At 48.3% G+C, this 54,993-nt stretch carries 64 protein-coding genes (1 of these 64 running past the window's edge); 42 read left to right on the top strand and 22 right to left on the bottom strand.

Annotation, left to right across the window (positions count from 1 at the left end; translation table 11 throughout):
- The 5 genes from BGO59_RS08145 to BGO59_RS08125 form a co-directional block, all read left to right on the top strand.
- Positions 1 to 83, top strand: partial view of a DUF4199 domain-containing protein gene (locus BGO59_RS08145; protein ID WP_293683029.1) — the 3' portion only. It extends 436 nt beyond the left edge of the window; the window shows 83 of its 519 coding nt (coding positions 437-519); the start codon falls outside the window, past its left edge; its stop codon occupies positions 81 to 83.
- Positions 84 to 172: 89 nt separating this feature from the next.
- A complete protein-coding gene (gldF, locus tag BGO59_RS08140) occupies positions 173 to 898 on the top strand; it encodes a gliding motility-associated ABC transporter permease subunit GldF (RefSeq protein WP_293683027.1) in 726 nt (241 codons plus the stop codon).
- Complete coding sequence (locus BGO59_RS08135; protein ID WP_293683025.1) at positions 895 to 1,248, top strand: VanZ family protein; 354 nt, start codon at positions 895 to 897, stop codon at positions 1,246 to 1,248. Before gldF ends, BGO59_RS08135 begins: the two co-directional genes overlap by 4 nt.
- Positions 1,249 to 1,799: 551 nt before the next feature.
- The gene (gene gnd, locus BGO59_RS08130; RefSeq protein WP_293683023.1) at positions 1,800 to 2,696 is read left to right on the top strand and encodes a phosphogluconate dehydrogenase (NAD(+)-dependent, decarboxylating); all 897 of its coding nucleotides are present in this window, start codon (positions 1,800 to 1,802) and stop codon (positions 2,694 to 2,696) included.
- A gap of 148 nt (positions 2,697 to 2,844) precedes the next feature.
- Positions 2,845 to 3,924: a fatty acid desaturase gene (locus tag BGO59_RS08125; RefSeq protein WP_293683021.1), complete on the top strand. Its 1,080-nt coding sequence runs from the start codon at positions 2,845 to 2,847 to the stop codon at positions 3,922 to 3,924.
- Between the two features lie 83 nt (positions 3,925 to 4,007).
- Here the strand turns inward: BGO59_RS08125 and BGO59_RS08120 are convergent, their stop codons facing one another.
- On the bottom strand, positions 4,008 to 4,892 hold the full coding sequence (locus BGO59_RS08120) for a DNA/RNA non-specific endonuclease (RefSeq protein ID WP_293683019.1): 885 nt from the start codon (positions 4,890 to 4,892) through the stop codon (positions 4,008 to 4,010).
- A gap of 109 nt (positions 4,893 to 5,001) precedes the next feature.
- Between BGO59_RS08120 and BGO59_RS08115 the strand changes: the two genes are divergently transcribed.
- Positions 5,002 to 7,176, top strand: a complete 2,175-nt coding sequence (locus BGO59_RS08115) for a tetratricopeptide repeat protein (RefSeq protein WP_293683017.1) — start codon at positions 5,002 to 5,004, stop codon at positions 7,174 to 7,176.
- 117 nt (positions 7,177 to 7,293) lie between these two features.
- Here the strand turns inward: BGO59_RS08115 and BGO59_RS08110 are convergent, their stop codons facing one another.
- The 3 genes from BGO59_RS08110 to hemC all read right to left on the bottom strand — a co-directional run bounded on the left by BGO59_RS08110 (position 7,294) and on the right by hemC (position 9,973).
- Positions 7,294 to 8,520 (bottom strand): FtsX-like permease family protein, encoded by a 1,227-nt coding sequence (locus tag BGO59_RS08110; RefSeq protein WP_293683015.1) that lies wholly within the window; start codon positions 8,518 to 8,520, stop codon positions 7,294 to 7,296.
- Positions 8,521 to 8,612: 92 nt separating this feature from the next.
- Entirely contained in the window at positions 8,613 to 9,050 is a 438-nt protein-coding gene (locus tag BGO59_RS08105; RefSeq protein WP_293683013.1) for a GNAT family N-acetyltransferase, read from the bottom strand.
- A complete protein-coding gene (gene hemC, locus BGO59_RS08100; RefSeq protein WP_293683011.1) occupies positions 9,047 to 9,973 on the bottom strand; it encodes a hydroxymethylbilane synthase in 927 nt (308 codons plus the stop codon). The genes BGO59_RS08105 and hemC overlap by 4 nt, the downstream gene beginning before the upstream one ends.
- A 280-nt stretch (positions 9,974 to 10,253) precedes the next feature.
- Here hemC and BGO59_RS08095 point away from each other — a divergent pair, with 280 nt between their 5' ends.
- Positions 10,254 to 10,658: an Hsp20/alpha crystallin family protein gene (locus tag BGO59_RS08095; RefSeq protein ID WP_293683009.1), complete on the top strand. Its 405-nt coding sequence runs from the start codon at positions 10,254 to 10,256 to the stop codon at positions 10,656 to 10,658.
- Between the two features lie 156 nt (positions 10,659 to 10,814).
- On the opposite strand, the gene BGO59_RS08090 is transcribed toward BGO59_RS08095, so the two are convergent.
- Positions 10,815 to 11,060, bottom strand: a complete 246-nt coding sequence (locus BGO59_RS08090) for a FixH family protein (protein WP_293683007.1) — start codon at positions 11,058 to 11,060, stop codon at positions 10,815 to 10,817.
- Between the two features lie 179 nt (positions 11,061 to 11,239).
- Between BGO59_RS08090 and BGO59_RS08085 the strand changes: the two genes are divergently transcribed.
- Both BGO59_RS08085 and BGO59_RS08080 read left to right on the top strand, forming a co-directional pair.
- The gene (locus BGO59_RS08085; protein ID WP_293683005.1) at positions 11,240 to 12,361 is read left to right on the top strand and encodes a L,D-transpeptidase family protein; all 1,122 of its coding nucleotides are present in this window, start codon (positions 11,240 to 11,242) and stop codon (positions 12,359 to 12,361) included.
- 63 nt (positions 12,362 to 12,424) lie between these two features.
- Entirely contained in the window at positions 12,425 to 12,679 is a 255-nt protein-coding gene (locus BGO59_RS08080) for a hypothetical protein (RefSeq protein WP_293683003.1), read from the top strand.
- 46 nt (positions 12,680 to 12,725) lie between these two features.
- Here the strand turns inward: BGO59_RS08080 and BGO59_RS08075 are convergent, their stop codons facing one another.
- Positions 12,726 to 14,150: a vanadium-dependent haloperoxidase gene (locus tag BGO59_RS08075; protein WP_293683001.1), complete on the bottom strand. Its 1,425-nt coding sequence runs from the start codon at positions 14,148 to 14,150 to the stop codon at positions 12,726 to 12,728.
- Between the two features lie 268 nt (positions 14,151 to 14,418).
- Here BGO59_RS08075 and BGO59_RS08070 point away from each other — a divergent pair, with 268 nt between their 5' ends.
- The 7 genes from BGO59_RS08070 to BGO59_RS08040 all read left to right on the top strand — a co-directional run bounded on the left by BGO59_RS08070 (position 14,419) and on the right by BGO59_RS08040 (position 21,484).
- Positions 14,419 to 14,967: a hypothetical protein gene (locus BGO59_RS08070; protein WP_293682999.1), complete on the top strand. Its 549-nt coding sequence runs from the start codon at positions 14,419 to 14,421 to the stop codon at positions 14,965 to 14,967.
- Between the two features lie 569 nt (positions 14,968 to 15,536).
- Positions 15,537 to 15,806, top strand: coding sequence for a hypothetical protein (locus BGO59_RS08065; RefSeq protein WP_293682997.1), 270 nt, complete (start codon positions 15,537 to 15,539; stop codon positions 15,804 to 15,806).
- A gap of 114 nt (positions 15,807 to 15,920) precedes the next feature.
- Entirely contained in the window at positions 15,921 to 16,172 is a 252-nt protein-coding gene (locus tag BGO59_RS08060) for a hypothetical protein (RefSeq protein WP_293682995.1), read from the top strand.
- A gap of 103 nt (positions 16,173 to 16,275) precedes the next feature.
- Entirely contained in the window at positions 16,276 to 17,262 is a 987-nt protein-coding gene (locus BGO59_RS08055; protein WP_293682993.1) for a sulfite exporter TauE/SafE family protein, read from the top strand.
- A gap of 12 nt (positions 17,263 to 17,274) precedes the next feature.
- Entirely contained in the window at positions 17,275 to 18,339 is a 1,065-nt protein-coding gene (locus BGO59_RS08050) for a cobalamin-independent methionine synthase II family protein (RefSeq protein WP_293682991.1), read from the top strand.
- A gap of 145 nt (positions 18,340 to 18,484) precedes the next feature.
- A complete protein-coding gene (locus BGO59_RS08045) occupies positions 18,485 to 19,027 on the top strand; it encodes a hypothetical protein (protein ID WP_293682989.1) in 543 nt (180 codons plus the stop codon).
- A gap of 207 nt (positions 19,028 to 19,234) precedes the next feature.
- Positions 19,235 to 21,484, top strand: a complete 2,250-nt coding sequence (locus BGO59_RS08040; protein WP_293682987.1) for a CRTAC1 family protein — start codon at positions 19,235 to 19,237, stop codon at positions 21,482 to 21,484.
- Between the two features lie 108 nt (positions 21,485 to 21,592).
- On the opposite strand, the gene BGO59_RS08035 is transcribed toward BGO59_RS08040, so the two are convergent.
- Positions 21,593 to 22,990, bottom strand: a complete 1,398-nt coding sequence (locus BGO59_RS08035; RefSeq protein ID WP_293682985.1) for a vanadium-dependent haloperoxidase — start codon at positions 22,988 to 22,990, stop codon at positions 21,593 to 21,595.
- A gap of 419 nt (positions 22,991 to 23,409) precedes the next feature.
- On the bottom strand, positions 23,410 to 23,949 hold the full coding sequence (locus BGO59_RS08030; protein ID WP_293682983.1) for a hypothetical protein: 540 nt from the start codon (positions 23,947 to 23,949) through the stop codon (positions 23,410 to 23,412).
- A gap of 351 nt (positions 23,950 to 24,300) precedes the next feature.
- Here BGO59_RS08030 and BGO59_RS08025 point away from each other — a divergent pair, with 351 nt between their 5' ends.
- The 4 genes from BGO59_RS08025 (at position 24,301) to BGO59_RS08010 (ending at position 27,939) form a co-directional block, all read left to right on the top strand.
- On the top strand, positions 24,301 to 24,942 hold the full coding sequence (locus tag BGO59_RS08025) for a Crp/Fnr family transcriptional regulator (RefSeq protein WP_293682981.1): 642 nt from the start codon (positions 24,301 to 24,303) through the stop codon (positions 24,940 to 24,942).
- 93 nt (positions 24,943 to 25,035) lie between these two features.
- Positions 25,036 to 25,839, top strand: coding sequence for a sulfite exporter TauE/SafE family protein (locus BGO59_RS08020; protein WP_293682979.1), 804 nt, complete (start codon positions 25,036 to 25,038; stop codon positions 25,837 to 25,839).
- Positions 25,840 to 25,879: 40 nt separating this feature from the next.
- Positions 25,880 to 27,298 carry an MBL fold metallo-hydrolase gene (locus BGO59_RS08015; RefSeq protein WP_293682977.1) on the top strand — a complete coding sequence of 473 codons (1,419 nt, stop codon included), beginning with the start codon at positions 25,880 to 25,882 and terminating at the stop codon, positions 27,296 to 27,298.
- Positions 27,299 to 27,513: 215 nt separating this feature from the next.
- The gene (locus tag BGO59_RS08010; protein WP_293682975.1) at positions 27,514 to 27,939 is read left to right on the top strand and encodes a DUF983 domain-containing protein; all 426 of its coding nucleotides are present in this window, start codon (positions 27,514 to 27,516) and stop codon (positions 27,937 to 27,939) included.
- Between the two features lie 55 nt (positions 27,940 to 27,994).
- On the opposite strand, the gene BGO59_RS08005 is transcribed toward BGO59_RS08010, so the two are convergent.
- Positions 27,995 to 28,438 (bottom strand): DsrE family protein, encoded by a 444-nt coding sequence (locus BGO59_RS08005; protein ID WP_293682973.1) that lies wholly within the window; start codon positions 28,436 to 28,438, stop codon positions 27,995 to 27,997.
- Between the two features lie 141 nt (positions 28,439 to 28,579).
- Here BGO59_RS08005 and BGO59_RS08000 point away from each other — a divergent pair, with 141 nt between their 5' ends.
- From BGO59_RS08000 to BGO59_RS07970, 7 genes are all read left to right on the top strand, one after another.
- The gene (locus BGO59_RS08000) at positions 28,580 to 28,795 is read left to right on the top strand and encodes a DUF2892 domain-containing protein (protein WP_293682971.1); all 216 of its coding nucleotides are present in this window, start codon (positions 28,580 to 28,582) and stop codon (positions 28,793 to 28,795) included.
- A gap of 9 nt (positions 28,796 to 28,804) precedes the next feature.
- Positions 28,805 to 29,053 carry a hypothetical protein gene (locus tag BGO59_RS07995; protein WP_293682969.1) on the top strand — a complete coding sequence of 83 codons (249 nt, stop codon included), beginning with the start codon at positions 28,805 to 28,807 and terminating at the stop codon, positions 29,051 to 29,053.
- Positions 29,037 to 29,270: a hypothetical protein gene (locus BGO59_RS07990; RefSeq protein ID WP_020597654.1), complete on the top strand. Its 234-nt coding sequence runs from the start codon at positions 29,037 to 29,039 to the stop codon at positions 29,268 to 29,270. The genes BGO59_RS07995 and BGO59_RS07990 overlap by 17 nt, the downstream gene beginning before the upstream one ends.
- Positions 29,242 to 29,565 (top strand): thioredoxin, encoded by a 324-nt coding sequence (gene trxA, locus BGO59_RS07985; protein ID WP_293682964.1) that lies wholly within the window; start codon positions 29,242 to 29,244, stop codon positions 29,563 to 29,565. Before BGO59_RS07990 ends, trxA begins: the two co-directional genes overlap by 29 nt.
- Positions 29,558 to 30,160: a bifunctional 2-polyprenyl-6-hydroxyphenol methylase/3-demethylubiquinol 3-O-methyltransferase UbiG gene (locus BGO59_RS07980; protein WP_293682962.1), complete on the top strand. Its 603-nt coding sequence runs from the start codon at positions 29,558 to 29,560 to the stop codon at positions 30,158 to 30,160. Before trxA ends, BGO59_RS07980 begins: the two co-directional genes overlap by 8 nt.
- Before the next feature lie 235 nt (positions 30,161 to 30,395).
- Complete coding sequence (locus BGO59_RS07975) at positions 30,396 to 31,466, top strand: c-type cytochrome (RefSeq protein ID WP_293682960.1); 1,071 nt, start codon at positions 30,396 to 30,398, stop codon at positions 31,464 to 31,466.
- 35 nt (positions 31,467 to 31,501) lie between these two features.
- Positions 31,502 to 31,879, top strand: coding sequence for a DsrE family protein (locus tag BGO59_RS07970; RefSeq protein ID WP_293682958.1), 378 nt, complete (start codon positions 31,502 to 31,504; stop codon positions 31,877 to 31,879).
- Between the two features lie 21 nt (positions 31,880 to 31,900).
- On the opposite strand, the gene BGO59_RS07965 is transcribed toward BGO59_RS07970, so the two are convergent.
- Positions 31,901 to 32,992: a chloride channel protein gene (locus BGO59_RS07965; RefSeq protein WP_293683143.1), complete on the bottom strand. Its 1,092-nt coding sequence runs from the start codon at positions 32,990 to 32,992 to the stop codon at positions 31,901 to 31,903.
- Positions 32,993 to 33,010: 18 nt separating this feature from the next.
- Positions 33,011 to 33,226: a hypothetical protein gene (locus BGO59_RS07960; RefSeq protein WP_293682956.1), complete on the bottom strand. Its 216-nt coding sequence runs from the start codon at positions 33,224 to 33,226 to the stop codon at positions 33,011 to 33,013.
- A gap of 246 nt (positions 33,227 to 33,472) precedes the next feature.
- Here BGO59_RS07960 and BGO59_RS07955 point away from each other — a divergent pair, with 246 nt between their 5' ends.
- The 6 genes from BGO59_RS07955 (at position 33,473) to BGO59_RS07930 (ending at position 39,334) form a co-directional block, all read left to right on the top strand.
- Complete coding sequence (locus BGO59_RS07955) at positions 33,473 to 34,861, top strand: OprD family outer membrane porin (RefSeq protein WP_293682954.1); 1,389 nt, start codon at positions 33,473 to 33,475, stop codon at positions 34,859 to 34,861.
- Between the two features lie 8 nt (positions 34,862 to 34,869).
- The gene (locus BGO59_RS07950; protein WP_293682952.1) at positions 34,870 to 35,442 is read left to right on the top strand and encodes a YeeE/YedE thiosulfate transporter family protein; all 573 of its coding nucleotides are present in this window, start codon (positions 34,870 to 34,872) and stop codon (positions 35,440 to 35,442) included.
- 32 nt (positions 35,443 to 35,474) lie between these two features.
- A complete protein-coding gene (locus tag BGO59_RS07945; RefSeq protein ID WP_293682950.1) occupies positions 35,475 to 35,957 on the top strand; it encodes a DUF6691 family protein in 483 nt (160 codons plus the stop codon).
- 126 nt (positions 35,958 to 36,083) lie between these two features.
- Positions 36,084 to 37,289 carry an FAD/NAD(P)-binding oxidoreductase gene (locus BGO59_RS07940; RefSeq protein WP_293682948.1) on the top strand — a complete coding sequence of 402 codons (1,206 nt, stop codon included), beginning with the start codon at positions 36,084 to 36,086 and terminating at the stop codon, positions 37,287 to 37,289.
- A gap of 98 nt (positions 37,290 to 37,387) precedes the next feature.
- On the top strand, positions 37,388 to 38,800 hold the full coding sequence (locus BGO59_RS07935) for an MBL fold metallo-hydrolase (protein WP_293682946.1): 1,413 nt from the start codon (positions 37,388 to 37,390) through the stop codon (positions 38,798 to 38,800).
- Between the two features lie 84 nt (positions 38,801 to 38,884).
- Positions 38,885 to 39,334 carry an OsmC family protein gene (locus BGO59_RS07930; RefSeq protein ID WP_293682944.1) on the top strand — a complete coding sequence of 150 codons (450 nt, stop codon included), beginning with the start codon at positions 38,885 to 38,887 and terminating at the stop codon, positions 39,332 to 39,334.
- Between the two features lie 107 nt (positions 39,335 to 39,441).
- Here BGO59_RS07930 and BGO59_RS07925 read toward each other — a convergent pair whose 3' ends face one another.
- A complete protein-coding gene (locus BGO59_RS07925) occupies positions 39,442 to 39,747 on the bottom strand; it encodes a rhodanese-like domain-containing protein (RefSeq protein WP_293682942.1) in 306 nt (101 codons plus the stop codon).
- 108 nt (positions 39,748 to 39,855) lie between these two features.
- The gene (locus BGO59_RS07920) at positions 39,856 to 40,683 is read right to left on the bottom strand and encodes a universal stress protein (RefSeq protein ID WP_293682940.1); all 828 of its coding nucleotides are present in this window, start codon (positions 40,681 to 40,683) and stop codon (positions 39,856 to 39,858) included.
- Positions 40,684 to 40,880: 197 nt separating this feature from the next.
- Between BGO59_RS07920 and BGO59_RS07915 the strand changes: the two genes are divergently transcribed.
- From BGO59_RS07915 to BGO59_RS07895, 5 genes are all read left to right on the top strand, one after another.
- Positions 40,881 to 41,309: a pyridoxamine 5'-phosphate oxidase family protein gene (locus BGO59_RS07915; RefSeq protein WP_293682938.1), complete on the top strand. Its 429-nt coding sequence runs from the start codon at positions 40,881 to 40,883 to the stop codon at positions 41,307 to 41,309.
- Between the two features lie 30 nt (positions 41,310 to 41,339).
- The gene (locus BGO59_RS07910) at positions 41,340 to 41,840 is read left to right on the top strand and encodes a hypothetical protein (protein WP_293682936.1); all 501 of its coding nucleotides are present in this window, start codon (positions 41,340 to 41,342) and stop codon (positions 41,838 to 41,840) included.
- A 90-nt stretch (positions 41,841 to 41,930) separates the two neighbouring features.
- Complete coding sequence (locus BGO59_RS07905; RefSeq protein ID WP_293682934.1) at positions 41,931 to 42,704, top strand: TIGR00730 family Rossman fold protein; 774 nt, start codon at positions 41,931 to 41,933, stop codon at positions 42,702 to 42,704.
- A gap of 51 nt (positions 42,705 to 42,755) precedes the next feature.
- A complete protein-coding gene (locus BGO59_RS07900) occupies positions 42,756 to 43,631 on the top strand; it encodes a universal stress protein (RefSeq protein ID WP_293682932.1) in 876 nt (291 codons plus the stop codon).
- A gap of 7 nt (positions 43,632 to 43,638) precedes the next feature.
- The gene (locus tag BGO59_RS07895) at positions 43,639 to 44,034 is read left to right on the top strand and encodes a hypothetical protein (RefSeq protein ID WP_293682930.1); all 396 of its coding nucleotides are present in this window, start codon (positions 43,639 to 43,641) and stop codon (positions 44,032 to 44,034) included.
- Positions 44,035 to 44,159: 125 nt separating this feature from the next.
- Here the strand turns inward: BGO59_RS07895 and BGO59_RS07890 are convergent, their stop codons facing one another.
- Both BGO59_RS07890 and BGO59_RS07885 read right to left on the bottom strand, forming a co-directional pair.
- Positions 44,160 to 45,155: a 2-hydroxyacid dehydrogenase gene (locus BGO59_RS07890; RefSeq protein WP_293682928.1), complete on the bottom strand. Its 996-nt coding sequence runs from the start codon at positions 45,153 to 45,155 to the stop codon at positions 44,160 to 44,162.
- Positions 45,156 to 45,178: 23 nt separating this feature from the next.
- Positions 45,179 to 45,997, bottom strand: coding sequence for a universal stress protein (locus BGO59_RS07885; RefSeq protein WP_293682926.1), 819 nt, complete (start codon positions 45,995 to 45,997; stop codon positions 45,179 to 45,181).
- A 437-nt stretch (positions 45,998 to 46,434) separates the two neighbouring features.
- Between BGO59_RS07885 and BGO59_RS07880 the strand changes: the two genes are divergently transcribed.
- Positions 46,435 to 46,797, top strand: coding sequence for a hypothetical protein (locus BGO59_RS07880; RefSeq protein ID WP_293682924.1), 363 nt, complete (start codon positions 46,435 to 46,437; stop codon positions 46,795 to 46,797).
- Between the two features lie 68 nt (positions 46,798 to 46,865).
- Here BGO59_RS07880 and BGO59_RS07875 read toward each other — a convergent pair whose 3' ends face one another.
- Positions 46,866 to 47,420, bottom strand: a complete 555-nt coding sequence (locus tag BGO59_RS07875) for a sigma-70 family RNA polymerase sigma factor (protein WP_293682922.1) — start codon at positions 47,418 to 47,420, stop codon at positions 46,866 to 46,868.
- Positions 47,421 to 47,754: 334 nt separating this feature from the next.
- Here BGO59_RS07875 and BGO59_RS07870 point away from each other — a divergent pair, with 334 nt between their 5' ends.
- Positions 47,755 to 48,150: a hypothetical protein gene (locus tag BGO59_RS07870; protein ID WP_293682920.1), complete on the top strand. Its 396-nt coding sequence runs from the start codon at positions 47,755 to 47,757 to the stop codon at positions 48,148 to 48,150.
- A gap of 1 nt (position 48,151) precedes the next feature.
- Here BGO59_RS07870 and BGO59_RS07865 read toward each other — a convergent pair whose 3' ends face one another.
- The 6 genes from BGO59_RS07865 to BGO59_RS07840 form a co-directional block, all read right to left on the bottom strand.
- Entirely contained in the window at positions 48,152 to 49,822 is a 1,671-nt protein-coding gene (locus BGO59_RS07865; RefSeq protein ID WP_293682918.1) for an ATP-binding protein, read from the bottom strand.
- Positions 49,806 to 50,840: an ATP-binding SpoIIE family protein phosphatase gene (locus BGO59_RS07860; RefSeq protein WP_293682916.1), complete on the bottom strand. Its 1,035-nt coding sequence runs from the start codon at positions 50,838 to 50,840 to the stop codon at positions 49,806 to 49,808. Before BGO59_RS07860 ends, BGO59_RS07865 begins: the two co-directional genes overlap by 17 nt.
- Positions 50,833 to 51,246, bottom strand: coding sequence for an anti-sigma regulatory factor (locus BGO59_RS07855; protein ID WP_293682914.1), 414 nt, complete (start codon positions 51,244 to 51,246; stop codon positions 50,833 to 50,835). Before BGO59_RS07855 ends, BGO59_RS07860 begins: the two co-directional genes overlap by 8 nt.
- The gene (locus BGO59_RS07850) at positions 51,227 to 51,625 is read right to left on the bottom strand and encodes an STAS domain-containing protein (RefSeq protein WP_293682912.1); all 399 of its coding nucleotides are present in this window, start codon (positions 51,623 to 51,625) and stop codon (positions 51,227 to 51,229) included. The genes BGO59_RS07855 and BGO59_RS07850 overlap by 20 nt, the downstream gene beginning before the upstream one ends.
- A 5-nt stretch (positions 51,626 to 51,630) precedes the next feature.
- Complete coding sequence (locus BGO59_RS07845; RefSeq protein WP_293682910.1) at positions 51,631 to 52,497, bottom strand: STAS domain-containing protein; 867 nt, start codon at positions 52,495 to 52,497, stop codon at positions 51,631 to 51,633.
- Positions 52,498 to 52,782: 285 nt separating this feature from the next.
- Positions 52,783 to 53,157, bottom strand: coding sequence for an SMR family transporter (locus BGO59_RS07840; protein WP_293682908.1), 375 nt, complete (start codon positions 53,155 to 53,157; stop codon positions 52,783 to 52,785).
- A 407-nt stretch (positions 53,158 to 53,564) separates the two neighbouring features.
- Here BGO59_RS07840 and BGO59_RS07835 point away from each other — a divergent pair, with 407 nt between their 5' ends.
- Both BGO59_RS07835 and BGO59_RS07830 read left to right on the top strand, forming a co-directional pair.
- The gene (locus tag BGO59_RS07835; protein WP_293682906.1) at positions 53,565 to 54,434 is read left to right on the top strand and encodes a hypothetical protein; all 870 of its coding nucleotides are present in this window, start codon (positions 53,565 to 53,567) and stop codon (positions 54,432 to 54,434) included.
- 48 nt (positions 54,435 to 54,482) lie between these two features.
- The coding region (locus tag BGO59_RS07830; RefSeq protein ID WP_293682904.1) for a carboxypeptidase-like regulatory domain-containing protein at positions 54,483 to 54,993 on the top strand (511 nt) is incomplete at its 3' end.

The raw sequence follows: 54,993 nt of genomic DNA, 5'->3' as shown, positions 1-54,993 counted from the left end.
TTGGGTCAATCTTCTTAGGGCTGATTTTTTCACTGATTATTGCCGCATTTATACGTCGAAACAAAAACAATCCGTTTGAATAAGGGATTTGACGGAATGGTTACTTCACTGCGTGACGCCCAACTGATCCCGTTAGCCATTCAACGACTTCACTGTTCAATTAGAATCAAACGTGCTGGCCATTTTTCGTAAAGAAATCAGTCAATTTTTTTCGTCGCCCATTGCGTATATCATCATGGGCGTCTTTCTGACAGCAATGGGGTTACTCCTGTGGGTGTTTCCAGATACAAGTCTGCTGGAAAGTGGGTATGCCGACATGGGTACGTTTTTCAATCTGACTCCCTATCTTCTGCTGTTTCTGGTACCGGCGATTACGATGCGCTCCATTGCCGATGAAGTGCGGCTTGGTGCATTAGAATGGCTGTTGACCAAGCCCGTTAGCCGATGGGGAATCATAGGGGGGAAATTTCTGGCAAGCTGGCTATTGGTTGTTATTGTTCTGTTGCCAACGCTCATATACTACATTAGCCTTTATAAACTTGGCTCACCTGTAGGCAATATCGATTCGGCCGGGGTTTTTGGCTCGTATACCGGGTTGGTTTTATTGGCTGGAGTATTTGTGGCTATCGGCTTATGGGCCTCGTCATTCAACGATAATCAGGTGGTAGCCTTTGTTCTGGGGGTATTCGTAAGTTTTCTGCTGTATGTTGGGTTAAGTGCGCTGGCGAATCTATCGGTATTAGGCAGTATATCGTATTACTTATCCTTATTGGCATTGGACGAGCAGTATCGATCGCTTGGGCGTGGTGTAATTGATAGTCGGAATGTCATTTATCTGATCAGCGTGATCCTGCTTTTTCTTCTCTTGACAACCAACCGATTGAAATCAACTTTATGAAAATTTCGCCAATACTAGCTCGGTGGCTGGCTATCATCTGGACAATCATTATGCTGATTGGCTGCCTTACTCCTCATGATGACTTACCAGAAGAGTTACTATCCTGGAGTGATAAACTATTACATGTACTTATTTTTGCGCCGTTCACGCTGTTGTGGGCATTGGCTGGCTTTCCAATGGGTCGGGTACTTATTGCCGGCATACTTTTTGGCGCCCTGATCGAAGTCCTTCAATATATTTTGCCTATAAACCGAAGTGGTGATTTAATTGATCTGCTGGCCGATAGCCTGGGGGCTGTTGTAGGAATTGGTATAGCATGGTTAATTCCGCAGAAGTACAGATTTGTTTAAAACGATTATAGGCTCACCAGCACGACTAACATCGATACAGGAATTGACCTCTTCTCCTAAGCCGTAATGATTATGTAAGTAATGAGCCTCTGCATGACGAAGTATTAATTTGATGATGCTATTGTCGTTGATCATTGAGCTTCATTGGTAGCCTGGTGAAAACCGGGCAAAACGACAATAGACTTCGCTATTGGCCGAATTAAATTCCACATCACTGAATCCAGTGAGGCCAGTTTCCTGTCGCTAGCTGCCTATTTCAATATACCCGTACCCAAAAAGCGCCCCCTCTTTTTCGGGGTGTTTTTGTTTTATGGCGATTGATGTAAACTATACAAGAATAGTATCCTTTTTATAGGGTTATACGAGTGGGCGTGATTGAAAAGACTATAAAATGAGCTGTTAGGTTTTGTGAGTGACTGCTTGGGGTAGTGGTAACATAACAATGCATCAGCAATGTGGGTTTTAGAAGGATAGTTAATGGAATTCTAATGACGCATTCGGCCATAAGTAGTTGGGAAATTACCAACTTGGTCATCTAATCTTACATAGCTATGCATATTGGATTTATTGGTTTAGGCAAGATGGGCTATAACCTCGTCAGTAACTTGGTACGGCATGGGCATACCGTGGTGGGCTACGATATAAACGAGGCACTGGTTGAGGCCGTTAAGAAAGAGGGTGCTCAGGGGGCCAGTTCCCTACAGGATATGTATAACTCGCTACCTGAGAAACGAGTCCTCTGGCTGATGATTCCGGCCGGGGCTTTAATCGATAAGGTGATCGAGCAACTGTTACAGGTTATGAATCCGGGAGATGTGGTGATTGATGGCGGGAACTCCCATTATAAAGATTCAATTCGTCGGCACGAATATCTGAAACAGAAAGGAATCGGTTTTCTGGACTGTGGTACTAGTGGCGGTATGAGCGGAGCGCTGAATGGTGCCTGTACCATGGTCGGTGGCGATCCCGATGTCATCGAGCCTTTGCATACGGTTTTTAAAGATATTTCGGTTGAGGATGGGTACCTCTATACCGGCCCGGCGGGTAGTGGTCATTTTACGAAGATGGTTCACAACGGTATCGAGTATGGCATGATGCAGTCGATAGCAGAGGGGTTTGAAGTGCTATCGAAAAGCCCGTTCCCAATGGACTATCAGGCAGTTGCCAAAATGTGGAATCATGGCTCGGTTATTCGAAGTTGGCTGATGGAACTGACAGAAGATGCGTTTAAGAACGATCCTAACCTCGATTCGATAAAAGGAAAGATGTTTTCGTCGGGTGAGGGAAAATGGACACTCGAAACAGCCCTCGATCTTGAGGTACCAACACCTGTTATTGCGCTGTCGTTATTGATGCGTTATCGGTCATTGCAGGAGGATACATTTACTGGAAAAGTAGTGGCTGCTTTACGGAATGAGTTTGGTGGACACGCTGTTGAGAAAAAATAAAATTCGCACAAACAAAAAAATAGTTCAATTTCGTTCGCTTTTTTTCGTTAGTATTACACGAAGGTTCGGGCAGTTTCAATTGTCGTCCATAACGATATCGAACTGTTTCGAACCTTTTTGTTTACTCTTAACCACCGTAAAAGCTAATATGAAGCTTCTAGGCGCAATTAAAGACCCCACGTTTACAGGAAAGAATTACAATCGGTTTGATCGGTTTTTTCTTCAGTTTATTAAAGATGAACGCGATTTGCCCTTTATTTATCTTACCCTTCGCATCACATTTGTCCTGATTCCGCTAAGCGTGTTGCTATTTATGCCGTTTGTAACAGGTTGGGTTTGGTGGACGATAGCGGCTGCACATTTTTATGTAAGTAACTTTGTGTTTAAAGGCCCCTTTGGGCTTATGCTTCACTGCACCAGCCACCGCCAGTTCTTCAAATCGGAATATGGCTGGATGAATAATTACCTGCCGTGGATTGTTGCTCCTTTCTTCGGGCATACGCCTGAAACCTATTATAGTCACCACATAGGCATGCACCATCCCGAAAATAATCTGGAGGATGATGACAGTAGCACCATGACATTCCAGCGGGATAGTTTCCGCAGTTTTCTGGCCTATTTCGGGCGGTTTTTTGTGATTGGTGTGCGGAATTTGCTGGCTTATCTTCATCGGAAAAACCGCTCGAAACTAGCTACTCGTGCGCTTACCGGCGAGATTGTCTTTGCGGTCATTGCGTGTGTTTTACTCTATGTGAACTGGGCCGCTACGGTACTGGTCTTTTTATTTCCGCTGCTGGTATATCGCTTAATTGCCATGATGGGCAACTGGACACAGCATGCCTTTGTTGATGGCGACGAGCCAGGTAATGCCTACAAGAATAGTATTACCTGTATCAATGTGAAATACAATAAAAAATGCTGGAACGATGGCTATCATATCAGCCATCATGTTCGGCCTGCCTTGCACTGGACTGAGCATCCTACGTTTTTCCAGAAAACAATTGATAAATATGCCCATAATCAGGCCATTGTTTTTGATGGGCTTGATTTCCTCCAGATTTTTTTCCTGCTGATGCGCGGTCGGTATGATGTGTTGGTGAAAAATATGGTAAACATAAACGGGGCCTTCGCCAGCGACGAGGAAGCCATTGCCTTGTTACGTCGGCGTACGCGACGAATCATGGCTAATGATACCGTATTGGATGTACCCCAAGTGGCTGTTGCCTAGCTACATTTTGGTATAAAGCAGAAAGCTACAGAGAAGTATCAAAACCGATTCTCTGTAGCTTTCTGCTTTTTGTATTAGCAACGTTAGTTAGTGCCTCCGTCGATTCGGGCTTCAATAACCTGTTGAATATCAGTAGGTATGTTTGACAGGAAATCGTACCCCGTCAATGCTTCGAGTTTGTCGACAGTCGTGATATAGGCACGCCAGGGTTTATCAGCGGCTGATTGCTCATTAGGTATATTAACGGCAATGATGCGTGTGTTTTCAGTGAGCTGAAACGTGTTCTCAGCGCCATTCGGAACAACAATCAGGATTTTCCAGAGTGTGGCTGGGACAGTTAATTTGCCGTTGGCTATAGATGTGGCAAAACCGTTTTGGCCTGTACCACCTGTGCCGCTTACACCCGCAATAATGTAGACGTCGTTGCCGTTGCTCATCAGTTGACGCTCATACTCTTCTAAATTTTTCCAGACCTCGCGGTTGTGTCGTGGGGCTTGTGGCACGATGTTGGTTAGGAGAAATGTAGCGGCATTATCCTCGGGGGTTGCATCGCGATCGTCCGATGGGCAAAGGTGCCCCCGATCGAAACCGGTGTTGGTATAGTCGGACGGACGGGCAGCATACCAACCTGTTGGCAGTGTGGGGTCTGGCCGAAAATCGTTGGTACGTTTGCTATCTCCTTTTGAGGTAGAAGTCAATCGCCAACTGACCCAATTGGCAATTCCACGGCTACGATTGTAGGATAGCGTATACTGTGTCTTTGTCATCAGGTAATTGTCAGGGCTGTTGCCTGATGCGTTGCTTGGATTACCCAGGGCCAGGTTGTCGGCCCGATTTAGCGTAATCGTTGTGCTGGTGCTGGGCAAGGTTGGCCGAACACTAACACAGCTACTGATGAGCAGACTTGCCCCAATGGCGAACGCAAATGTTTTTAATTGATACTGTATCTGAATTGATTTTGCTAACATTCTTACGGAACTTTACAATCAATCCATAAATGTAGTGATTCTCTACGTAGTCAATGTCTGATTTTCAGAAGAGAATTAATACGTCCTCAATAGATGAGTAACTGCTATCATGGCTAAAAAGAAGCAACCTACTGCCTACGAGAATCCACGTTCGGCATCACCCAAACCTGCTCAAACCACCGCAACCAATTCTACCCGGCCAAGCTCAACCCGTGTCAACGAGACAGTCCAGCGTCCGGTAACGCGCCCAGCCACCACTAAAGTGGCTACAGCACCAGACCCATCGGATTTACCTATCGAAAAACGTCCGGTTGTCTGGTGGCCGGTAGCGGCTTTGGCCCTGTTAGGCTTCGTTTTATACGTTAACACCTTTGGCCACCAGTACGCGCTCGACGATATAGCTGCCGTTGGTCAGAATTTATTCGTTAAAAAAGGCCTGGCCGGTATACCCGATCTGCTTCGTACCGAATTCTGGCATTTCAGCAACATCTCCCTGGGATATTATCGTCCATTGTCGCTGATTACGTTTGCGATGGAGCAGGAGTATTTCAAAGATAATCCGAACATCAGCCACATGATCAATGCTGGCTTGTACGCCCTGACTGGGCTGTCTATTGGCGCCTTGCTTCAGAAATGGCTACCGGGTCAACCAATTACCGCTTTTTTGATTGGACTGGTCTTTATTGCGCATCCGATCCATACTGAGATTGTAGCGAATATTAAAGGACGTGATGAAATCCTGAGTTTCCTGTTTATCTCGCTGATGTTGCTGTCGTACTGGAAGCATCTGGAATCGGCTACGTCGTTCTGGTACAAAGGGCCGGTTGGCGACTGGCTCTTTGGTGGGTTATTTGGCCTGTTCGCCATTGTCGGTGGCTGGGTAATTGGCAGTAGTCTGACAGGGAGTACGTTTGGGGGCATCGTCGGGGTGCTGATTATGGGCTCATTGTCGGCAAGTTGGGTAGGGCTGGCGTGTGTATCGCTGTATTTTGCATTCCTATCCAAAGAGTCGTCAATTGTGAGTCTGGCGCTGATTCCGGCTATGCAGTACTGGTTTGCTCGTCGGAATGTCTGGCAGTCGCTCATCAGTTTATGGCCATTTCTGGTTGTTGCTGCTTTATTTTTCTTCCAGAAACAAAAGATGATTGGTACCCTTAGCGGAACCCCTCCGGTCGACTGGGCCAACTATCCATATAAGATTTTGCAGACCGAGAAATCGACAACCTTCAAATTCCTGATGTACTATATCCGGTTGTTGATCTTGCCACATCCGCTTGTCTACGACTATTCGTACAATGTGATTCCATCGGGGAGCAAAGGTGATTTGCTGACCTGGGCTGGCTTCCTGTCGCTGATTGCCTTAGCCTGGTTAGGCTGGAAAGGGTTTATGAAGCGTACGCTATGGGGCTTTGGCATTTTCTGGTTCTTCGTTACTATGGCTCCTGGTCTGGGTTTTATCTGGATGCGGGGTGGTATCTTCGCTGAACGTTTCGCATATGCAGCCGTGATGGGCTTTGCGTTCATTCTGATCTGGGCCTTACAAAAACTCCTTGTTCGGGGAGATGCCAAGGCATCGGATGAGCCTGCTGCCAAACCGGCATTGGTTCGTTATGCCCCGTTGCTGGGATTGATGGCTGTTGTTGCTGGGCTCTATTCGTTTAAAACCGTTGAACGTAACCGCGATTGGGAGAATAATTTCATCCTGTTCAATTCGGCGCTGCCTTATGCACCCAATAGCTGCCAGGTACAACGACACGTGGCGAATGAGTGGATTGAGAAAGGGTTGAAAGATCGTGCCAAAGCGGATTCAATTGCGAATGCAACCAATGCAATCAAGCCTAAACCAACACCTGAACAGATCAAGAAAGCGCAGACGTTGATCGACACCAATATCGCCCACGCGAATGTACATGGCCGTTGGGCACTTGACCATTTGCAGGAGTCGACCCGTATCTATCCGAACTTTGGGGAAGCCTATTTCTCGATGGCGTATGTTTTCCAGAAAATTACGCCCAACGTCGATTCGGCCAAGTATTATTACAAGCAAACTATTCGGGCGGCCAACGCATATGCACCCGCTTATAATAACCTGGGGGTAATTTATCAGGGCGAAGCTCAGGCGCAAAATAATCGGCAAAAACTAGAGCTGGCGTCGTACTATTACAATCGCTCGATGGTTGTAAACCCGGCTTATGTGGATGGGCAGAACAACCGCGCTAACTTACTGAAAGCGTATGGTATTGATGTGAAAGTGCTGCCAGATTCGATTATTAATAAGTACTAGTGGATTCTAAATCAGGAGAAAACTCGCGTGAGCTGGCTCCAGATTGTGGTTTTTAGCGTCACATAATTGAAATGCATCATTCGGGGGTTGACGATATCGTCAACCCCCGAATTGCTTTTATTCTTCCGCCAGCGTACGGGAGATGTTCATCCGGTAAACGCCCAGAGCAGGCAAGGCAGCGGCCAAAATGCCAATGAGTAGAGCAATGCCCAGAAGTGCCCACTCTTCGGGCAGAATGCCAAAAGCCGCCAGATTATAGTGATACTCATCCGAAACGGTTCCCGAGAATAACCACAGCCCAACACGGCTAAGTAACAGCCCCAGCACAAAACCGATCAGCGCCAGTACAATACCTTCCAGCAAGAGCATGCCAAACAACTGAGCGCGTGTGGCACCCATCGATAGCATGAGCGCCATTTCGTAGCGCCGTTCTTTCAATGAGTTATAGAGCGATACAAATACGCTAATACCCGAAATCAGCATAATCACAATAGCCAGTCCGCGCAGGGTTTCGACACCTATGCCCAGCAGTGAAAAAAGTCGATTGATTTCAATGTTCGGTAAGGCTGCCTGAAGTTTGGAGTTGCTATTGATGCCCCGAGCCAGCATCATTCCCATGGGATTCCGGAACTTGATGAGCATGCTGGTGATTTCGCGGGGCTCCTCCTCGTGTTCCTCGTGCTCTTCACCAGCCTCATGCGCTCCCCCTTCGTCGTGATGCTCGTCATGATGGGCGTGAATGGCCCATACACTCGATACAGGGGTCAGGATGAGTTGGTCGGTAACTGTGTTGGTTGGTGTGAGGATACCGACAACCTTGTATTTGGAGTCGCCGTGCTCTTCGCCGTCTTTATCCAGTCCATGCGAACTGGCAAAGGTATCCCCGATTTTTAAGCCCGTCACATCAGCTACGCGAGGACCAATGACTACTTCCAGATCATTCTGAAATAATTTCCCCTGACCCACCGTGGCACCAAAATGATCGAGGTATTTTTTGTTGGTACCTATGATCCGAAATGAGCGGTAGTTATCGCCCATAGCCAGTGGAATGGCCGTTTTGATCATCGGATTACGGGAAAGCCGCTCTGCCTCATCGAGGGGGATATTACCAACGGGCGAGTCGATCTGATAAATACTGGATAGAATCAATTGTAAGGGGCTGCCTTTCGCACCCAGCACCATGTCGATGCCCCGAATATTTTTCCGAAACTGATCATCCAGCTGTTTGTTGAGTAGCAACAAAAGCGAGATAATCGTAATACCAAATGTCATCAACAGGCCGCTTAGAAAGCTGCTTAAAGGCTTGTCTCGCAGATTACTCCAACTAATTCGGAAAAGATTCATGGCGAAAGTTATTGGATAATGAACAATGGATAATGTAAAATGAAAAACTGCCAGGCTACTTATGTATTATTCATTCTACATTATTCATTCACCTAAAGGTCCAGTTTGAAATGATGGCTGACTATGTTGAACCGTTTGTTCAGGTAGAGCCGATGGGCATCGTACCGAGCCGGATTCTGTCCTGAATCGAGCGAAACGCATTGACAACCCGCTTGCCGGGCCTGATCGATAATGAAATCAACGAGGGCACTGGCGTATCCTTTTCCACGCGCTTCGGGCAGAGTCGACAGGTCGTCGATGTAGAGCGTTTTGCCGCTGTACAGGAAATTCAGGTAGCGATAGCCCGTGACGGCCGGGATGGGCTCATCAGGATTGCCGGTATCGATATAGGCAAGAACAAATCCATCCGTTTGCTGTTGGGAACGAATCCGGTCGAATGCCTCGGCTGGAGTCAGGTGCGAACGCAGAGCCAGCATGGCAGGAATACACCGTTCAATTTCGGCGTCGGTAGTGGCAATCTTAATCGTCATAGTTGTTGGCGGATTTGCTGTAAAATCACATCGCCCCCTCGCTCCAGAATGGCTTCGGCCAACGAATGGCCAATTGCCGACGCTTCGGCTGGAGAGCCTGTAAAAGTTTCGCGGAGTAACTGGCTCCCGTCCAGGCTGACGAGTCCGCCTGTAAGGGTGATGGTTTGGTCGGATGTCCAGTGCGCCAGCGCAAAGGAGGGAATACTACAGCCCCCTTCCAGCCGGGCCAGAAAAGCGCGTTCGGCGCGTAGGCAGGCTGCTGTCGGTGCATGATTGATACGCTGCGTAATGGCTTCACTCACCAATGGGTCTAGTGCTGTAGCAGCTTCGATCGCAATGGTTCCCTGGCCTACGGCGGGTACAAACTCAGATAGGGGCAACTGTTCGGCAATCAGGTCGTCGTATCCCATCCGATGTACACCCGCATAGGCTAGCAGCAGGGCATCGCATTGGCCTTCGTCGAGCTTACGGATACGCGTTTGCAGATTTCCACGCATCTCAACCGTAGTCAGATGGGGGCAATAGTGTTTAAGCATGGCCACCCGGCGCGTGGATGAGGTTCCGATACGGAAGGGCTGTCCGCTGCTTAACGACAGCGATTTGTTCCGACTGACAAGTACATCACTGGCCTGTTCGCGTTCGGTAAAAGCAATAATGGCCAGATCGGCAGGTAAACTAGAGGGTAAATCTTTGGCACTATGAACCGCAATATCGATGCTGCCATCACGAAGCTGGTCTTCCAGCTCCTGTGTAAAAACGCCTTTACTGCCAATTTTGGCGAGCGATCGGTCGAGCACCAGATCTCCTTTCGTTTCAATCAATACCAGTTCGGAGGATAAGCCTCCCTGTTGAAGCAGCGTTTGAATATGCTCGGCCTGCCAAAGGGCCAGGCGACTACTTCGGGTTCCTATTCGAATATGCATGATTCACAAAGATACAGCACGAACTATAGCTTTCCGTATATCAACAAATGGATATTGTGGTGTGGCCGACTTTCCACAGAAAGCCCAGAAATCGCAACAGTCTAGAAAAGCGTAAGTAACGATAAAGAATTGGCATAAAGCCACTTGAACGTGTCAAAAAGGCATTTTTTAGGCAAATTTTCAATGATTTCACCTGTCATACTGGCCGAAAAAGTCGGAATAAACCTTTAGGCACGGGGTTTGTCTATAAGATAGTAATTGAACAGTAAACAACACCACTATGAAAGCGATAGAAAACGTGTTTCAGGGAACAGGCGGGCAGATCGACTTGCTGAATACCCTTTATGGTGGATCTAGTCAGACCACTATGAACGTAGAGCGGGAAGATGAACGCCTGGTTATTACCTTGTCAGCTCCTGGTGTAAAGGCCAACTCGTTTAATGTGCTGGTTGAGGGCAGTAAACTCGTTCTCTATACCTTACTAGTTGGCACAAGTGAGCACCAGGAAGAGGGTATCAGCCAGCGACTGGCCGTACCGATGTTCCTTCGGGTTCTGGACATCCCATCCTTTGTTGATGCTGACCAAATAGAAGCTATTCACGAACAGGGTCGGGTAATGGTTATGCTGCCTTTCAAAGACGAAGAGCAGATGCACCGTCGGATCGATATAAAAAACTTGTTTTAAGCAAACTACTCAGAATCTCTTCCGGAACCCAGATATGGTTCTGTTGCCTATAGATGAGTTCGGCCGCTTCTACGGAAGCGGCTTTTTGCGTTTAGGGCCTTCCGATTGACTTATTGCGTAGATTCCTGTAGTACGCACCCCTGGCTGGCCTGTTGATTAGACAATACTGATTTCCTGTTCGTCGTGGTACTGCCTCCGTCCGTCCGACCATTCGAGGTATACTCGCCAAAGACCCTTCGCCAGTTTATCCGTCGGTACCACGTATCTGGACTTACTGGTTGGCTGAACAGGTATGTGTATGTCTTCCTCAATACCATTCCGCTTGCTGAACGTCAGGTTACACCGAAGGAACGACATGGGCAAAACAAAAGCCAGAATTTGAGAAGCAGGTTCGAATGTCATGGTTCACAAAGAGTAGGTGTCGAAAACGTATTCTGAGTCAAAAATACCCCTTTTTATCGGCACCTTCTATGATATACGTCAAGAAAACGATTGACTAGTTTCAAAACAGGGGCTGATATTCATCAGGATCAAGACAACAAAATACGTGCAGTTTTGGGTCGTCATTACAACCACTTAGTATGCTGAACCGACTGATAATCATACTGCTCTGCTTGCCTCTCTCCGCTTTTGCCCAACAGCCCGCCGACTGGGCCAGGTTACGACAATATGTTGGTGAAATTGGTGTAGAAGAGCCATGTGATACGCCCACTGCTACCTGTTTGCGATCCTGTTTTATGCAGATCGTGTATGGGAAGCCTCATGCACGGCTGGGTTATCAGGGGTTAAAAGAGCGAGTGGATACCGCTCGTATTAATCAACTCACAGATTTGTTCCTGACAGGCGCTGACTGGTGCCCACTACTGGATTCGATGGAGTCGCATGACCCTGCTTATCGACAACTTAAGGCTTATTGTATACGTTGCCTGGTCGACGATTATATGGCCGATTCTCTGACGATTGAGCAGGTCAAAACCACACTGAATTTCTACCGATGGCTTAATCGGTTTCCGGCTGATAAACGCGTGATTGTCAATATCCCGTCGGCTACGTTACGCGTGCTTGATCAGGATGGGACTATACAGCTAAGTAGTCGGGTAATTGTCGGAAAACCAGGCACGCCTACCCCTTTGTTCAATGCGCAAATTACAGGGCTGGTTACCTATCCTTACTGGAATGTGCCACATTCAATAGCGATAAACGAATTACTGCCAAAAATCTGGAAAAATCCGGCAGCGACACTAGCTGCCATGAATCTACAAATCATCGACGGAACAGGAGCAATTGTTTCGCCGGAGTCGGTAAACTGGTCGGCCTATACGGTCAAAACATTTCCGCATCGGCTTCGGCAATCGACTGGCTGCGACAATGCGCTTGGCATTCTGAAATTCAATGTAAACGACCCGTACGACATTTACCTGCACGATACCAATCAACGTACCCTGTTTACTCATGACAAGCGGACGTTGAGCCACGGCTGCATCCGGGTCGAAAAACCTGTTGAACTGGCTAATCTGGTGCTGGGCAAACCCCATTTTGCTCGTTCATTCCTGACGACCTGTCAGAAGCAGACGCAGCCTAAAACCGTCACTATCCCAAAACCGATTCCAGTGATTGTAACCTACAATCTGCTCGACGTTGACGATCAGGGTGCCATTGTGGTGTACAAAGACGTGTACGGCTGGTGGAAACTGGATTCATAGGTCCTGACCCTAACCCACGTGCTATTCTGTCAATAAACTATTTTTACTTAAATCATGAATGCTATGAAGCGGATTACGAAAGGTGTTATTCCCCTTGCATTGGGTGGGTTTCTTATCGCCTGTGCAGCTACCAAAGAGCCTAATGAAACGGTTGAGAAAGCATTTGTCAAAAAATTTGGTCAGGTAGACTCTGTCAAATGGACGCGTAATGCCGATTATTCCTACGCCCATTTTGTGTTTGATGGCAAGCCGGTAGTCGCTGTGTTTGGTAACGACGGTCAGTATATCGAAACGGATCGGGCTAAACCAACCCCTTAGGTGCTGCAAAGACCCGATGCGATGTAAATGAGCTACAGGTTTATTGTCAATGCCAGCGAAGTGCGTTAATGTTCTGTCCAATCTTTTTCCCTTCCGAGAGGCCAACTTCATTATCATGACGGGTATGAATCCCGCCCATCAGCCGGGAGTTAGCACATTCCAGAGCTGCCTCCCAGAAGGAGCGGTAGTGGCGAACTTCATAAGGGAGCGTATGTGTGGTCAGGCTGGGATAATAGTAAGGTTGCTGAGCCGAGGCCGACTTAACCAGAATCATTTCCTCTGAATAGTAGGTGTAGGGTGCCCGGTTCGTATGGGTATTATCGGTGAAGGAAAATGCATCGCCGTAAAGTTCCGTCAAAACGGTGGCTGTAGCGGCTGACTGAACTGCGTGGCCCGAATAGAAAGAAGGAAAGGGCGGTTCCAGAAAGAAGGGTAACCAGGGTTTCTTGTTTTTGTCTGGCGAAATAGTGGTGTGTATGAACGAAGAGGGGCGTTCTACCATATACGTGAATTTGGTTTTCCAACAGCAGATAAAGGCATCGGCCACGGCCATGCCTACCCGTGCATAGGTCTCGCAGGCTTTCACTAAATCGACATTACTATTTCGAATCGCAATGGTTGCCAGATTGTACGAATGGCCGGGAGGGGAGCAAGTCTCTGTAGGGTCGTCGCCCCACCACATCACAATGGCCTGATCGGTTGGACTGAGCGACTTTTTACGATCAAATACTTCTTTATACTGCTGGTAGTATTGGCTGCTGGTATCTGTTGAATAGACAAGGGGCTTGGGTAACGGTAATCGGCTGTTTCGGGGAGCGAACGTGCGATTCTGACCCCAGGTAGGATGCATAGGGATTTTCGTGTTCGATTGGCCAACCAGAGGGGGCACCCACACGCCCGTACCAGCAGGACGAACGTAGTCGGCAGGGAAATTACGTAGGTAGCCCTCGTGTCCGCCGTCGCTGATTGACCACTGGTAAATTTTTTTAGCTATAGCTTTGCCGAATTGTTCAGATCGATCAACAATGGACGGGTCCAACTGGGCGGCATACGTTTGGTGAATAGCCATCTCCAGCGAATCGATAGGCCCCGTTTTTTCGGTGTAAGCGTAAAGTGCCTTTAGCAAGTAGGCCTGACCTGCGTTGAGGGCAAGTTCCCAATAGTACGTTTGCCCCGAAACAGGCTTGGGCAAAGAGAGCGTGTCTGACAATAGCCGAATAACGGATTTATGCCGTTTGGAAGAATAAACAACGGTTTCGTACATGCAAAGCCCTAAATAACCGATAGCCCTGGAACCGTAAGTCGGCGTATTTTTCGGCGCTTTGGTCATAATACGTACCGTCATGTCGGCCCAGGTAGTAGCCAGTTGCTGGCTAGTTAGCACGGCTTGAGTAGGCTGTGCTTTTAGTGTATAAACAAGGCTAAGGAGTAAACAGAATTGGCCAATACTCCTCTTGATTAAGTTATTCATTATCTTTTTATTAACCCAAGAGCTGGAAGGCAAAAAGTTTGCCAACTGCAGTTGTCTTTGTTTGAAGAAATGGCAATACAAATGATTATGTTGTATTTCATGGCGGTTATACCAGAATACCCTAGTTAAAGTATATTGCTTAGTCTTAATCTGATCCGCTAATTATTAACCCAATCAATAAATCGATTCAAAAAAATCAAGATTTAATCCTATCGTTGTATTGATTATTTCAGAAGCGTATTACTTTTGTATAGATACCAGTACAACCATGCTTCAAAAACAGGTTTCGATAGGCTTATTTGCCCTTCTGCTGTGCCACACTCTGGCTAGTGCCATTGTGGGTATGGTTAGTTGGTGGCGAGCCGAAAACGACCTGTCAGAGCGATTGCTTGTGTATCGGTCAGTCGATAGCATCGTTGAGTTTCAGGTACCCCTCAATGATCAAGCTGATGGTAAGACAATTGCGCGTACTACAGAGGATGGGTTCAGTTATCGGGGCCGCTATTACACGGTCGTTAGCCTGGAACTGACGGGAGATACATTGCACATTGCTGGGCTGGAATCCCGTAGTCATTCGGTTTGGCAGGATGATCTGCTCTCGTTTCTCAACGACCATTTGGCTACCTCTTCAGATACCAATCAGAAAGCGGGTCAATTGCTGAAGTTTCTGCTCAAAGAGTATTCACCCGGTTCGCCGGTTGTTCTTCATTTTCATCCTTCAACCTGGCAGCAGTCTGTCCGGGTTCCCGAAAAGCCGGTCGCTTTTGCCACCCGCTCTTCGTCGATTCATTCTCCTCCGCCCGAGTGGGCTATCTAATGGTTTGTACGCCTGCATTCGGCATACTCGCATAGCTTTTAAGCTTTGCTTACTGGTCGTTTCGTAATTGTACAATACCCCCTCTTTCTACTTACGTCCCAACGGCATTTAACCGATGGACCCGAATAGGCTTTTTGTACTAGCAAAAGTCTCCGTTCGCCATTTGGTTTGCCAGAAAACGAGTTTGGCTCGGGGTCAAGGCATATCGATTTCGTCGGTAAGTGCTGAATGGTTGTAGGCAATACAAGCGTTCCCCCAGGTAACCGCCTGACGGACCTTTTTATTCGGCTGACATCAAATCCGTTGCGAGAATGGTTCTGTCCGGTATCCCTACGACAGCGAAGGATCTGGGTAACCAAGGAAACTATATCCCATAAAACATAAAAACCGGACCACTACCCTGTAGTAGTCCGGCTCAACAGTATTAAATGATAGGTTGGTAGTCTATGCTCCTCACCAGTTTTGCTGGTGAGGACATCATGCTCGACAAACTTAATCGTCTTACTGACAAATACCTATAATTCTTGTGAAGAAGCATTGGTTTATAGCATTTTTAATCTGTCGATCTCATGAAATTCAATAAGTGGAAAATGGCGTTACTAGTATGGTCGGCAATGTTTCCATACAGCACAGTCGTAAGCTATGGTCTGGCCCAGTTACCGTTTACGGCCCACTGGCCTGTGTTTGTCCGAACGTTTTGTCTGACCTGTCTGCTGGTGCCTTATATGGTTTGTCTGGCGCTACCTTTTCTGACTCAGCGTTTTCAAAAATGGCTACAACAAACGACTCATTCCCGGCAAACCTTACCCGGTCCGCTTGAGCAACCCTTGCCCGGTTAACCTACGCTGATCAAGTGTAGAGCAGTAGTCTAAATGTCCTAAAAATCTCAGTAGAGCCTATTTAGCTAATATCAGTTCCACCAATTAATTCCTTTATCTAAATCAAATCAAACTATGGAGGCATCCAACGACCAAGTGCTGAAAAACCAGGAATCGATCCTGGCTAATCAGGAATCAATTTTAAAAAATCAGGAGTCGATCCTATCCAACCAGGCTAGTCTGGAATCGATTCTGAGCAATCAGCAAACGATTATTGCCAACCAGGAAAGTATTTTAGGAAACCAACAGTCGATTCTGAAAAATCAGGAACTGCTGGAAACGATTGTGGCTAATCAGGAAACAATCCTGAGTCGGTTAAATAAGTAGCCTGTTCTTAACTGGCCATAGCGACGAAACGTCTTAACCGGCTGTCGCTATGGTTGGGCTCTGCTATCCTGTACAATTCACCTGATTCTCATCTATTATAGTGATGGCCGATCGTCCTGCACGTCGTATTCCTGTTCTGTACTTTGCTTTTATGCTCAGCGTACTCATTAGCTGGGGTTGGTACATGAGTACACAGAGTGATGTGAGTTTTCTGGCGCGTCGGTGGGCAGCTGCGTTGACCATGGTATTTGGCTCATTTATTGCCGGGTCGAGCCCTGAAGGTAGCGCAGCTATTTCGTACCCCGTGTTTACGTTACTGCTGAAGATTCCGCCACCCGTAGCCCGTAACTTCTCTTTTGCGATTCAAAGCATTGGGATGACTTCGGCCTCTCTGCTCATTCTGGGGCTGCGCGTTCGGGTAGACTGGAACTACATCCGATTCGTAACCATCGGGGGAATCGTGGGCCTGATTTTTGGCACGTATTATGTCGTTCCGCTGATTTCGCCGGTTGCGGCCAAACTGTTTTTCGTATCTCTCTGGCTTAGTTTTGGCATCACACTCTGGCGGGAGAATCGTAATCCATCCCGTATCGTTTTCGACGCTATTCCTGACTTTCAGGCAGCCGATCAGGTTCGACTAATCGCGTTTGGCCTGGTGGGCGGGGTTATTTCATCGATTTTTGGGACAGGGATCAACATCTTTACGTTTTGTCTGGTCACGATTTATTACCGGCTGAACGAAAAAGTAGCGACGCCTTCCTCTGTACTGATCATGACTATCGAGACGTTGCTGGGCTTTTTTCTACACGCAGGCATTCTCCACGACTTTAGCCGGGAATCATTTGAATTGTGGTTGACCTGCATTCCGGTAGTGGTATTTTTTGCGCCCCTGGGAGCCTTTGTGATTACTCGTCTGGCCCGACCCATTATTGCCCGGTTGCTGTACATAATCTTGTTTGTTCAATTTATTGGCGCACTAATTGTAATTCGACCTTCGGCACCTCAGTGGGGCTTGTGTTTACTTACTCTGGCGGCCGGTTTAGGCTTGTTTGCCTATATCGCCCGCTTACAACGCCATTCTGTTACCTAATTTTTTACGATTATGACTGTTTTACCTACCGAACCCGTTGGCAGCGTACCCCGCCCGGCCTACTTGCAGGAAGCGATGACCGCTTTTGCCAATGCGCAGATTTCTCAGCAGGAACTGGATCGTCTAACCAATCAGGCGCTTCAGGAAACCATTGCTGCTCTCGAACAAACAGGGTCGCCGGTTATTACCGATGGCGAGCAGGCTAAACCCAGTTTTGCCACCTATCCAATTACGGGCCTGGAGGGGTTGCAGCCAAACGGCGTTGTTATTCCCTTTGCCGATGGCCATACCCGTCAGTTGCCGGTTATTTCGAAAGGTCCATTCCACTATACAACAACGGCTGATACCTATTTGAAACGGGCCAAAACGTTTACGAATCGGCCCATTAAGCAAGCCGTCATTGCCGTTTCAGCACTCAGTTTGCTTTATCCACAGGATGGAATCGACGGCTATAGTCAGGAATCCTTTTTAGCCGATCTGGTCAACGAAGCCGAAAAAGAAATCCGAAACTGTTTGGATGCCGGAGCCTATAACGTTCAGATTGACTTTACAGAAGGAAGGCTGGCGCTTAAATTAGACCCCAGCAAACAGTTATTGCAGGCTTTTATCGACCTGAACAATCAGGTTTTGGCCCGTTTTAGCCCGGAAGAGCAGGCTCGAATCGGTGTTCACTCCTGCCCCGGAGGTGACCATGATTCAACGCACAGTGCTGATATTAGTTATGATGACCTGCTGCCTGCTTTGTTTGATCTGAAAGCGGGTAATTTTTACCTGGAATATGCGGCTGAAAAAAATAAACCGGGCGTTCTGGCGGCTATTAAAGCCAACCTCAAACCGAATCAGCGCGTTTTCCTGGGTGTTACCAACGTGCTGGACCCTCAGGTAGAAACCGCCGAGCAAATCCGGGATTTAATTTTGGAAGCCGCTCAAACTATACCCGTTAATCAATTAGGTACGACTGACGATTGTGGGTTTTCGCCTTTTGCCGATGATGTATCAACCGCTCGTGATATTGCGTTTGCCAAAATCAAGGCCCGGATCGAAGGTACTGCTCTTGCGGAGAAGGCACTGGGCTGATATCAGTATACGGCAAAGTGCTTACTGGCTAACTGCCAGTGTTTTAGAATAGAAATTAGCTAGTAGAAGACTGGTTACCTCAGTCAACTTCTTAGGTAACCAGCCTCTTAATTTATATCAACGTTTATATCATACGAATTTCCTGTTGAGAACAGTTGTCGCCATCGGTCTATTCAGTCTACTACTGTGCCACATCCTGGCTCATGTGCTGGTTATATGGATGATTGGCTGGCAGGAAGAAGGCGATTTGGCCAGTCGATTAAGAGTGTATCGGTCGGTCGATAGTCTGGTTGAATTTTATATTCCTCTCAACAATCCCGGTACCGAAGGGGAGTTGACGACCCACCCAGACGAGGGGTTTGTTTACCATGCCAGCTACTACGATATTATTCATCAGGAAATTCAACATGATACGCTGCTCATTGTAGGGCTTGCCAAAAAAAAGAACTCGTTCTGGCAAGGCGATCTGCTGGATTTTATTAAACATCAATTTGGGGATGATTCGACAAATGCACCCCAGAAAACGAATCATCTTCTTAAACTCTTAGTAAAAGAGTACTACCAGGGCGTTCGACTCGTCGTTCAGTTCAATCATTCTTCCTGGCGGGAGCCTGTTTCGATTTCTGGCTTTGCTGCACCCCTGTCAACCTTATTCCTGCCTGTCCATTCGCCCCCGCCAGAAGTCTGAGCGATCTCTTCACATGAGCTAATCCAGCAGAGTATGTAACTGTTGCTGGACATTTCTGTCTGCGTATAAACCAGACGGTAGGGACACCTATGCCCGATTGATTCCTGAATCAGGCGAACTAATCGGCTGGGTTAATCTCCATAAACTCATTGATCCGTTCAGACATTCCGCGTCCATACTGTGTAATGGATGCCCAATCGCTTATACATGTTGAAAAAATTAATTTATCTCCTGATTGGGGCAGGGGCTCTAATGGCTATGGTAGCCGGGCTGAAATCAAGCTCCAAATCGCATGAGGAAATGGTCAAACTCCTCAAGAAAGCCAACTATCGATTCCGGGACTATCGCAATGATTTTAGCCCTGAATCTCAGCTTGCTCATGTTGACTCCATGATCGATGGTTTTAGGGCTAGTGAAACCGAACTGTACCTGAAGGCGACGATCTTACTCAAGCTGGGTGAAGAAGAAAAAGCCATTCCCCTGCTGGAAACGATTACCCAACAACTGGGTACTGCTAATCCACGCGCGTCGCAAATTGCCATGGGTGAGCTGGCGTTAGCCTATCTGAGGTTAGGTGAAAAGGCCAACTGCCGGAACAACCACTCGGCGGAGTCATGTATTCTGCCCATCCGGGGAAATGGTATCCATACGATTCAGACGGGCTCAAAAAAGGCTATTGAGCTATTTGAAACCATACTGAAGCAAACACCAGATGATGTGGAATCGCGCTGGCTGCTCAATCTGGCTTACATGACGTTGGGGAAATATCCGAAGGATGTACCTAAAAGCTGGCTGATTCCCAATATGGCCGATACCACCAAGAAAACCACCGCGTTTCAGGATATTGCTCATTCGCTAAAGCTCGATGTCAATAACATGGCTGGTGGCGTCATTATTGAAGATTTCGATCGGGACGGTTACCTCGACATCGCCCTGTCGTCTTGGGGACTGGACGAACCCATGCATTATTATAAAAACAATGCAGATGGCACTTTTAGTGACCGCTCGGAACAATCAGGGCTCAAGCAACTCACTGGCGGCCTGAATATGATGCAAACAGACTACAATAACGATGGCTTCCCCGATATTTTCGTGCTCCGGGGTGCCTGGCAGGGCCAGTTTGGCGAGCAGCCTAATTCACTGCTGAGAAATAACGGCGATGGTACGTTTACCGATGTGACAACCGTCAGTGGGTTATTGTCCTTTCATCCGACGCAAACAGCCACCTGGACCGATGTGAATAACGATGGATGGCTGGATGTATTTATCGGTAATGAAACTCCCAGCTTGTTTCGCAACCAGGGTAAAAGCCATCCTTGCGAACTCTTTGTGAACAATCAGGATGGTACGTTTACGGAAGTAGCTCAGCAGGCCAACTGCGCAATTGTAGGCTTTGTAAAGGGCGTTACGTCGGCCGATTATAATCATGATGGCTGGCAGGATCTGTTTGTTTCTACGATGGATGGGAACCGATACCTGTTGAAAAATAAAGGTCTGCGGTCGAAAATGCCTTCGTTTGAGGATGTAACGGTAAGCGCAGGGCTCAACGACGAATCGTTCGGTAGTTTCACCACCTGGTTCTGGGACTACGACAACGATGGCTGGCAGGATATTTTTGTGTGTAATTATACCTTCCAGAAATCGCTGGCTCACTACGAAGCGGCTGAAGCTCTGAAGCTGCCGATTGGCCATAATGGCATGATCTATCTCTATCGAAACAACCACGACGGTACCTTCACCAATGTGTCGAACGAAGCAAATGTTCAGAAAACGGCATTCTCGATGGGCGGTAATTTTGGTGACATTAACAATGACGGGTTTCTGGATATGTATCTGGGCACAGGAAATCCGAACTACCGTTCACTGGTTCCCAACAAGTTGTTCCTGAATCAGCAGGGGAAAACATTTGATGATGTAACAGCATCGTCCCGGATGGGCCACCTGCAAAAAGGACATGGGGTATCGTTTGCCGATCTGGATAACGATGGCGACCAGGATGTTTACATAGAGATGGGGGGAGCTTACGTGGGCGATAGGTATCCCAGCGCCCTGTATCTGAATCCGGGTCAGAGCGCCAACAACTGGATTTGTCTTAATTTACAAGGATCAACGACCAACCGACTGGCAATCGGGTCGCAGGTTAAGCTAACATTTCGGGAAAACGGTGTTCAACGGAGTGTGTACCGGGAGGTGAATTCAGGGGGAAGCTTCGGAGCCTCTCCACTCCGGCGGGAAATTGGCATCGGCCAAGCTACCCTGATCGATAAGATTGAAATCCGCTGGCAGGGGACTAAAACGGTGCAGGTGTTTCAAAACGTTCGGCCCAACCAATTTCTACGGATCACGGAAGGCAGTACTAAGCTGGAACCGGTTGCACTTAAACCCCTTCGATTTTCGGCTGATCAATCGCCTATATGTCGTCCTGCGGTAGCGTTTGCCGGACTTCCTGGAAAATGACCACTGGTTGGTCCGAAAATGGGTGCCGTTTTTAAATCGATGCAAACAACGAACCCCACTGGTAAAACCGGTGGGGTTCGTTGCTTAATCCTTCGCAAGTTGATAAGATTATTTAGTCCAGGGCAACTGGTTTACTTTACGGCCAATGGCATAGCCCATCCGGAGGCCTTCTTCGCAATCCATCCGATAATGAACCCCCAGTAATACACGCGAGTAGGCATTTTCCTGCGCCATTTCATAGAAGCTATTGAAGCTTCTGGGAGCACCGTTAAATTCAGTTCTTCCCTCATGACACCGATCAGTCATGGCATAGGATGCCCCATAAATGTCGGTAAGAACTTCGGCAGCAGCGGCACCAAAGCACGAATGACCTGACGGATAAGCCGGAAACGGAGGTGTTACGCCAACCATAATACTGATTGGATTATTCAGCCGCGTTCGCCAGGTCGGATCGATAGTCCGCTGGATGTATGTAATCGGTCGTTCAACGTTATAGATGTATTTGGAATTCCAGCAGGCTACCCCTACATCGCTGAGGCCCATACCCACCTTGGCAAACGTGTACACTGCTTTATCGAGCGGGACTTTATCCTTCCGAATTACCTCGCTAGCCACTGCAATCCAGCGGGCGGCAGGCTCAAACGTTAACTGATAGATATCGTCGCTCCAGAACTCCCCAATCCATTTCTCGTCATTGGTCAGGGGAGTCGTAGCCGTATAAATTTCCAGACCCTGCGCAAACAGCGTCGATTTGATGTTCGTGCTGTAATTCAAGGGCTCTTTGGCTATTTTGTCGGTTTCGCTGGCAACAAACGTCCTGACTTTGCCCCAGTAAGGTAGCAATGCCCGGCTATAATCTGGGGCGGTAGGCTGCCATTTCCCGGGGCCCGTTGGCGGGACATAATCGGCTGGCTGGTTGCGCAGATAGGCCCCATCGCCAGCCACATCGGTTTTAGCGTAGGCTATCACGGCGGTAGCAACGTCCTGGCCGAACTTTTTGGATCGACTGATGTCATCGCTACTCCCCGTGCCGACGGCTAGTTTAGTATGTAATGAGTCAATTTTAGCCTTGTCCTTGTCTGATACATGCGGGAAGAAACCTTTCATCATCAGGTAATAAGATTCGTTTAGGGCTACATCCCACTGGTACGTTTTTCCCGCTTCGGGTTTGGGGATACTAAGACCAGAAAATTTGTAGGCTACAGACTGGTAATTGGCTGAGCCAGGGACGACCGTTTCATAAGCCGCTAGCCCGATATAGGCCAGCGCTCGGGCGGCTACGGGTGGGCGATAGCCAGGCGCATACCGATCAACAAGTAAAAACAAATCCATCCATTGTAAAGATACGGAGGCATCGATAGTCGATCCGGTGGATACGGGCGCTACGTCTTGCTTGGGCGATTGGCAGGCTAAGGCTATAGCGGCAAAGAAACCGATAAAACAATAGGATATAGCCTTTCTGATACGAAAGGTGGGCTTTGTTAACAGATGTATAAATGCATTCATAGCTTTCTGGAATCTAGCATGAAAGGGAAATGAGGATGCTACTACACAGGTAGGTACGTAGCGAAATAGGGCTAAGTATGGCCCGAATCGATATAGTGAATAGCGTGAGCTGAGCCATAAGCCAGCTATCCGAAAGTCGCTGTCGCGTCAGGTCGAAATCTGGTTTATGCACAACCGTTCATACCCTGAAGAAGCGTCAATAATTTATCAGGACATCGCAGAGGGCGTCCAGAATAAATTACAACTGTACTTGCTACAGGTTGTGAAATGGCTAGGTAAACGACAAATGAATAATAGCGTAGAGCGCCAGTCTGGTAAAGCCAATGGCGACAGGTTTTGTAGATAGATATGCCTCAAGACATGGCTAATTTTCTAGGCCGTCTCTGGCAATTCTATCTACCGCTAGTAATCCTGTTCGCTCAGACTTCTGGAGGAGGGGAATGTACGGGTAAGGCACGAGCAAGCAGCAGACATGGTCTGTTGGGTATCCGAATGGCTTCGTGCCAATGAGGAGGAATAAAGCTAAAAACGGCCTGTTGGGCAGGCGAGTATTCTTTTAGTAGGAGTTTTAGGAATTGATTTGCCTTTTGTTGCGGTTGGCTGGCCTCATGGATATGCTCGTTCAAGAAGGAAAGTAAATCATCTTGCCATAACGAATGGCTTTTCAATTCGAGACCTACTATGGAGAGCTGATCGCCATGAAGTTCGACACTCACCACCGAATAATAGTGTCCGTTATAGGTGAAGCCGTCGGAAGTCGTGCGGGTGATGTCGTTGAGTTCAAGGTTATTCGCTAGAGAAATCTGGAATTCTACCAGGCTATCTACAGATCGATAGACCAAAAGCCGCTTCGACAAATCGTTTTCTGCCTGCCACCAACTGGTCACCGCCACCAGCATATACGCAAGTGTGTAACAACCCAGTAAGGTGACAAGACCGATGGAGATGACTTTTTTCACGAAAGCAGTTTTCTTCAGCTCTATAAAATCTTATAAATCATAAACAAGATTTATGCCATTAGTAACTATTAAAGCGAGAGTGAAAAGAAAAATAGGGGCTTAATAATACCCCGACAGGCGTGTTGAATGGACAATAGTGCCTACAGGGGACTAAGTATACTACTCGATCGAAACCTGATTAAGCAACGGGCTTATTATATTCTCCGTTTACGGTTCTGGCCGATAGCAGACCTGTTTCATCGGGCATTGAGGGGTTCAGCCTGAAAGGAGTAGGTCTTTTTAGCAGGGATGCAACTTGCTGTATAGAGTTTCGGTTAACGATAGCGGTAGCTTTTAAACCCGTGTGTCGCTATGAACATAAGCCTCAATTATTTGCAGGAAACATTTAAAGGGCAGTTTGAATATGCTTTGCTTGATGAGCTGGCTAAAGTTGGCCAGCAGAAAATTGTTCCGGCAGGAGAGTATCTGATCCGTCCGGGCGAATACATCCGGTCTGTTCCAATAATTATTCGGGGTTCGGTTAAAATTATGCGCCCCGATCAGGAAGGCCGCGAAGCGTTGCTCTATTATCTGGGCGGTCTGGATGCCTGTGCTATGTCGCTTACCTGCTGCCTGGGTAGCCGACGCAGTGAAATTACGGCTGTAGCCGAGGAGGAAACCGAACTGATTGCCATACCTGTCGATAAAGTAGACGAGTGGCTATGTCGCTATTCAACCTGGAAGCAATTTGTTTTTCAAACCTACCAGAAACGATTCGATAACCTGCTTACCACTATCGACGAGGTTACGTTTCATAAACTGGACGAGCGGCTACTGACCTATCTTCAGAAAAAAATGCAGAGCTGTCAATGCCGTGAATTGACGATCACGCACGAAGAAATTGCGAATGAGTTAGCGACCTCTCGCGAAGTAATTTCGCGGTTGCTCAAACAACTCGAAAAAATGAATAAACTAAAGTTGCAACGGGGGAAAATTGAGATGGTGGGCGCTTGAACATCGTTCGTCTCCCATTTAAACGGACTATGTAACAATTATCACGGAAAGCCTTCTGACCATGTGGTTGCTTTGCCTAAAAGTTTGACGGGCATGACCACTATTCAACTGATTGGCTTTTCTGCATCCATTTTCATTGGCATCAGCCTCGGGCTGATTGGAGGAGGAGGGAGTATCCTGACACTTCCCGTTCTGGTATACATGATGGGGATCAACCCCGTTCTGTCTACAGCCTATTCCCTGTTTGTCGTTGGCACTACATCGCTGGTTGGTTCGGTTAATTACATGCGAAAAGAGCAGGTTAATTACCGGGCGGCCTTTGTTTTTGCCATACCTTCCTTTCTGGCTGTTTTCTTAACCCGCAAATACCTGGTTCCAGCCATTCCCGATCCGGTATTTACCACGGGAAGTTTTGCCCTTAGCCGGAATGTAGCCATCATGCTTTTTTTTGCTCTGGTTATGCTGGCGGCTTCGGTGTCGATGATTCGAGACAAAAAAAAGGAAACCAGTGCTGAAACGGACGCCGTACAGTTCAACTTACCCCTGATTGCTCTCGAAGGGGCACTGGTAGGTACGTTGACGGGAATTGTGGGCGCTGGGGGTGGGTTTCTGATTATTCCGGCGCTGGTGTTGTTGGCGCGACTGCCCATGAAAATGGCGGTTGGAACCTCGTTGCTGATCATTGCTGCCAAATCATTAATCGGGTTTCTGGGCGATTTGTCCAACATGCAGGTCGACTGGCCGTTCTTACTCGAATTCACGGCTCTGTCGGTAGTAGGCATTTTTGTGGGGTCTTATCTGTCGCGGTATGTGCCGGGTGAGAAACTTAAAAAGGCCTTTGGCTGGTTTGTACTCATGATGGGTGTTTATATCATGGCTAAGGAACTGCTTTTTTAATCGACTCAATCTAATCTCTATTCGTCAATCACCAATGACCATGAACATAGAACAGATTTATACAGGTTGCCTCGCGCAAGGGGCTTATTATATTGAAAGCCAGGGCGAAGTAGCCATTATTGATCCACTCCGGGAAGTGAAACCGTATATCGAACGGGCCGAACGGGCAGGGGCTACCATTAAATATGTGCTGGAAACCCATTTCCACGCCGACTTCGTGTCGGGGCACCTCGATCTGGCCAAACAAACCGGCGCTGCTATCGTTTACGGCCCCAACGCCAAAACCGGCTTTAAAGCCTACATTGCTCAGGATGGAGAAGAGCTGCCCTTGGGAAATGTGAAAATTCGAGTGTTGCATACACCAGGACATACGATGGAATCGACCTGTTATCTGCTGGTCGATGAGCAGGGCCACGAAAAGGCCTTGTTCAGTGGCGATACACTGTTTATTGGGGATGTCGGTCGCCCCGACCTGGCGCAGAAATCAGACCTGACCATGAACGATCTGGCGGGCTATCTCTTCGACTCACTCCGTACCAAAATCATGACCCTGCCCAACGATGTGATCGTGTATCCGGCGCATGGGGCTGGTTCGGCCTGTGGCAAAAACATGAGCAAGGAAACCACCGACACGCTAGGGAATCAGAAACTATTCAACTATGCGCTTCGGGCTACCATGACCCGCGACGAATTTATTAAGGAGGTAACCGATGGGCTACTGGCCCCCCCGAAATATTTTCCGCAAAACGTGATGATGAATAAACAAGGCTACGAAAGCATCGATACCGTATTGGACCGGGGAGCGCAACCGCTTAGCCCGGAAGCCTTCGAAGCGGCTGCCAACGAAACGGGAGCGGTGGTACTCGATGTGCGTTCGGCGCAGGTGTTTGCGAAAGGTTTTATTCCCAACTCGATCAACATTGGACTGGGTGGGCAGTTTGCACCCTGGGTAGGGGCTCTGGTTCCCGATGTTCGGCAGGAGCTTTTACTGGTGTGTGAACCCGGTACCGAACAGGAAACCCTGACCCGGCTGGCTCGTGTGGGATACGATCAGGTACTAGGGTATCTGGAAGGTGGCTTTAGCAGTTGGGCATCCAGTGGTAAAGAAGTGGATACGATCGCATCGATTTCGGCCAATGAACTGGCTGATCGACTCGAACAGGGGCCTATTCCGGTTATCGATGTTCGGAAGCCTGGTGAGTTTACCGCCGAACATATCGACGGTGCTAAGAACGTTCCACTCGATTACATCAGCGAGCATATGGCCGAGTTTCCTAAAAACGAGCCATTCTATGTTCATTGTGCAGGGGGCTATCGGTCAATGATGGCGGCCTCTATCCTGAAATCGCGCGGGTACGATAACGTGATCGATGTGGCGGGGGGCTTCGGGGCTATTCAGAAAAGTGGGCGCATCAACACGACTGATTACGTTTGCCCAAGCACCCTGAAAAAAGATTGATTGCCCATTTTGATAAAATCCTGTACATCCTGTGAATCCTGTCAAAAAACTTTTTCGACAGGATTCACAGGATGTACAGGATTTATGCACTTACCAGAATCAGCTTCCTGTGTAACAATTATCACAGATTCCGGTAAAATGATCGGCTACTTTTGAGGAGTCATTGATCGCCAGCCACTGAACGGCCCGATCAGACATATAAACTCGACACGGCCATGGTAAAGGGAAGCAAACTTTATAGCATTCTTTTCAATAAATGCCCACGCTGCCAGGAAGGCGATTTTTTTGTGAGCAAAAGCGCCTATAACCTGAAACAGTTCGACAAAATGCACGAGGAGTGTAGCCATTGTCACTTGCGGTATTCGCCGGAGCCGGGCTTTTTTACCGGAGCCATGTATGTGAGCTATGCCTACTACGTAGCTTTTATCATCAGCTCATTTGTCCTCTTTTATGCCATACTGGATATCAATCTGGATTATTATCTGGTTGTCCTGCTGCCATCGCTCGTTATTCTGACTCCTTTCTTCTTTCGGCTTGCCCGACGAACCTGGATTAATTTTTTTGTGAACTATCGACCCGAAATAGCCAAACCAGAGGCAAACCCGGTGAAGGCAACAGCTCATTCGAAAATGTTGCCATAACGTCGATGCCTACCTCCAGCCCGAATTCGCTTACGGCTGGAGGTAGGTATTTGGATCACGGATGAATAATGGCCCAGCCTTGCTGCTGACGGATAATCAGTTCGCCATTGCCGCTGGGCGTGTAGCCAATAAACGGTAACATTTCGTCCTTACTGATTTTGCGTTCCCGTAAGGTATTCTCACACTGAGCCAGCACAACGCCCTGTTTTTGCAGGTCTAGTAAGGTTTGTTCAAACGGGCTGCCTTTTTTCAGGGCTACCACACCACCACCATGTACGACGAGTTCGACCTCCAGTTTGCCTTTCAGCCGGGCGTCGTCCAGCGCATTCTGAATGTTTTTCAGGGTAGCTTTAATTTTTGATTCATCGTCGGTATTCAACTGATATACCACCTGATAGGTTGATCTGGTAGCTTTGGCACCCCGGAAATCAGGCTGCGCTACAACCGATTGAGCCAGAAACAGGACGAATGCAGTCAGGCCAATTGACAGATAATTCATAAGCGTATTGACGTAATAAAATGGATAACTATGACTTGCCAGTAAACTTCACGAAAGTATAGCACATAATCAGTTCGTTATGTGATTTTTATCACGGAAGCAGCGGTACAGAAACCCGTACTTAGCTAAAAAAAGAAGGCTATGAAAAAGAACATGGGTTCCGCTGATCGAATCATTCGGGTTATTGTTGCCGTTGTATTGATTGCCCTGTTTGCAACCAATGTACTGACGGGTACGTGGGGAATGATCACTTTAGTCGTTGCTGGGATATTTATCGCTACCAGCCTGGTTAGTACCTGTCCGTTGTATCTGCCGTTTGGCATCCGAACCAATCGAATCCGAAAGCACGCTAATTGAGAGGAACGAATGGAAACCTTATTAAAAAACTGGGATGTCATGCGGCTGGTCCGGTTGGTAGCTGGAATCCTGATTATCGGGAGTGCCCTTGTCGACCGTCAGCCTTTACTGGGGCTTATGGGTGGTATACTGCTGCTGCAGAGTCTGCTGAACGTAGGCTGTAGTGCGGCTGGTTGTGGTATGCCCCGACAAACGCATTCGACTGATGTCAAGGCCGATAAAACGCTGGACGAGATACCGTATGAAGAAGTACATTAACCGATGGCAGTGGATAGGGGCCTTGCTGGGTGCTGTGGCTGGGTTTGTGTACTGGCGTGAAGTTGGCTGTTTGACTGGCCATTGCCCTATTCAGTCGCACTGGCAGTCCATGAGCATCTGGGGGGCAGTCACCGGATTATTGCTGGGCGATATGCTCCATCAACTTGGCCAAAAACTGATGAATACCTATGGAAACGCAGAAAAAAGAAACGTTTAATGATATTATCAAGGGCAACACGCCCGTACTGGTCGATTTCTCTGCCGAATGGTGCGGTCCCTGCAAAATGATGGGCCCCATTCTGAAAGAGTTTGCCGAACACATGGGCGATCGGGTTCGGGTTCTGAAAATCGACGTCGACCAAAGCCCGGCTGCTGCCAGTACGTATCGGATTCAGGGCGTACCAACGCTGATTCTGTTTCGAAAGGGGCAGGTTGTTTGGCGGCAATCGGGAGTTATCGAAGCCCGGCAACTGGAGTATGTAGTGAATCAGCTCGAAACAAATCATGTATAGCCAGGAGTTTTGGAATGCTCGCTACCAGGACCCGGCTTATATCTATGGAGTTGAGCCCAATGCGTTTTTTAAAGAATGCCTGGATGCTCTGAATCCAGGACGGCTCTTGTTGCCTGCCGAGGGCGAAGGGCGCAATGCCGTTTATGCTGCTCGTATGGGCTGGGCCGTCGATGCCTTTGATCAGAGTATAATAGCTCGTGAAAAAGCCTTGCAGTTGGCAGCAGAGGCCTGTACCACCATTCACTACGAAACTAGTACACTACAGGCATTTTCGGCACCAGCCAACACATACGATCTGGTTGGGCTGATTTATGCGCATGTCCCGTCGGCTGAACGACGGCAGGTTCATCAACAACTGGTTTTAACTTTAAAACCATCGGGCTATCTGGTGCTGGAAGCTTTTCATAAAGACCAGTTGGGGCGGGGATCGGGCGGCCCTAAAGACCCGGATATGCTGTACAGCCAAGCCGATTTGCTGGACGACTTTAGTGAATTGGAAATTCTGAAAATTGAAGAAACCTACGTTGACCTCCACGAAGGAGCGTATCACAATGGCTTAGCCTGTGTAGTTCGGCTAATGGCCCGAAAAAGGTAATTGATTGCCCACTTTTCTTAACTTAAACGGAGACGACGCCACGGACTGAACCCGTGGCGTTCGTGTTTGTAACGACATTCTGAAAACGAGGGCTGCTGAACGGGCTTTGTGACTATTGTTACGGAGTTTGTCATCCGAGGGCCAGACCTTTGCCTGAAACTTGATTAATCCGTTGAAAGGTACTGGTACGTGGTGTTTTGCGCACAACGTAAAGCGTCTTTGATTCGGTCAATGTATGCAAGCTAAAGATCCTTTCAACCAAACGATACGGTCTCTTCAACGTACCTTACTTATATTAGCCGGGTTGCTGGTTATTACGGTTATTGCTACCGCTATGCTGATCGCATTCCAGGTTGGCTGGATCGATGCATCGGCAAACAGGGAGGAGCCGGTGGCCTCGTCCGGTAGTTCATCAACCACCCTACCCGTGAAGGCGGAGGAGCCGCTTTGGCAGGCACCATCCGAGGCAAAGATTGCTGCGCTTTCCAATGGCGACCTGATCCGCTATGGTAAAGAGTTGATCGCCAATACGGCTCTGTATCTGGGACCTATGGGTACGGTAACGCATGCATCGAACGGAATGAACTGTCAGAACTGCCATCTGGACGCGGGTACAAAGCCCTGGGGAAACAACTACAGTGCAGTGGCATCGACTTATCCAAAATTTCGGGCACGTTCGGGCAGGATCGAAACCATCGTGAAGCGGGTAAACGATTGCTTTGAACGCAGCCTGAATGGTAAAGGTCTCGACAGTAATAGCCGGGAAATGAAAGCCATTGTCGCCTATATCCAGTTTCTGGGTGATGACGTTCCTAAAGGTAAAAACCCTGCCAGATCAGGTATCTGGAAAGTACCGTATCTCGACCGTGCTGCCATTCCCGAAAAAGGCAAGCTGACTTATGAACAGAAATGTGTGAGTTGTCATGGCACTACGGGGCAGGGCGTTGCCAAACCCGATGGGGTGGGCTATACTTTTCCACCGCTTTGGGGGGCGCATAGCTACAATCAGGGAGCCGGGCTGTTCCGTCTTTCACGACTGGCGGGTTACATAAAAGCTAATATGCCGCTGGGTGCCAGTTGGGATAAGCCGCAATTGAGCGACGAAGAAGCCTGGGACCTTGCCGCCTTCATCAATTCGATGCCCCGATCGGCTAAAGATTTACGCAACGACTGGCCCAACATAGCCAGCAAGCCCGTCGATCATCCGTTTGGCCCCTACGCCGATTCGTTTTCCGAAAAACAGCATAAGTTTGGTCCGTTTAAACCCATTGAGGCTTACAAAAAGAGCCATGCCGAATCGAAATAGGAACTTTGGGGTGTTGGTACAATTAACTGCACGTTATGATGGATAGAGCACCTGACACAGGTAAAGGGCACCGGGTGGTGTTTCAGTTTGTTTCGCCCGACGATGCTTCGCAGAAAGCCCTAATCAGTAATCTGAAAAACCTGTTGGCCATATGGCCCGAGGCCGAAGTTGAAGTTGTGGTTCATGGCCCTGGTATTGACCTGATTACGGCCAGTGAGACACGCTACGCGCAGCCTTTGCAACAATTTGTTGACCATCATGTGGTTCGGATTGTGGTGTGTGAGAATAGCCTGCGTAGTAAACAGTTGACATTGGATGATATGCTGCCCTCCGTCGAAACGGTTCCCGTAGCCATCATCGAACTTATTCTGAAACAGGAGCAGGGCTGGGCGTATATAAAGGCTGGGGTATAAAGTTCGGTACAGTTGTTATTGTTATCTTCGAAACAGTCGGATTACCTTTTTTAACCAGTTGAGTCGGTGAACCCGCCACCGGATTACCGGGGGCGTAATGGCCTTGAATTCCTGACCTGTTTCGGTAGGTATTGCGCTGGATTTTGGGATGGCAAGTACCTGCGATGCATACAGGCTACGATGGCCCGACATCAGAAAGCTAATAACGCAGGATATGGCTGCATAGGGGGCAATCTCGGCTCCAAACAGTTCGATGGCTAAAATACTACAGGCAATGGGCGTGTTGGCCGCACCAGCCAGCAGACTGACAAAACCAATAGCGGCAAAGGTTGAATGGTCTGCTCCAATCACGTCGGCGTAGAAACTGCCCGCTGTGGCTCCAATAAATAAAGTGGGGGTAATGACACTTCCACTCCGACTGATGGTTAGTGTGATGATAGTAAAGAGCGCTTTGAGTAGAAAGGTGTAAGGCTTGACGGGGTGCCCTTCTATCGCATTTTCCATCAAATTAAGCCCCAGCCCCAGGTAATCGCGCGAAAATAAAAGCGTCAGACCAACCAGTACCATACCACCCAGGAGCCCTTTCCACGGTCGCCAGATCGGAATGGAATTTACAGCCGACGTACTGGACTGGATGGACCGGATCAGCACGTAGGCACATAGCCCAAAGAGAAGGCCTCCACCCAGCAGTTGCAGAAAGAATCCCCGCCCGAAAGCCGGAACAAACTGAAGTGGATAGTAGAAAAAAGTGACGCCAAGGGCCGAGGAGATCTGATAGGCCGTGATCGACGCTACGAAAGCGGGCAGCAACACATCATAAAAAATAACCCCGACGGCCAGCACTTCAATACCGAACAAGGCACCCGCTATGGGCGCCCCAAACACACAGGAGAAACCGGCACAAAAGCCACAGAGCACCATTTTTCGCCGGTCTATATCGTCGACCCGGAAGAGGTTGGCGCAAAGACTGCCCAAACCAGCTCCGATCTGAGCACAGGGACTTTCTTTACCGGCCGAGCCACCCGTAGCCAGAATCAGAATGACATTAATGACTTTAGTGGGTACAAAGCTTGCTTCCATTTTACCAAAATTTCGGTTAATGGCTGCAATCAGGGCGTCGGTGCCAACGTGTTACTTCAGGACGAACTGGCTGAGTAGGTTAGCGACAAAAAAACTGAGTGGCAGCCAGTAAAACACGTACTGGTAGTGATTGCTCTGCTCAATCACATAATGAATGAACCGGATAAAGCCCGAAGCCGCCAAACCCGTCAGACAGCCGATCAGCACCGACAGGATGACCCACTTAAGGACACTAAACAACAGAACCAGTTCTTCATGGATGCGCATGCTCGTTTAACCCGTTTGTGGCTGATGTGTTACGACAAACCGTTTTGCTAAAAACAGCTTTTGTGATGCTGACGAAGGAAGCATCTTCGGAGATAACCTTTCATCTGGCCGCCGAAGATACTTCGGTGTCAGCATCACAAAAATGGTAGACAATCATTGCCTTTAACCAACCCTATGTAACAATTATCACGGAAAACGGGCGATTCCCTGAGGAGTTTTGTGAAATCATTCAACAGAACATAGGGCATGATCGGACGTTTACTGGCTCTGGGATTGATGGCGATGCTAACGACCAACGGGTCGGCGGCATGGGCCAATCAGCCTGATACGCTGACCGCCAAACAGCAACGCTGGCTTGGGCGCGAGCGTTTTCCTATTCGCGCCCGGTCGTTTTTTATGGCAACGGATAATCAGGGCGACTTAAGCGATGCCTATGCGTGGGGGGTTGGGGTAGGGCTTGGGTATCAGACCCCCCGACTTTTCAACCACCTGACCGTAGGCGGAACGGTGTTTTTCAGCAAGAACCTGCTCTCGTCCGATCTGGCGGCCCGCGATTCGCAAACGGGACAACCTAATCGCTACGAAATTGGCTTGTTTGATGGGCAAAATCCGGGCAATCATGCGATGCTTAGTCGGCTCGAAGAACTATATGCGCAGTATGTGTTCGGCAAAAAATCGTGGGTTACGGTTGGCCGTCAGCTACCCCGCAGTCCGTTTATTAATCCGCAGGATGGCCGTATGTCGCCCACGTTTGTAGAGGGCATTGTGCTGGAATGGAACGAGCGGCCCAACACCCAGATCCATGCCGAATACCTGACCCGAATCGCTCCCCGCTCGACCCTGGGCTGGTACACAATTGGCGAAAGTATGGGTCTGTATCCGGTTGGTGTCGATGCAACGGGTAAGGCCTCACAGTATGCCGGAAACACGCAGTCGGCGGGTATTACGCAACTGGCTATAACCCAGAAAGTCGGCAAAGTAGTACTTCAGCTTTGGGATACGCATGTACAGAATATTTTCAATATGATTTACGCCCGAGCCGACATGGGCATTCCAGCCGGAAAAAAGCGACAGGTTGTGGCTGGTCTTCAACTGGCTCGTCAATGGGCGGTTGGGAACGGGGGAAACGACGAATCGGCCAAAGCTTACGACCAGCCCGGTAATCGCTCGCTGATTTTTTCGGGGCGGGTTGGCTACCAGACTACCCGCTGGACTTCTTACCTGAATGCAACGCGCATCACGGCCGAAGGGCGCTACCTGATGCCCCGCGAGTGGGGTCGTGACCCGTTTTATACATTTCTGATGCGGGAAAAAAACGAAGGATTTGGCGACCTGACCGCCGTGAATACCAACCTCTTCTTTACACCGACCAGCCGCATTAAAGCCGAAGCAAGTTTTGGGTACTATCGGTTACCTGATGTAAAAAACAGTGTCTTAAACAAGTATGGAATGCCTTCCTATACGCAAACCAATTTAAGTTTTACCTACCGTTCCGGTAATTTTCCGAACAGTTGGGATGTTCAACTGTTGTGGGTACTCAAAACCGACGTTGGCAATACCTACGACAACAACCGCTACGTCTATAACCGGGTAGGTATGCACCAGATCAATTTAATTCTCAACTATCGCTTATAAATCAATTCATGGAGTTTATCGACCTTATCCGTAAGCCCTGGCCCTGGTATGTGGCCGGGCCACTGATCGGCCTCACAGTTCCGACGCTGTTACTCATCGGAAACAAATCGTTCGGTATTTCGTCGTCGCTTCGGCACTTATGCGCGGCCTGTCTGCCTGCTAATATTCCGTTTTTTCAATACAACTGGAAAAAGGAGATTTGGAATCTGTTTTTTGTAGCGGGCACCGTACTCGGCGGCTTTCTGGCGACCCATTTTCTGGAAAACCCCGATGCGTTCCAACTGTCGGCTGCTACCGTCACCGAGCTGAAGGCACTAGGGATCCGGGACTTTTCGGGCCTGATGCCCGCCGATTTATTCGATACGGCCAATCTGTTCACGCTAAAAGGACTGGTATTTTTTGTGTTCGGTGGATTTCTGGTTGGTTTCGGTACGCGTTGGGCGGGGGGGTGTACATCGGGCCATGCCATTATGGGCCTGTCGAACCTGCAATGGCCGTCGCTGGTAGCTACCTGCTGCTTTATGGTAGGTGGTTTTACCATGACGCACTTGATTCTACCTCATCTGATGAAATTGTTTTAACGATATGGGCTTTATGCCCTCCTAAAAAAATCATGCAAAATACAGTAAGCCCAGATGCGTTGGTGTGCGATGCGCCCAACGATATGAAAAAAGCTGAGAGTGGTCTCGCCAATCTCAAGTACCTGGTTGTCGGGGTTTTATTCGGCATTGTGTTTGTAAAAGCGGAAATCATTTCCTGGTTTCGTATTCAGGAAATGTTTCGGCTGCAGAGCTTCCATATGTACGGAGTCATTGGCTCGGCGGTGGTTGTCGGGATGGTTTCGGTATGGCTCATCAAACGGTTCGATATAAAAACGCTCTCGGGCGAACGGGTTGAGTTTCATCCCAAAACATTCAATAAAGGCCAGATTTACGGAGGGCTGTTGTTTGGGTTGGGTTGGGCCATTACGGGGGCTTGTCCGGGCCCCTTATTTGCCCAGATTGGCAGCGGTTATGTTGTTGTCATTGCGACTTTGCTGAGTGCCGTTGCGGGTACATGGGTATATGGCTATCTGCGCGAAAAATTGCCTCATTAAAACCAGGATCATAGGAGCTGATTGCCCGTTTTGAAGGATAGTTTAGGAGCGGCAGTATGTAACAATTGTCACATACTGCCGCTTTTTATTGTGCCATTTTTAGGAAAAACTTAACTATTCCTAAAAATGGCTACTCATTTTCAAGTACTGGTTGTAGGTGGGGGCAACGCTGGTTTGTCGGCGGCTGCTCAATTGCTTCATAAAGATTCATCCTTACGGCTGGGCATTATCGAGCCTTCAGCCAAACATTATTACCAACCCGCCTGGACACTTGTGGGCGCGGGGCAATTTGCCATTCAGGATACCGAAAAAAATGAACAGGATTACATCCCCGATGGGGCCGAGTGGATTCGGGACGCTGTAGCTACTTTTCAGCCCGCGCAAAATCAGGTAACCTGCCAAAGCGGAGCCACTTATACCTACGAATCGCTGGTAGTAGTGCCGGGAATTCAGTTGGACTGGGCCAAAATTAAAGGCTTCAGCGAAACACTGGGTAAAAATCAGGTGTCGAGCAATTACTCGTTCCAGACGGCCCCATACACCTGGGAGCTAATCCGAAATTTTAAAGGCGGTGTAGCCGTCTTTACCAACCCTGCCACACCCGTCAAATGCGGAGGAGCTCCTCACAAGATCATGTACCTGGCCTGTGACTACTGGCGTAAAAATGGAGTGCTTGACAAAACCGAAGTTCATTACATATCGGGAGCTGGGGCCATTTTCGCCGTGAAAGAGTTTGCCCAGACGCTCGAAAGGCTCCTTAAGCGGTACCGGATCAAAACCCACTTTCTCCAGAATGTTACGGAAGTAGATGGCCCAAATCACATGATCTATTTTGAGGGCAAAGATGCCGATGGAAATGTGCAGAAGCAGTCAATCCGGTTCGATATGGCCCACATCACCCCGCCCCAGTCGGCCCCCGATTTCATCAAAAGAAGCCCGTTGGCCGATCCGACGCAACCGCTGGGCTGGGTTGAGGTCAATAAATTTACGTTTCAGCACACACGCTTTCCCACTGTGTTTGCCTGTGGAGATGTGAGCAATGCTCCTACCTCCAAAACGGGAGCTGCCATCCGCAAACAGGCACCTGTCATGGTCGATCATATACTGGCACGGCTACACAAAACCCAGTCCAGTGCTCAGTACGACGGGTATACGGCCTGCCCCATCCCGACCGAATACGGCAAACTGATGCTGGCCGAATTCGACTATACGAACAAGCCTAAAATGACATTCCCGTTCGATCAGGCCGTGCCCCGCTGGACCATGTGGCTGCTGAAAAAATACATGCTCCCCTGGCTCTACTGGCACCGAATCCTGACCGGAAAAGCCTGAAAAGCTGACGATAATCATCCGGTCTTTGTAACATACATCACAGAAGCAGCCTCGCCTTTCAGCCAATTTTGATGCATCCATTTAATCATCAAAATGCCATGAACGTAGAGCAAATTTATACTGGCTGTCTGGCTGAGGCTGCGTATTACATTGAGAGCGACGGCGAAGCGGCCATCATCGATCCCCTTCGTGAAACCAAACCGTACATTGAACGGGCGGCTGCCGATGGGGCCACGATTAAATACATTTTTGAAACACATTTCCACGCCGATTTCGTATCGGGCCATCTCGATCTATCAGCCAAAACCGATGCCACCATCGTTTTCGGCCCAACGGCCCAACCCGGTTATACGGCGCATGTGGCCAAAGATGGCGAAGAGTTTTCGATAGGGAACGTGAAAATTCGGGTACTCCACACGCCGGGGCATACGATGGAGTCGTCGACGTTTTTGCTGATCGATGAGAATGGAAAAGAGACTGCCATTTTTACGGGTGATACACTATTCATAGGCGATGTGGGTCGCCCTGATCTGGCGGTTAAGAGCAATCTCACGCGCGAAGATCTGGCGGGGTATCTGTATGATAGCCTGCATACGAAAATCCTGACTCTACCCGACGATGTGATTGTTTACCCAGGGCATGGGGCTGGCTCGGCCTGTGGTAAGAACATGAGCAAAGAAACCATCGACACACTGGGGAATCAGAAACGGTTCAATTACGCCCTGCGGGCTCGCTCGAAAGAGGAATTTGTGAAGGAAGTCACCACCGGCCTGATGCCCCCTCCGCAATACTTCCCGAAAAATGCCGTGCTCAATAAGATGGGGTATGGGCAGGTCGATGAGGTGCTTCAACAGGGCACTCAGGCGCTGTCGCCAGCCGCGTTCGAAACCGCTGCCAATGAGGTTGGGGCTTTGATGATCGATGTGCGTGCTGCCCAGGAGTTTGCGAAAGGCTTTATTCCGAATTCGATCAATATTGGTCTGGAAGGGCAGTTTGCCGGGTGGGTTGGTACATTGGTTCCCGATCTGAAACAACCTATTCTGCTCATTGCGCCCGAGGGGAAAGCCGAAGAAGCCGTACTTCGACTGGCACGGGTAGGCTACGATAATTGCATTGGCTATCTCCAGGGTGGGTTTGCCGCCTGGCAGGAGGAGGGCCGGGCGGTAGACACGATTACCTCCATTTCGGCCGATACGTTTGCTGAATGCTACGAACAGAATCCAGATGTACCCATACTGGACGTTCGACGGAAAAGCGAATTTGAGTCAGAGCATATTGTCGGTGCTGAGAACCTGCCGCTTGATTACCTGAACGATAACATGGCTCGAATCGACCGCCGTAAAACGTATTACGTTCACTGTGCAGGTGGCTATCGGTCGATGGTGGCCATCTCGATTCTGAAAGCACGGGGGTTCACAAATCTGGTCGATGTAGCCGGTGGTTTTGGAGCCATCAAGAAGACCGGGAAGCTGCCGCTTACTGATTACGTTTGCCCAACTACACTTCTTTAATAACCAGTATACCCCTGAGCTTGTCGGCTCGTGCTCGATACAAACCGCATGAGCAGACAAGCTTACTTTTCACTAATTACTATTATGGAAACTCATGACTATACCGTAAATCTGGACTGGCAATATGCTCGTCTGGGCCGACTCAGTTCAGCCGATTTGACCGAAACGATTGAGGTAGCTACTCCCCCCGAATTTCCGAAGGGGATGCCAGGAATCTGGTCGCCCGAGCATTTGCTGGTAGCCGCCGTATCAAGCTGTTTTATGACTACGTTTCTGGCGATTGCTGAAAACTCAAAACTAAATTTTGAGGATTTCGACTGTCGTGCCATTGGTAAGCTCGAAAACGTAGAGAATAAACTGTTGATTAGCGAAATAAAGCTGTTCCCCCATGTTCTGCTCAATCATGAAGGCGATGTAGAAAAAGCCCAGCGTGTGCTTCAAAAGACAGAACAAGCCTGCCTCATTACCAACTCGGTTAAGTCGAACGTGACTATGGAGCCTAAGGTTCAGGTTTCGATTCAGGTATATGATTGATAGGTGGGTATAGTGCTGCATCAATCGCGAGGGCGCAATAGACGCAAAGAGTTTTTCTCCTTTGCGTCTATTGCGCCCTCGCAGTTAAACAAAATTCAGTACAGCTGCTATTCCAGATTTCGCCAGCTACCGGCATCGTGTAGATTAGTTACACCATGACTGGCCAATAATGCTTTGGCGCGTGCACTTCGCATGCCCGACGCACAACAGACAACAATTGGTTTCTGGTAGCCTTTAATCTTGTTCAGCTTTGCTTCAAGCTGGTCTAATGGAATATTTACAGCGCCCTTGGCATGACCTCCGGCAAATTCGCCAGCCGAACGGACATCAACAATAACGGCACCCTGTTCCAGCACGTCTTTGAGCCCATCATTCGCTGAGCTGCCAAATACGGATTTCAATAAATTTATCATGGTTATTAATGGCTATACTTGATGATGTGAAGTTCGGGAGTGTCAGTTGGTAGTTACGTGATAATTATCACGTAGCGAGGAATTTGTTACGTGTTATGAGCTACTTGTTCAGATACGCATGACCAGAACGGGCTTTTTTGAATGATTAAGCACATCTTCGGCTACACTGCCCGATAGCAAATGCCGAAGTCCTGTATACCCGTGAGTAAACAGAACGATCAGGTCGGCATTGACCTCTTCGGCATAGTTGATAATGCCATCAGGGATGTTTCGGGCCTGCCGAACGGCAAAATCGAAATCGGCGATGTTTTGTGAACGGGCAAATTCACTGACCCAATCATGAACGCCCTCCGGCACATGGTTATCCAAAGGCGTGGTCACATACAGAAATTGATGCAGGCCCTGTTTCCCCATCTGGAACGGGTAATGCTGGGCTACTTTCAGTCGGTCGTCGATGTCAATGCCACATACAATGGTTTCGGGCTGGAAATGGGCAATGGGTTCCTTTACAATCAGCACCGGGCATTTGGCATGCCGGACAATAGCTTCGGCATTGGAACCAACCAGCCATTCTTCCAGCCCTGTAGCCCCTTCCGATGTCATCACGATCAGATCGGCCGACTGCTCGGTAATGTTATGAACCAGGCCCTCGCCATTGGTTAGTAAGACAGGCACAATGGTAATGCCTTTGTAGGTCTCGTTGGCAGCCAGACGCTCCAGCGTGGTTCGGGCTGCCTGCTCAATGGCCTGACACTCCTCCAGCGTTCGGTTTACGGCAATCGTGGCCGCTTCGGCATAGGCAGGTACGGGCAACGGGTATACCACCGAATGAACGAGCTGTATGGTGGCCCCGGATGTTCGGGCAATATCAACGGCTACAGACAGAGCACTATCGGTTTCGGTACTTAAATCGCATGGGACAACAATCGTGTTCATACTCATTGGTTGTTTGAGGTACGCACCAAAACAACGGCGACGGGGGCAGATTTGTACTGATCGGTGAGGGGTAATGCGCTGATTTTCATCACTGATAATAATCACTCGATTGCCTGACGACGCTCTGTATATACTTTCTGAATAGGCTGTAGTTTTGGCTAACCTAAACTCAGTGAGGGACCTAATCGTAAGGAGCCATGTTACACAATTTATCGCCAGAAGTGACCGATTTTGTACTGCGTAACCAGTTCTTTGGACGCATTGGCTGCTACGCCGATGGACAGGTATTGGTTCTGCCAGTGGCCTATCTCTACGATGGGCAGGCTATTTATGGGCAAACGCGGGAAGGAACAAAGACACATCTGCTACGGAAAAATCCGAAAGTATGTTTTGAAGTCGATGAGATGACTACACCAACCTGCTGGCGGAGTGTGGTAATACAGGGGGAGTATGAGGAATTACAAGGTGATGAGCGGATGTATGTAGCGCAACGCCTGGGGCCTGGGCGGGTGGCCCCACGCATGTATACGCAGGAAGTGGTCGCTGAGCCCGTTATCGAGAAACCCATGATTGTGTATCGAATTCGGATTCTGAGTAAGACGGGGCGTAGTGAAACAAAAGAGTAGGGCCGATAACCTGTTTTAATCCATACAGTCATGGAAGCGCTTGATACCACCATCATTGCCGTGTACATCGTTGTCAATAGTCTGTCGGTGGTCCAGTTGATCGCCAGTTTTCGGTGGCCACTGGCTGCCCGGATCGGCTTCTTTGTACTTTTTCTGGGAGCAGCTATCATCAACACACGTACAGGGCTGGAGACGCCCTGGCTTTATCAGGATTTTGCCGATTACGCCATTCCGTTGTACCGTCGATTCATTCTGGGGTCTTTCGAATCAATGATCACGCCTATGGTGCAAAGCATTGCTGTAGGCCAATTGCTGATTGCAGCATCAATGTTTATGGAAGGCAACTGGTTTAGGGCAGGGTGCCTGGGTGGTATTATTTTCTGCCTGGCTATTACCCCGCTTGGGTTCGCAGCCGCTTTCCCGGCTACCCTGCTCATGGCGATGGCTTTTTATCAGCTTTATCGACGGGGTAATGATCGACTGGAAAAGAAGGAAGTAGACACCAGAACATTGGCTTTGCCTTTTAATTAAAGAGAACGTTTATCGCTAGCCGTTATAGCTATCTGAATGGTATTGCTATCAGGCTGATTACGCTTGTTTGTTTTCGCAATTCTTGTCAACATGATACCAACCGAAACCCCTCCCCAGGCTCGCTCTGATCAGCACCGTATTCGGCCCCTGGTGACGAATGCGCTCACCCAGGCGTTCGATGGGCCCAAAGATCGCCGGTCGGAACTCCGGTTTATTGTCCAGGTTGGCTGGCAGTTTTTGAAAGGCCTACGGACGCTTCACTTTGTGGGGCCATGTGTTACGGTCTTTGGATCAGCGCGTTTTCCGGAAGATCATCCCTATTATAAACTGGCGCGTCAGGTTGGGCGAGCCATTCGGGACCTCGGCTTTACGGTGATGACGGGTGGAGGACCAGGGTTGATGGAGGCAGCTAATCGGGGTGCTTATGAGGCTGGTGGCCGGTCGGTAGGCTGCAATATTCGGCTGCCATTTGAGCAGCGGCCCAATCCCTATTTGCATACCGGCGTTACGATCGACTTCTTTTTTGTACGGAAAGTTCTCCTGCTGAAGTATTCCTACGCCTTTGTGGTGATGCCTGGTGGCTGGGGAACGATGGATGAGCTATTTGAAACGCTGACACTCGTACAAACCGGTGTGATTCATCGGTTTCCGGTGGTTTTAATGGGCCGCGACTATTATCAGCCGTTGCTGGAGTATATGCAGACTATGATTCAGGCGGGAACGATTAGTCAGAACGACTTACAGTATGTCTGTTTAACCGACGATGTAGCGGAAGCCCAGCGGCATATTCAGACGTATGTTCAGCAAAACTATAAGGTTGTTAAACGACGCAAGCCTTTATGGTGGTTGCTGGAGCGGGTGTGAGTGAATTGCTTTTGCTATAGAACCTTATCTAGTCATTTCTTAAGACATGTCATGTATAAAATCCTCTTATTAACTGATTTCTCAGCGGCCTCACAACATGCGATTGCGTATACCCAGGCCCTTTTCGACGATACAGCGGCCGACTTTTGTTTGCTGTATGTCTGCCCTATTGAGCCCGATATGGAGTATGCTGGTGCTACCTTGTTAGCCGAACGCTGGCAGATGGCCGAAAAATCGCTCAAACAACTCCGTGCCGAAATAACCGGTCCATCATCGCCTGCGTACCATACCTACCGAACGATGGCCGTGATGGGCTCACCAGCCGGTATTGTAAATCAACTGCTGGTGAAAGAGCATTATGATTTGGTCGTACTAGGGGCTACGGGTTCAGGATGGAGCGAACTGTTGGGGAGTGTAGCCACCGATCTGGTCCGCGATGCAAAAACGAACGTGCTGGTTATTCCGGCGTCGGCACCTATCCGGCCTATGAAAACGATTGTTCTGGCAACCGATTATCGGTCCGTCAACGATGCTCAGTCGCTTCGCCTATTGAACGACCTGGCGAGTCGGAAAGACGCCGACCTGACGGTACTAACAATCGAAAACCCAGAAAAACCCGAAACCCGGACGTCGGCATTAGGGCGTCAATATATACTGGACGCCTTTCAGGAAGTGCAGACGGATACCTACACCATTTATGACGACAGTGTGTTACGTGGCATCAGGACCTACCTGAAAATGCATACAGTCGATATGCTGGTTATGCTGCCGCATCATAAAAGCTTATTCGACATTATCCGGCACAGAAGTGTGAGTCGCACAATGGCTTTTCAGCCTACGGTTCCGTTCCTTGCCCTTTACGATGCCCCGTTGCGAGACCAGCCATCGAAATTCGATAAAATACCATTTGCCACTTACCTAGATTAATATACGTATGAAAACCGACAAATATCGTCAGCTCACGGATGTGCATCTGCTGCATCGGATCTGGCGCAGCGAACTGGAACTGGCTCTTCAGGAGGTGAACTTTTGGGAAGACCTGCTGGGAACCTTAGATGAAACAATAAACCCAACATTGATGCCTGTCGAAACCTGGCAAACAGAAATTAGTCAGCTTCATCATTTTCGACGCTTGATCAAGCGGCTGCTGAATGAGATTCAGGAAGTGAATGAGCAGGTAGCTTTAGGGGTGCGGTTCGATCAGGTATTGGATAAAGATACCCGTCTGAACCACCAGTACTTACGCGAAGAAATGGATAGCTTCCATACTGATTTTCGCACTTTCAAAAACGACATACGGCAGTACCTGGCCGCCCAGCCTGCCTTATAAAGACAGCTATTTTCGTCCTGATAATCCCGCTACAGCCTACAGAGCCAGTAGCGGGATTGTCGTTTCAGCATAAAAAACCAGTTCAGGAAGCCCGAACTGGTTTCGCCACTCGTATACTAGTTTAATTAACCAACTACAACGCAACTGTTTGCGGGGTACGCTTGCTCTGGATGAGTGAGATTGCTGAGGGTTACCTGAGCAATCTGTGAAAGCGCTTCTTCGGTTAAGAAGCCCTGATGAGAAGTTACCACCACATTCGGTAAATGGGTCAGCGTATTAAGTGCTGAATCTGGCAATGGTTTCTCCGACCAATCGGCAAAGAAGTAGTCCTCTTCAAGCTCGTATACATCCAGGCCAAATGCACCTAATTGGCCCGATTGCAGAGCGTGTAGCACAGCTGGAGTATCTATCAGGCCACCCCGACTGGTATTGAGCAGATAAGCCCCTGTTTTCATCAGCTTCAGTGAATCACTGTTGATGAGGTGATGCGTTTCGGGGGTAAGTGGGCAATGTAATGAGACAATATCGGACGCCGATAATAGCTCAGGTAGCGTCCGGTATTCAACACCCAACTGTTGTAATACTGCCGATCGTATCTTGTCGTAGGCAATCACATGACAGCCAAAACCAAGCATAATTCGGGCAAAGGCGACCCCGATCTTGCCAGTACCCACAATGCCAATCCGCTTTCCGTAGAGATCAAAGCCAAGCAGGCCATCGAGTGTAAAATTATTTTTTCGGGTACGCTGGTAAGCCAGATGTATTTTTCGATTCAGTGCCATCAGCAGCGCTACCGTATGTTCGGCCACCGAGTGGGGCGAGTAAGTTGGGACTCGTAAAACCCGAATGCCAAGTTGCTGGGCCGTTTCTATATCGACCTGGTTATAGCCTGTGCAGCGCAAAGCCACCAGTTTAATCCCCAGGTCGGCCAGGCGCTGGAGCGTAGGCGCGTTAAGCTGATCATGGACAAACACACAGATCGCGTCGTGACCAGCCGCCAGTATCGCCGTTTCTGGAGAAAGCGTCTGAGGAATAAACGTCAGTTGATATTGCGTGGCCTGATTGGCCGATTCCAGAAACGGCTGTTCAAACGGCTGGTAGCTAAAAAAGGCAATTTTCATCGTGTGGGTAAACGGAGTTCGATCTAAACAATAGCCAGTAAGGGTAAATCCGTCAGGCGGGCCATGCGTTGGGTTTCGCCTTCCGAAAATAGCTGCCACAGCCAGCTCCGGCTTTGTGGAAGCATCATGATCAGATCCGCTTTGTTGGTGTGCGAAAAGTCAAGCAGGGTTGTATACACTTCCTGCCCCCCGACAATACTCAGTGTATGTGGTTGCTGACTGAGCAGTCGACGAATGAGCTCAGCCCGCTCTTTTACCTGAGGGTCTGCAGGAGTTTCGCTGATGCAGAGAACGTTGATAACACTGCCAAACTCCCGTGCAAAGGTGATGGCGGTTTCCAGTGCAATAGCATTGGGTGGTAGTGCCAGGTCGATACCTAATACCGTGTTTTTTAGCCCGGCATAGGCTGTCGCTGGCGGAACCAGCAGCAACGGGACTTCAGTTTCGGCAACCATGCTGGTCGCAATACTGCCCATTAGCTGCGCACTTTGCGGAGCCGTACCTACCGTCGACATGATGAGCAGATCAGCCCGTTGAGCTTTGGTAAACTGCCGGATGGCGTTCATGGTATGCCCTTCCTGAGCAACACACTCAACCGGGATGGTAAGGTCGAAATCCGTTTCAAGTTGACGGGCAAGATGGTTTAAGGCTTTTTCACTGTTGGCCTGCATGGCTTTTACCGACAAAGGGAAATCGCCTTCTTTAGCCGGATTGTCGGGCCAGAGGTGAAAGGCATGAAAAAGAACAAGACGAGCCTTTTGCTCATTCGCCAGTTGGGCCGCAAACTGAGCAACCCGATTGGCATTCGTCGAAAAATCAGTAGCAAGAACAATCGTTTTCATAAGTGAAGTAGAGTCTGGCCTATGCTGCGAACCAGTCGGCAAAGTGCCAGCGTATTAAATGACCCTGTAAAGCAACGGCTATTCTGCCACAGCGCTTATGATGGCAATCAGACGGTTGGGTGATTTTGGTAAGTAAGCAAGCTTAAGGGCACTGATCCGAATGGCCCTTCTCCATTTATCGGCTATTTTCTACAGTCTATTGACCCATTCCGACACTTCGTCAGATCTTGCTTTCAGTCGGGCCGGGCAACCTGCTACATTTGTCCGCAAGTGAACGAGGTCTGTCCAATTATGGACATTGTCAAAAAATGGCATGATGGTTAATCGTTTGATTTTTAGGTGGTTAATTAGATTGGCACAGCCTTTGGATTCACATAGACAACACAGTAAACAACACATTCAAAACACATAACACAAATACTACCATGTTAACACTAATGAGCAAAGTCGCAGCGTCAATCTTAGTAAGTGCTTCGGCGTTAATGAACCCTACTACCCCTAAAGGCCTTTCGTTCGATGCAAGTGCCTATGTTACAGCCAATCATGAAATTCGGGTGGCTGTTCAGAAATCAGCGCCTATTCCAGTCGTTGTCCTATTGAAAAACAAGAACAACCAGGTTGTTTTTGAGCAAAACATCGGCAAGAAAGAAGAGAAGTATGCGATGAAACTGAACGTAGACGAACTGACCGACGGCGATTACGAACTGGAAATCAAATCCAGCGAAGGCAGTATCCGTAAACAGGTGAATTTGTCAACAAAACCAGTTGAGCAAAGTAACCGTGTCATTGCTATGCAATAAGCGCAGGTGAATGTAAAAGCACGAAAGCCCGGTACAACCGGGCTTTCGTGCTTTTACGTAATGAGCAGTTAATAGAGACTCAACTGTGAAGTACAAATGGCTTGTATACGCTCACGGCTACGTTTCAGGCGCATCTTAACAGCACTTGGCTTGAGCTCATATAGCTGGGCAATGGCATCTATACTCATCCCATCTTCATATTTCATGCGTAATAGTTTGCGTTCATCATCGGTCAGCCGATCCATAGCAATCCGCATGAGTTGCAAGATCTCTTCATGAAGTTGCGCATCGCCATAATCGGCTCGGGTTTCCTGCAGATGGACCGTTAAATCCGTGGTAGGTATGCGCCGGGCTAGCCGGAGTTGGTCGGCACAATAGTTGTAGGCAATGGAATAAAGCCAGGTAGAAAAACTTGAGCGCTGTTGGAAGGCATCTAACTTATGAAACGCCTTCAGGAAAATGTCCTGTGTGAAATCTTGCGCTTGCTCAGAGTCGTTGGTCATCGATAGGCATTGCTGGTAGACTTTGCCTACATACCGGTTGTAAAGAGCTTCAAAACATTGGTTAGGCTGCTGGGGCAGGTAGTGACGAATCATTTCTTCATCACTTAGGTGAACTTTCATGGTGTATTGGTAACAAGAAGTTTAGATATTGCTTTCAAATTTAATTAAATATTTCATCGTTTTTTATATAAGCCTGAAATACAGGGCTTAAACCTAATGAATCTATTAAACGGTGTATATACACACATCATAAATAGTAGAGTGGTATTATTTATAAGGTGGTTATATACACCATAAAAATGTTTACAGGTTTACATAGATTGTATATAGGAATCTTAGTTAAGTTAAATTGATTTGGCCACATAGTAAAAATGAGTACCATGTAGAGTTTAGGTAATGGCTTTTGTTTAACTTTGATGGCTTAATATGGTTATAATGTTAAACAAAAATTTGCGTGGAAGATAAATCTCCACCAGATGGTTTCCTTATGCATGAGGGAAACCATAAACGTGTGTTGATGAACTGGCTGTTGGTTACGGCCGATTTTCATTCAAATTATAGTCGATTGGTTAAGTGCCTGAATGATCTTGGGGCCAAACATAACCCACCTGATCAGGGCAAGCCATGTGCCACTCAATTCGCCATTGGTCCGCTGGTGTCGTTGGTGAATGCAATGAAACAGGAACTGGAAAGATTAGTGCTCGATGTTGATCAGTACCATGAGCCAGATTCCACTAATCAGGATGAGTACTACACCAAACTTGCAGATCATACGCGGACGATCAGGGCGTTAAACAGGCAGGCAAATACACTATTGCAATTAGCCACACTGCCATCGACACGCCAGTAAATTATGCCAGGGGTAAGTAGAGCTGAAATATAGCCCCATGGCCTGGCTGACTGGTAGCTGTAATCGCGCCACCATGATTTTGGGCTACTTTTTCACAAATAGCAAGGCCAACGCCCGTTCCGGCAAATTCGTTTTTGCCATGAAGGCGCTGGAACACCTGAAAAATCCGGTCCAGGTATTTTTCATCGAAGCCGATGCCGTTATCGGCTACACTGATGCAGGTATACACAGCCGAGGATCGGGTGGGTTTAATTGAGTCGGGCAACTCTGTAGATGGAACGGTATGGGCAAATACACGAATAGTTGGAATCACGTCTTTTTGCCTGAATTTAAGCGAGTTACCTAGTAAGTTCTGGAATAGCTGCGTAAGCTGAGGTACATCGGCCGCAATCACGGGCAGGTCTTCTATCGTAATTTCAGCCATTGACTCCTCCACGCTCACCGATAAATTGTCCAGGGCTGTTTGTATAATTTGTGTTAGAGGAATCTCAATCGGTTCTTCCTGTCGGGTAGACAGGCGCGAATAGGTGAGGAGGTCCTTGATCAGAATCGACATGCGGGCCGCAGCCGACTGCATCCGGTCCAGATAGAGCAAGTCTTCACCCGACAAGGTTGCACTGCGTGTTTTGATCAGATCACCGAATTGCTGTATTTTCCGTAAAGGTTCCTGTAAATCATGACTGGCAATGTAGGCAAACTGACTGAGCTTGGCATTACTCAGGTTGAGTTCTTTAATGGTTGTTTCCAGTTTCTGCTGCGATTGCTCTAGCTCTTCTTTGGCGCGGCTTAGTTCTTCTTTTTCCTGGAGTGTTTGTCCAACAATTTTTTGTGCATCAATATTGACCACAAAGCCTGTCCAGGCATTTACTTTACTGAGTTCATTAGCGACGGGCTGGGCTGAGAACAAATGCCATAAGTATGCCTGCGTCGCTTTTTCTTTTAGCCGGAACTCATACTGAATGGGCTGATGACGACTCGCTTTTTCGGTCCATAGCTTCCAGAACGGAAGGTAATCGTTCGGATGGATAATGTCAGACCATTTACTTTGGTTAAGGCTTTGGATGGACCGGCCTGTAAATTCGGTTACCCACTCATTGGCATACAGGAGCTGGCCCATCTGATTGGCGGTAAAAATCATCAGCGGCAGCGAGTTGGTAACCTGTTTATAGTGGTCCTCGCTGGCTTTCAGCCGTTGCGACAACTCCTGTAACTGATCGTTTTTTCGCTTTATCTCATCATAAGCCGACAAAGGCTGATCGGCCATAAACTGAGCGCGCCAATCCTGAATCCGTTCAGCACTGATCCGGCGGCTGATGGGAAGGTTGAAATACAAGGTAATCTTACTGGCCAGGCCAGTGTTGCTGATTTCCAGCTTTTCGACCAGACGCTGGGCATACTGCAATCCTTGATGAAGTGGATTGGCTACGGTTAGCGTTTTATCTTCAACGATCGCCATCAGGGCCTGGTTGCGCTGATAATGGGTTGCGCCCAGCATCAGAATCGGTTCGGTACCATGCTCCAGACTGTAGCGGGCTACTTCTGACACCGCCGTGGCAAACGTAGTTTGGGCCGCCAGCGACAATCCGGCTAGCTCGGCTAATTTCATAGCACGTTTATGGGCCAGAATCAGGTCCATTTCATTGCTGAGCAGTACTTTAGCTAATTCCTCCATAGGTAGCCTGCATACGCCCGATAAACAGTGATGCATCATCAGTTTGTCGGGCGTAATCTTTATATAGAGCTGCTGCCAGAACCGTTAGGTCGTAGCGATGTATTAACGGATATTTGGTTGTATCCCAACGGGATTGAAGCCCATCGGAACACATAATCAATAACTGGCCTGGTTCTAGCGGTAAAAAGTGGTCATTCATGGCTGAAGGAAGATTCATGCCGATAATGCCATTATACGACAAAAGGTTTTTATTGGTTATGGTGCCACTTAACCGAGTCGAAATGTTACCAACGCCACACCAGTTCCACCGCTGATTCTTCATATCGTATACAACAATTGAACCTACCAGGCCGCGTGTTTTATTTACGGAACGGTGCAAGAACCGGATAATGTCTGCCGGGCGATTATCGACACAAATCCGAAACGCATTGATCGCGGACTGAACAGCCGTATAGGCTTCTGGCCCATGACCTAGGCCATCGCCTACAAAGAGTTTAATATAATCGTCGGTTTTCTTAACGTAAATGCCATCGCCACACATCGTTTCGCCCGGTTTGGCAACAAGCAGGGACCGAAACTCGAACCCTGCTATTTTGGTTTGTGTAGCCAATGGGTTTTTAAAAACTCTGACCAGTACAATGGTTCCCCAGCCTTTAATCGAATAGAGTTGCGACTGATCGGCCAGGCGTTTGATCGATCCCAGACCATGCCCCAGTGTATTAGTGGTTGATACGCCATCCTGCATCATTCGGGCTGGGTCGGCCATGCCAGGGCCATTATCCAGGCTAATGATTTCCAGACCCGAATTGCTGGCAAGCTGAAAGTGTCGGACCAGCAATTCTCCTCCTCCTGCGTGCTTGATGAGGTTAGACGTTAATTCGGCAATGATCAAGTCGATTTCGTTCAGCCGTTGTGTAGTGAATCCTACCAGCGTGGCGAGTTGATAGATACCTTTTTTGATGCTCGACAAATAACTTCGGTCAAGTGCCTGAAAGCGTACGTGAGGAGAGTTATCCATTCTTCCATTTTAAAATAGTTACTGTAGTGCCCTGTCCCACAACGCTTTGGATTGAGAATTCATTGACCAGCCGTTTGGTGCCTGGCAGGCCTAAGCCGAGGCTCTTTCCGGTTGAGTAGCCATCCTGCATAGCCAGATTAATATCGGCTATGCCTGGCCCTTTATCCGAAAATGTCAGTCGTACGCCCGTGTCGCGGCCACGACTTACGACTTCAATCAGGACATTACCCGTACCCGCATAGCGGAGCATGTTGCGGACCAGTTCACTGGCGGCTGTAATGAGCTTTGTTTGATTCACAAGGCCCATCCCAATTTTCACAGCTACCTCTTTAACCCGGTTTCGGAGGGGCACCACATCCTGCTCTCGGGTGATAGCGATGCTGTCTTTACTCAGTGTGATCAGCATCGTCGTCAATCAGTTCATCATCGGAGCCGATTTTTGTTTGCAGGAGAGCCATACCTCGCTCTACATCGAGGGCTGTATACACACCACTTAACGATAGCCCCAACTCAATTAAGGTAATGGCAACGGCAGGTTGCATCCCTACAACCACCGTTTCGGCATCAAGGACCCGAGTCATACTAGCAATATTGCCCAGAATGCGCCCCATAAACGAATCGACTATCGAGACTGCCGAAATATCGATCAGTACCCCACGAGCGCCGGTTTTATGAACCATATTGACCAGATCAGTTTCCAGATTCAAAGCTAACCGATCGTATAAATCGACCTGAATGGTAACCAGCAGAAAAGGCCCCATTCGCAGAATTGGTATTTTATCCATCGCTTCTACAGGAATTTCTTTTCAGGTTCTGCTCGTTTCACCGTTAGTTTGTTCATGTTGAATGCGTGCTTGAGCGCACTGGCCAGCGTCGCTTTGGTAATGATATTGGACAGATCAATTCCCAGATGAACAACCGTCTGGGCAATTTCTGGCCGGATACCGCTAATAATACAGTCGGCGCCCATCAGTCGGGTAGCGCTGACAGTTTTGATCAGGTGCTGCGCTACCAGTGAATCGACGGCAGGAACACCGGATATATCCAGAATGGCGATACTACTACCTGTATCGACAATTTTCTGGAGAAGACTTTCCATAACCACCTGCGTCCGGGCACTGTCTAGCGTACCGATGATCGGCAAGGCAAGAATCCCATCCCATACCTGAATGACCGGCGTAGAAATATCGCTGATCTCTTCCGTTTGCCGGAAAATAACTTCCTCACGGCCTTTTATAAACGTTTCGAACGTGACAACGCCAAAACTATCCAATAGGCGGTTGAATTTAAGACTGATTTCAAAAAGTTGAACGGGATCGCTGCTTAAATCCTGCTGAAGCAAGTCAAAGATGGCGTCTTTCAGACTAAAAATATAAAGGCCGGTTTCGCGCGGAGAGAAGCCTTGCCGAGCCCTCGACATGGAAATACCCGACAGTAGTTCAAACAGTTCGTCGAATCTGGACGACTCGATTTGGTTTATATTTTCGTCGTTTACTGTCTTTACCAGTAGATTAACTAATTCTTCAGATTGCAGACGAAGTTCGTCATTCGACATTAAATCATCCCGGAGGGTATCACTGGCTAACTGTTTCTGGGTCCATGTATCTAAAAGGCGGTCCTTATTTTTCTTCAGAAATTGAGCTACACTATTGGTCATGAGGCAAGTTGATTGGAAAACTAGCAAATGTAAAAATTACTTAGTGATTACTGTAATTTATTAGGGAATGGTTAGGCTGGGCCAATGCAAAACAAGGTAACCCGATTGGGTTATACTTTATAAAATGTAAATATGTTGAAATTATTTATTGATAGATAGTATGCGGGATATTGACCCGATCGGTTTGATACTCCGAAAGCATCATGAATGAGCCGTTACCTCAATGGATATAGGCGAAACGGCTTGTCGCTAAACAGGCTTTACGGGCGAAGATTACAGGAATGACTAGGCTGCTGAATAGGCTCTCAGGCCTACTATGCCAATACCAATCAGTAACAGAAAGAAGAGTTCGGTAGCCGTCAAGGGGGCTTTCAGCACGGTTACGTCGATGACCTTTACCAACGCTAATGTCATGGCAGTCCAGATGGCGAAAGCAGTTGGTGTAGAAATCTGTTTTAAAGCCAGCGAGAAAAAGAACATGTTGATTAGGCCAGAAATAATATTGGCTAAAAAAGGGAGCAGGATTGGTAAACCCACACCGGGCAAATAAAATGAATTCCAGTGCAGCGTTGTCAATTTATCGAAGGCCATGTAGTTGAGCGAATATGTCCAGCCAGTTTGAAAAAGTGCTGCAATTAATAGAAATAGCCACGCATACATAGAGGTAAGGGTAATTTTACTCAGCAAACTATCGATCGGTAGTAAAGGTAAATTACCGCCATGATCTGTATGTTATCAGTCTATTACTGATTTATAAAGGATTCGTTCGTGGCTTATTAGGGGCGTTTTGCCGTTGGCGATCTATCGGGAAAAAAGGGTATGGAGTAAGTATATGATGAAGGGGCTGGGCGGTAAGTCGCTCGTATCGTCAGGTTGGGGCTCGTAAAGCTGCTTTCGTTTCTGTTGGCTGAAATCATAACACTTTGGAAATACTTCGGTAAAACTGGGGTAATCTCTAACTGCTTGTTTTGCGCTTTCATTGGTGGCTTTTTCTGGAAGGTCTTTCGTTCAGTTGTCTGTTTTTGCTGATTAGCTGATAACACTCTCTCAATACTAGATGCATGATAATGAAGACGTTACTCTTCATTGTGGTTGGCCTGATCGGCCTTTCTTCCTTCTTTAGATGGGATCTCGTCATTGGCTTAACTTCCTCTGTCACAATCGATTCGCTGGGGGCTTGTCAGGGTGTAAGTTATCAGCCGGATAAGGTGTATTTATATGGCGATCGGGAGGTCGGTATGATCCGTTCGTACAGGGTTGGCAAAGAATCGCTCACGTATACCGGGCAGGAGGTGAAATTAACTGTCGATGGTCAGGATGTAATCAATCACCCGACAGGTATTGCCTACAACCAAACGGGCCCGACCTTCATTGGCAACAGCATCCGGCTGAATCCTGAAGGCACCAAATGGCGGGCCGTAATCTATATGGTCAATTGGGCGGGACTGCTTCGGACAGGTACGCTGGACGATAACCTGCTGAATACGATTGAGGATGATGCGTGCATTCAGGGCACCAGACCCGAGTATGTGCGCTATCAGAACAAATGGTATGTGGCCACAGCCGATTATGGCGATAAAGCGAATGAGGTGCGGCTTTACGATCCACTGTTGCTGGCGAAAGCGAAAAAGACCAGTGAGCCTGGTGTGGTTGTGAAAAAATTTACCTGCTCACCCTGGGTGCAAAATCTCCATTGGGTACCATCGAAAGGCGTATTGGTGCTGATTCAGAATCAGATAGAAGGGCGACGCTGGCGATTTACGTTTCTGGACCTCAAACGGTCTATCGAGTCGGGACGGGAACAGGTCATTAAAACCGTCGACATCGACAAAGCGGACGAATTAGAAGGATTTACACTTTTAGGCGATAGGCTGACCGGCCTTGCCGTGACCTCATCGCGGACCAATAATGTGCATTTTATGAATCTTGCCTGGTAAACCACCAGGGTTTTGCTGTACAACTAATCCAATTCTATACAACTTGACATGAATCATTACTCAATTCCATTGAGCAGGTACCTCTTTGGCTTTATGCTGCTGATCGGCCTGCTTACCAGCCAGACAGTAGTGCTGGCGAACCTACGCAAAACGTTCCTGCTTCATCAGGTTATTCGTATTAGTGGTACGGTCACCGATGAGCAGAACCAACCCATTCCGGGGGTCAATATTGTGGAAAAGCAAACCCGGAAAGGTACCGTTACGGATGCCAATGGCCAATTTTCGCTGGATGTAAATGCCGGAGCTACGCTGGTATTTTCGTCGGTAGGGTTTGCAACGCAGGAGGTGATAGTAGGCTCACAACCGATACTAACCGTACGGCTGAAAGAAGACGTCAACCAGTTGAGCGAAGTGGTGGCCGTGGGGTATCAGACGCTGCGGAAGAGCGATGTGACGGGAGCTATCTCCAATGTGAAAGCCCGCGAACTGAATGTGGCCGCTCCAACACTGGGTCAGGCACTGGTCGGTAAACTGGCGGGGGTTCAGGTCTCGCAGGTGA

The organism is Spirosoma sp. 48-14 (assembly GCF_001898575.1).
In the GTDB taxonomy this organism is placed as follows: Bacteria; Bacteroidota; Bacteroidia; order Cytophagales; family Spirosomataceae; genus Spirosoma.
This window is presented reverse-complemented; position numbering and strand designations above follow the sequence as displayed.

What these genes read in the sequence shown, in the direction of transcription:
- BGO59_RS08135 (WP_293683025.1), top strand. Translation starts at nt 895, where the DNA reads ATGAAAATTTCGCCAATACTAGCTCGGTGGCTGGCTATCATCTGGACA.
- gnd (WP_293683023.1), top strand. Translation starts at nt 1,800, where the DNA reads ATGCATATTGGATTTATTGGTTTAGGCAAGATGGGCTATAACCTCGTC.
- BGO59_RS08125 (WP_293683021.1), top strand. Translation starts at nt 2,845, where the DNA reads ATGAAGCTTCTAGGCGCAATTAAAGACCCCACGTTTACAGGAAAGAAT.
- BGO59_RS08120 (WP_293683019.1), bottom strand. Translation starts at nt 4,892, where the DNA reads ATGTTAGCAAAATCAATTCAGATACAGTATCAATTAAAAACATTTGCG.
- BGO59_RS08115 (WP_293683017.1), top strand. Translation starts at nt 5,002, where the DNA reads ATGGCTAAAAAGAAGCAACCTACTGCCTACGAGAATCCACGTTCGGCA.
- BGO59_RS08110 (WP_293683015.1), bottom strand. Translation starts at nt 8,520, where the DNA reads ATGAATCTTTTCCGAATTAGTTGGAGTAATCTGCGAGACAAGCCTTTA.
- BGO59_RS08105 (WP_293683013.1), bottom strand. Translation starts at nt 9,050, where the DNA reads ATGACGATTAAGATTGCCACTACCGACGCCGAAATTGAACGGTGTATT.
- hemC (WP_293683011.1), bottom strand. Translation starts at nt 9,973, where the DNA reads ATGCATATTCGAATAGGAACCCGAAGTAGTCGCCTGGCCCTTTGGCAG.
- BGO59_RS08095 (WP_293683009.1), top strand. Translation starts at nt 10,254, where the DNA reads ATGAAAGCGATAGAAAACGTGTTTCAGGGAACAGGCGGGCAGATCGAC.
- BGO59_RS08090 (WP_293683007.1), bottom strand. Translation starts at nt 11,060, where the DNA reads ATGACATTCGAACCTGCTTCTCAAATTCTGGCTTTTGTTTTGCCCATG.
- BGO59_RS08085 (WP_293683005.1), top strand. Translation starts at nt 11,240, where the DNA reads ATGCTGAACCGACTGATAATCATACTGCTCTGCTTGCCTCTCTCCGCT.
- BGO59_RS08080 (WP_293683003.1), top strand. Translation starts at nt 12,425, where the DNA reads ATGAAGCGGATTACGAAAGGTGTTATTCCCCTTGCATTGGGTGGGTTT.
- BGO59_RS08075 (WP_293683001.1), bottom strand. Translation starts at nt 14,150, where the DNA reads ATGAATAACTTAATCAAGAGGAGTATTGGCCAATTCTGTTTACTCCTT.
- BGO59_RS08070 (WP_293682999.1), top strand. Translation starts at nt 14,419, where the DNA reads ATGCTTCAAAAACAGGTTTCGATAGGCTTATTTGCCCTTCTGCTGTGC.
- BGO59_RS08065 (WP_293682997.1), top strand. Translation starts at nt 15,537, where the DNA reads ATGAAATTCAATAAGTGGAAAATGGCGTTACTAGTATGGTCGGCAATG.
- BGO59_RS08060 (WP_293682995.1), top strand. Translation starts at nt 15,921, where the DNA reads ATGGAGGCATCCAACGACCAAGTGCTGAAAAACCAGGAATCGATCCTG.
- BGO59_RS08055 (WP_293682993.1), top strand. Translation starts at nt 16,276, where the DNA reads ATGGCCGATCGTCCTGCACGTCGTATTCCTGTTCTGTACTTTGCTTTT.
- BGO59_RS08050 (WP_293682991.1), top strand. Translation starts at nt 17,275, where the DNA reads ATGACTGTTTTACCTACCGAACCCGTTGGCAGCGTACCCCGCCCGGCC.
- BGO59_RS08040 (WP_293682987.1), top strand. Translation starts at nt 19,235, where the DNA reads ATGTTGAAAAAATTAATTTATCTCCTGATTGGGGCAGGGGCTCTAATG.
- BGO59_RS08035 (WP_293682985.1), bottom strand. Translation starts at nt 22,990, where the DNA reads ATGAATGCATTTATACATCTGTTAACAAAGCCCACCTTTCGTATCAGA.
- BGO59_RS08025 (WP_293682981.1), top strand. Translation starts at nt 24,301, where the DNA reads ATGAACATAAGCCTCAATTATTTGCAGGAAACATTTAAAGGGCAGTTT.
- BGO59_RS08020 (WP_293682979.1), top strand. Translation starts at nt 25,036, where the DNA reads ATGACCACTATTCAACTGATTGGCTTTTCTGCATCCATTTTCATTGGC.
- BGO59_RS08015 (WP_293682977.1), top strand. Translation starts at nt 25,880, where the DNA reads ATGAACATAGAACAGATTTATACAGGTTGCCTCGCGCAAGGGGCTTAT.
- BGO59_RS08010 (WP_293682975.1), top strand. Translation starts at nt 27,514, where the DNA reads ATGGTAAAGGGAAGCAAACTTTATAGCATTCTTTTCAATAAATGCCCA.
- BGO59_RS08005 (WP_293682973.1), bottom strand. Translation starts at nt 28,438, where the DNA reads ATGAATTATCTGTCAATTGGCCTGACTGCATTCGTCCTGTTTCTGGCT.
- BGO59_RS08000 (WP_293682971.1), top strand. Translation starts at nt 28,580, where the DNA reads ATGAAAAAGAACATGGGTTCCGCTGATCGAATCATTCGGGTTATTGTT.
- BGO59_RS07995 (WP_293682969.1), top strand. Translation starts at nt 28,805, where the DNA reads ATGGAAACCTTATTAAAAAACTGGGATGTCATGCGGCTGGTCCGGTTG.
- BGO59_RS07990 (WP_020597654.1), top strand. Translation starts at nt 29,037, where the DNA reads ATGAAGAAGTACATTAACCGATGGCAGTGGATAGGGGCCTTGCTGGGT.
- trxA (WP_293682964.1), top strand. Translation starts at nt 29,242, where the DNA reads ATGGAAACGCAGAAAAAAGAAACGTTTAATGATATTATCAAGGGCAAC.
- BGO59_RS07980 (WP_293682962.1), top strand. Translation starts at nt 29,558, where the DNA reads ATGTATAGCCAGGAGTTTTGGAATGCTCGCTACCAGGACCCGGCTTAT.
- BGO59_RS07975 (WP_293682960.1), top strand. Translation starts at nt 30,396, where the DNA reads ATGCAAGCTAAAGATCCTTTCAACCAAACGATACGGTCTCTTCAACGT.
- BGO59_RS07970 (WP_293682958.1), top strand. Translation starts at nt 31,502, where the DNA reads ATGATGGATAGAGCACCTGACACAGGTAAAGGGCACCGGGTGGTGTTT.
- BGO59_RS07960 (WP_293682956.1), bottom strand. Translation starts at nt 33,226, where the DNA reads ATGCGCATCCATGAAGAACTGGTTCTGTTGTTTAGTGTCCTTAAGTGG.
- BGO59_RS07955 (WP_293682954.1), top strand. Translation starts at nt 33,473, where the DNA reads ATGATCGGACGTTTACTGGCTCTGGGATTGATGGCGATGCTAACGACC.
- BGO59_RS07950 (WP_293682952.1), top strand. Translation starts at nt 34,870, where the DNA reads ATGGAGTTTATCGACCTTATCCGTAAGCCCTGGCCCTGGTATGTGGCC.
- BGO59_RS07945 (WP_293682950.1), top strand. Translation starts at nt 35,475, where the DNA reads ATGCAAAATACAGTAAGCCCAGATGCGTTGGTGTGCGATGCGCCCAAC.
- BGO59_RS07940 (WP_293682948.1), top strand. Translation starts at nt 36,084, where the DNA reads ATGGCTACTCATTTTCAAGTACTGGTTGTAGGTGGGGGCAACGCTGGT.
- BGO59_RS07935 (WP_293682946.1), top strand. Translation starts at nt 37,388, where the DNA reads ATGAACGTAGAGCAAATTTATACTGGCTGTCTGGCTGAGGCTGCGTAT.
- BGO59_RS07930 (WP_293682944.1), top strand. Translation starts at nt 38,885, where the DNA reads ATGGAAACTCATGACTATACCGTAAATCTGGACTGGCAATATGCTCGT.
- BGO59_RS07925 (WP_293682942.1), bottom strand. Translation starts at nt 39,747, where the DNA reads ATGATAAATTTATTGAAATCCGTATTTGGCAGCTCAGCGAATGATGGG.
- BGO59_RS07920 (WP_293682940.1), bottom strand. Translation starts at nt 40,683, where the DNA reads ATGAACACGATTGTTGTCCCATGCGATTTAAGTACCGAAACCGATAGT.
- BGO59_RS07915 (WP_293682938.1), top strand. Translation starts at nt 40,881, where the DNA reads ATGTTACACAATTTATCGCCAGAAGTGACCGATTTTGTACTGCGTAAC.
- BGO59_RS07910 (WP_293682936.1), top strand. Translation starts at nt 41,340, where the DNA reads ATGGAAGCGCTTGATACCACCATCATTGCCGTGTACATCGTTGTCAAT.
- BGO59_RS07905 (WP_293682934.1), top strand. Translation starts at nt 41,931, where the DNA reads ATGATACCAACCGAAACCCCTCCCCAGGCTCGCTCTGATCAGCACCGT.
- BGO59_RS07900 (WP_293682932.1), top strand. Translation starts at nt 42,756, where the DNA reads ATGTATAAAATCCTCTTATTAACTGATTTCTCAGCGGCCTCACAACAT.
- BGO59_RS07895 (WP_293682930.1), top strand. Translation starts at nt 43,639, where the DNA reads ATGAAAACCGACAAATATCGTCAGCTCACGGATGTGCATCTGCTGCAT.
- BGO59_RS07890 (WP_293682928.1), bottom strand. Translation starts at nt 45,155, where the DNA reads ATGAAAATTGCCTTTTTTAGCTACCAGCCGTTTGAACAGCCGTTTCTG.
- BGO59_RS07885 (WP_293682926.1), bottom strand. Translation starts at nt 45,997, where the DNA reads ATGAAAACGATTGTTCTTGCTACTGATTTTTCGACGAATGCCAATCGG.
- BGO59_RS07880 (WP_293682924.1), top strand. Translation starts at nt 46,435, where the DNA reads ATGAGCAAAGTCGCAGCGTCAATCTTAGTAAGTGCTTCGGCGTTAATG.
- BGO59_RS07875 (WP_293682922.1), bottom strand. Translation starts at nt 47,420, where the DNA reads ATGAAAGTTCACCTAAGTGATGAAGAAATGATTCGTCACTACCTGCCC.
- BGO59_RS07865 (WP_293682918.1), bottom strand. Translation starts at nt 49,822, where the DNA reads ATGGAGGAATTAGCTAAAGTACTGCTCAGCAATGAAATGGACCTGATT.
- BGO59_RS07860 (WP_293682916.1), bottom strand. Translation starts at nt 50,840, where the DNA reads ATGGATAACTCTCCTCACGTACGCTTTCAGGCACTTGACCGAAGTTAT.
- BGO59_RS07855 (WP_293682914.1), bottom strand. Translation starts at nt 51,246, where the DNA reads ATGCTGATCACACTGAGTAAAGACAGCATCGCTATCACCCGAGAGCAG.
- BGO59_RS07850 (WP_293682912.1), bottom strand. Translation starts at nt 51,625, where the DNA reads ATGGATAAAATACCAATTCTGCGAATGGGGCCTTTTCTGCTGGTTACC.
- BGO59_RS07845 (WP_293682910.1), bottom strand. Translation starts at nt 52,497, where the DNA reads ATGACCAATAGTGTAGCTCAATTTCTGAAGAAAAATAAGGACCGCCTT.
- BGO59_RS07840 (WP_293682908.1), bottom strand. Translation starts at nt 53,157, where the DNA reads ATGTATGCGTGGCTATTTCTATTAATTGCAGCACTTTTTCAAACTGGC.
- BGO59_RS07835 (WP_293682906.1), top strand. Translation starts at nt 53,565, where the DNA reads ATGAAGACGTTACTCTTCATTGTGGTTGGCCTGATCGGCCTTTCTTCC.